The following is a 55552-nucleotide window of genomic DNA, read 5'->3' on the forward strand; positions in this document are numbered from 1 at the left end:
TGCTGGAAGCAAGTGGCCTTGTGCGCTCGGAAAAAACAGGCCGCGTGCGCACCTGCCGGATCGAACCACAGGCGCTGCGCTCTGCCGAGGCCTGGATCAACGAGCGCCGTACGCTCTGGGAGCATCGTCTCGACAGGCTGGGCGTATATCTCGAAGCCAATCCGGAAATGCCGGAAAAACCTGGGAAGCAGAACGAAAAGGAGTAAGACCATGCAGGAAGAGTACAGCGCCCTTCATTCCACCTTCTCCATCGAACGCACTTATGACGTGCCGGCTCCACGCGTTTTCGCCGCCTGGTCCGATCCGAAGGCGCGCCTGCAGTGGGAGGCGATCGGCGAGGACTTCAGCACTACCTATACGGAGAATGATTTCCGCGTCGGCGGCCGCGATATCAGCCGGTTCAACTTTGGCAAGAGCGACGAATATGTCGCCGACGCCCGCTATGAGGATATCGTCAGGGATCGCCGCATCGTCTACGCCTATACGATGTCGCATAACGAACGCCGCATCTCCTCGTCACTGACGACCATCAGCCTGACGCCGGTCGCCGAAGGCACGCATGTCGTCGTCACCGAGCAGATCACCATCCTTGATGGTGGCGACAAGGTGGAATACCGCCAGGCCGGCATCGCCGGACAGTTGGACCAGCTCGGCCGCTATCTCGCCGGCGAAAAGGTCGCCTGACGGCGGCCTATTTCTCGAGCGTCGCCACCACCTCGACATGCGAGGTCCAGAGGAACTGGTCGACGGGCGTGACCGAGGTGATCCGGTAGCCGCCCTCGACGAGGATGGCGAGGTCGCGGGCAAGCGTCAGCGGGTTGCAGCTCACGGCCACCACCTTCTTAACTATCGAGCGCGCCAGTTCCTTACACTGGAATTCTGCGCCCGCTCGCGGCGGATCGAAGACGACGGCGTCATAGACTTTCAGCTCCGAGGTCATCAGCGGGCGGCGGAAGAGATCACGTTTTTCGACGGTCACGGGCTTCAGGCCCTGTGTATTGCGCGCCGCATGGTCGAGAGCCGCGATCGCCTTGCCATCGCCCTCGACGGCATGCACGCGGCCGATGCGGGCAAGCTGCAGCGAAAAAGTGCCGGCGCCGGCAAAAAGATCGGTGATCCGCTTGGCCTTGCCGACATGCGCAAGCACCAGCTCTGCCATCGCCTCTTCAGCAGGCTTCGTCGCCTGCGTGAAGCCGCCGGCAGGCGGAGAGACCTTGATACCGCCGAACTCGACAACCGGCTTGGCAGGCTCGATCAGGATTTCACCATCGAGCGAAACGCGGGCGATGCCGCGAAGGCCGAGTATGACCTCGACCGTCTTGCGACGCTGCTGGTCCGACAGCTTCTTGACGCCCTCTATCGCGAGATCGAGGCCGGACAGGGTCTCCAGAACTGCGATGCGGAAGACATCCGCATTGGTCGCGACTGCCGCCCCGACAGCCTTGATCGCCGGCAGCCGGGAGATGATCCCCGCCGACGAGATGGGACATTCCTCGATGGCGACGATGTGATGACTTTCGGCCTGGTTGAATCCAACAAGCATGTCTTTTTCGGTCTTTCGCGCCGCGAAGACCACTCGCCGCCGCTCGCCGGGATGCGCGGCGACGATCTCGCCGACCTCGGGCGTCAATCCCTTCGATTTCAACGCATCGATGACGAGTTGCCGCTTGAAAGCCCGGTAAGGCACATCCGCCATGTGCTGCAGCGTGCAGCCACCGCAGGTGCCGTTGACGCCATCTGGCCCGAAATGCCGGCAGGGCGGTTCCTGTCGGTCGGCGGAGGCCGAGGCGATCGACATGACCGTGCCCTGGCTCTTGACGCGGGCGACCGCCACCGTCTCGCCCGGCAGGGTGAAGGGCACATAGACAGGCCCGTCCTTGCCGTTGGCAATACCGTCGCCCTGCGCGCCGAGCCTGTCGATGGTGATTGTTTCCGTGCTCACGCTTTTGTCCCTGCCAGTAGAAATTCCTGATTGCCGTCGCCGCCCGAGATGGGTGAAGGGATGAGCCCAAAACTCTTCCAGCCCATGTCTTCGGTGAACCAGCGTTCGAGTTCTGCCGCCACATCGGGCCCGGAAGCCGGATCCTTGAGCAGTCCGCCCTTGCCGATCGCCTCGCGCCCCGCCTCGAATTGCGGTTTGACGAGGATGGCGGCGAGCGCATTGACCTCGGCAATATCGAGCGCCGGGGCAAGCGCCAGCTTCAGCGAGATGAAGGAGACGTCGGAGACGACGAAATCCACGGGCTGGCCGATATCCTCAGCCGTGAGATTGCGGGCATTGAGTCCCTCGATATTGGTCACCCGCGGATCGGCTGATATCCTCGGATGCATCTGCCCGTGGCCGACATCGATTGCCGTCACATGCGCGGCCCCCCGCCCCAGCAGCACTTCCGTGAAGCCGCCAGTCGAAGCGCCGACATCGAGACAGTGCCGTCCTGCCGGGTCGAGCCCGAAGTGATCGAGCGCCGCCACCAGCTTTAACGCTGCGCGCGAAACATAATCCTGCGCCGGATCGTCGATCTCGATTGCCGCATCCGGGCTGAAGACGGCACCAGCCTTCGTCACCACCTTCCCGGCGACCTTCACCGTGCCGCGTGAAATGGCGTCTCGGGCCCGCGAACGGCTCGCAAAGAGGCCGAGGGTGACGAGGAGTTGGTCGAGGCGCTGGCTGTTATGATCGGACATCGGCTGTGAATGACCGTCAAAGCCGCCGGTTGCAAGCATTTTGTTGGCACAGCGGGCACCCCAGTACAGCCTCATATCGCCGGAACCGCAATAAACTAAACCGATATGTGCTGCGATGCACAAATTTAAACAATTTTAAATCCTGCCCGCATAGGTTCGCTTTGATTGCAGCGGTTCAATTGAATCGCTTGGTGCCATGAAGGCTCTCGCGTCCTCCCCGCCGATCATGTTCCTCATCAAGAAGTCTTGTGGCTGCGCACCTCGCGCGGTTGCCCCTTGTCGCGCCTGATGTCGCCAGGAGAAATTGACCGATGTTCGCTCGAAACATATCCTTGAACGGTAAGCTTGCGGCCACGTTCGCAGCACTCATCCTTATTTTCGTATCCGTTTCCGCTTTCGTCTATTCCAAGGCAACGACTTCGGCGAGCGCCTCCGCCGAGCAGGAGAAATCCGAGCGTCTGGTCAACCAGATCGACGACGCGTTGCAGGCCATGCTCGAGCAGGCCGTCAACCTGCGCGGTTTCATCCTCTTCCGCAGCGACAGCACCTATGGCGACATCTTCGCCAACCGCGAGCGGATGCTAAAGGCAATTGCCGCCGCCAAGCAGACCGCTTCTTCCCAGCCTGAGGTCGTCTCGATGATCGACGACATGCAGAAGGCTGCAGACCTTTATTTCCATGAGCTCGCCGAGCCGCAGGCCAAGGCCCGCAAGGAAACCGAAACGCCGATCGCAGAGGTCGTCAAGATCGGTGTCAACGCCACCAAGGGCCAGCTCGACGGCTTCCGCGCCGCTTCCGCCAAGATCAAGTCGCTTGCCCGCGAAAAGTCCGAGTCTCTTGCTGAAGCTCAGCTTGAGGCCAACAGCGACCTCAAGACCACGCTGGTGGCTGGTGGCATTGCTGCAGCGCTTGYCGCCGCCGGTCTCGCCTGGGCCTTGTCGCGCACCATCGTTCGCCCGATCGTCGGCATGACGACGGCCATGGACCGCCTCGCCGGCGGCGACCACAATGTCGAAGTTCCGGCAACCGGCCGTCAGGACGAAGTCGGCCGCATGGCTCAGTCGGTACTGGTCTTCAAGGAAGCCGCCATTGAAAAGCAGCATCTTGCCGGCGAAACCGATCGCATGCGCGGCGAAGCCGAACGTCAGCGCCAGATGAGCGACGAGCAGAAGGCCCGCGAAGAAGGCGAGATCCGTTTCGCCGTCGAAGCTCTGGCCGGCGGCCTTGCAGGCCTTGCCGTTGGCGATGTCGCAGCCCGTATCCAAGCGCCGTTCGCCCCGCAATACGACAGCCTGCGCAACGACTTCAACAATGCCGTCGAGAAGCTGCAGGCCGCCCTGCAGTCGGTCGGCCGCAACGCTTCGGCCATCAATGCCGGCGCCGGTGAAATCCGCTCTGCCGCCGACGATCTCGCCCACCGCACCGAACAGCAGGCCGCTGCCGTCGAAGAGACCGCAGCCGCTCTCGAAGAGGTCACGACCACGGTCCGCGATTCCGCCAAGCGCGCCGAAGATGTCGGCAACCTCGTCGAGCGCACCCGCCTCGGCGCTGAAAAGTCCGGTGAGGTCGTCCGCAGGGCGGTTTCGGCCATGCAGCAGATCGAAAAGTCCTCGGGCGAGATCTCCAACATCATCGGCGTTATCGACGACATCGCCTTCCAGACCAACCTCCTGGCGCTGAACGCCGGCGTCGAGGCCGCCCGTGCCGGTGAAGCCGGCAAGGGTTTTGCCGTCGTCGCACAGGAGGTCCGTGAACTCGCTCAGCGGTCCGCAAACGCCGCCAAGGAAATCAAGGCACTGATCAACACCTCCAGCGAACAGGTCAATTCCGGCGTCGGCCTCGTCGGTGAAACCGGAAAGGCGCTGGAAGCGATCGTCGCCGAGGTTCAGGAAATCAACCACCACGTCGGCGCGATCGTCACGGCCACCCGCGAACAGTCGATCGGCCTGCAGGAGATCAATACTGCGGTCAACAACATGGACCAGGGTACACAGCAGAACGCCGCCATGGTTGAAGAACAGACGGCCGCCAGCCACGCGCTTGCCCAAGAAGCCTCCGCCCTCGACGACCTGCTACGCCAGTTCAAGCTCGGCACCCAGGCTGCTGCTCCGGTCCAGAGGACCGTTGCCGCGACCCCGGCATCCCGCCCGGTCGCGTCTCCCGCCCGCGCACTCGCCAGCAAAGTCACCAGGGCTTTCGGCGGCAAGCAGGCAACGGCCGCCGCTGCTGTTGTCCAGGAAGACTGGACCGAATTCTGAGAGCAACTCTCGCGAATGACAAATGGGGCAGGGCGGCATTCATTGCCGCCCTTTCTTTTTGTGACCTTGGAGCAATTCAGCAAAAATGTGCACGCGGACATAGTCGCGACGGAATTGGGAAGGGCAGAGGCAGGCTTTATCGCCAATGGCGATTTCATCAACGATGCGTTGCATCACGGCGGAATGATCTTCCACCGCGACGGCAAGAGGCCACAATAGAGAGATGCGGGTCGGTGTGCTGCCTTAACCGGCCACGCCCACCGCAACACCGCGTCCGAGTGCGTTGAAGACAGTCGAGACGATGCCGGCGCGATCAAGCCCCGCATGACCGATCATCGCTTCCGGCTTTGCCTGCTCCATCCAGATATCGGGCATCACGAGCGTGCGAACCTTCAGCCCGCGGTCGAGCAGCCCATCCGTCGCCATGAATTGCATGACCTGACTTCCGAAGCCGCCGACGGAACCTTCTTCCACGGTGATAAGGATTTCGTGATGGCGTGCAAGCTGACGGATCAGGGCGTGGTCGAGCGGCTTTGCGAAGCGCGCATCGGCAACCGTGGTCGAGAGGCCTGCGGCATCGAGGTCCTCGGCTGCCAGCAGACAGTCGGCAAGCCGCGTGCCGAAGGAGAGAAGCGCCACCTTGGTGCCTTCCTTGACGATGCGCCCGCGGCCGATCTCCAGGATCTGGCCGCGCTCCGGCATGTCGACGCCTACACCTTCGCCGCGCGGATAGCGGAACGAGATAGGGCCGGCATCATAGGCGACGGCTGTGCGCACCATATGCTTGAGTTCGGCCTCGTCGGCAGCCGCCATCACCACGAAGCCGGGCAGGGTGGCCAGGAAGGCGGTGTCGAAGGAGCCGGCATGTGTCGGTCCATCAGCACCGACGAAACCGGCGCGGTCGATCGGGAAGCGTACCGGCAGGCCCTGTATTGCCACATCATGCACAACCTGGTCATAGGCGCGCTGCAGGAAGGTCGAATAGAGCGCCGCAAACGGCTTGAATCCTTCGGCGGCAAGGCCGGCGGCGAAGGTCACGGCATGCTGTTCGGCAATGCCGACATCGAAATAGCGTGACGGGAAGATCTCGGCGAATTTATCAAGGCCGGTGCCGCTCGGCATGGCGGCCGTGATACCGACGACGCGGTCGTCGAGTGTCGCTTCCTGGACCAGCGTTTCGGCAAATACATTGGTATAGCTCGGCGCATTCGGCTTCACCTTCGCCTGCGCGCCGGTGATGACATCGAATTTGTTGACGCCGTGATATTTGTCGGCGGCGGCTTCCGCCGGCGCATAGCCCTTGCCCTTCTGGGTGACGATATGGATCAGCACCGGGCCATTGGCATTGTCGCGCACGTTGCGCAGCACAGGCAGAAGATGATCGAAGGAATGTCCATCGATCGGGCCGATATGGTAGAAGCCCATCTCCTCGAACATCGTCCCGCCGGTCACATAGCCGCGGGCATGCTCGACGGCGCGGGTGATGGCGCGGTCGATGTTCTTGCCGAGATAGGCCGTCAGTTTCTTGCCGAAGTCGCGGAAGCCCATATAGGTGCGCCCGGAAGCAAGGCGGGCGAGATAGGCGCTCATCGCGCCCGTCGGTGGCGCAATCGACATGTCGTTGTCGTTGAGGATGACGATCAGCCGCGCGTCCAGCGCGCCAGCATTGTTCAGCGCCTCATAGGCCATGCCGGCCGACAGCGCTCCGTCGCCGATGACGGCGATGACGCGGCGGTCCGTCTTGTCGATATCGGCAGCGACCGCCATGCCGAGACCGGCCGAAATCGAGGTCGAGGAGTGCGCAGCACCAAAGGGATCGTATTCGCTCTCTGCCCGGCGGGTGAAGCCCGAAAGGCCGTTTTCCTGGCGTAGCGTGCGGATGCGGTCTCGGCGTCCGGTCAGGATCTTGTGCGGATAACACTGGTGGCCGACGTCGAAGATCAGCCGGTCGTCAGGCGTATTGAAGACGCTGTGGATGGCGATCGTCAGCTCCACCACCCCAAGACCTGCGCCGAGATGCCCGCCAGTGCGGGAGACGGCATCGATCATTTCGTCCCTGACTTCGCGTGCAAGCTGCGGCAGATCGCGATCCTCGAGCTTGCGCAGGTCGGCAGGATAGGCGACCTGATCGAGCAGCGGGGTCTTCGGGGATTGTGTCACGGGCGGGCGCTCTTCTTTGACTGATCGGCTTTGCTTTATTCGATTGAATTGCGGCAAAACAACTACATTTGCATAACCGCAAGTTTTTCACCTTAGAGCACTTCAGCCCTCCGGCAAAGGCACGAATTCCTCTTCGTCGCCGGGGACGATGTCGAAGCGGCCGGTGCGCCATTCCTCCTTGGCCTTCTCGATCCGCTCCTTCGAGGAGGAGACGAAATTCCACCATATGTAGCGCTTGGAGTTCAGCGCTGCACCCCCGAACAGCATCAGATGACAGCCCTGAGTGCCTGCTTCCAGCGTGATCGCATCGCCCGGCCGGAACACGAGAAGCTGGTCTGGCGCGAACCTGTCGCCGGCAATGACGACCTCGCCCGCAAGCACGTAGACGGCCCGTTCCTCGTGCGCCGCACCGAAAGGAAATTTCGCGCCAGGCTGCAGGGAAATGTCGGCATAGAGCGTATCGGTGAAGGCCTTCACCGGCGATGTCAGGCCTTCGAAGGAGCCGATCACGACACGGCCGGTGACACCGCCATCCTCGATCAGCGGCATGTCGCTTTTTTCGGTATGGGTAAAGGAGGGATCGATTTCTTCCTTGTCGTCGGGCAGCGCCAGCCATGTCTGGAGGCCGGACATGGAAAGCGGATGGCCGCGCAGATTGTCCGGCGTGCGCTCGGAATGCACGATGCCGCGGCCGGCCGTCATCAGGTTGATGTCACCGGGGCGGATGACCTTTTCCGTGCCGAGGCTGTCGAGATGGCGGATTTCGCCGTCGAAGAGATAGGTGACCGTCGAAAGCCCGATATGCGGATGCGGCTTCACATCCAGCGCCTCGTCGGGCTTCAGGATCGCCGGCCCCATGCGGTCAAAGAAGATGAACGGCCCGACAAGCCGGCGCTGGCGCGTCGGCAGGGCGCGCCGCACCTGGAAACCACCGATATCGCTGGTGCGCGGAATGATCAGGTCCTCGATCGCGTCACAGGCGAAGGCGTCGCCGGGCAGGGGATCTTTACCGGGGAAAAAGGACATGGCGAACTCCGATCACAAGGGCTTAAGCCACAGATAGCGCCTGCCGGTCTGTGGCGAAAGGGCCAGTTTCTGAGATCGTCGTGAAGCCTTCAGATCGCGGTGAAGCCGTTATCGACGAAAAGATGGGCACCGTTGACGAAGAGCGATTCATCGCTGGCGAGATAGAGTGCGGCTCGGGCGACATCCTCCGGCTCTCCGATCCGGCCCTGCTGCGCGGCAATCGCAGCGTCGGACACATCCACGCCATGCGCCTGCAATTCCTTCACCTCGCGCAGGCCGTGCGGCGTACGGATGAAGCCGGGGCAGACGGCATTGCAGCGGATGTTACGGTCGCGGAATTCCACCGCGATGGCGCGCGCAAACATATGCACGGCGCCCTTGGTCGTATCGTAGAGCACTTCCATCGGCGTTGCCGCGACGGCAGAGATCGAGGAGGTGCAGACGATAGAGCCGCCGCCGGCCTCGATCATCTTGGGCAGCACCGCCTTCGTCATCAGGAACATGGAGCGTACGTTGACGGCGTGCAGCCAGTCCCATTCCTGCAGCGTGGTTTCCAGGAACGGCTTGATGACGATCGTGCCGGCATGGTTGAAGAGCACCGTAACCGGGCCATAACGTTCCTCGACGCCTGCCACGGCAGCATTGACGGCCACTTCATCCGAAACATCAGCCGTCCAGCAATCGGCCTCGCCGCCGGCCGCGCGGATCTCGTTGACGGTCTCCGCCGCTGCATCGCCATTGCGGTCGATGATGGCGACGTGCGCACCCTCAGCCGCAAACAGCTTCGATGCCGCGCCGCCCATGCCGGTAGCACCGCCTGAGACAATGGCGACCTTGCCCTTCAATCTGTCCGTCATTTCTTCTGTTCCCMTGATGTTGTCGAGGGATCATAGATCGACAGGAAGCTTGCAGCCAAGAGCCTTGGAAGAGATGGTTGCTGTGCCTCAGGCGCCGTCGAGCGGCTCCACGCCCTGCGGCTTGCCGGCGCGGTCGAGGCGGATCTTCTCGATGCGGTTTTCGGCGGCCGAGAGCAGCGTTTCGCAATGCTTCTTCAGCGCTTCGCCGCGCTCGTAGATCTCGATGGATTCATCCAGCGCCACGTCGCCGCGTTCCAGGCGGGCCACGATGCTTTCGAGTTCGGCAACCGCCTTTTCGAAGGAAAGACCGGAAACCTCCGGCTTGGCGCTGTCAGTCATTCTCAACCCTTCATCATTCTGAGGATATGCATACCCGCCGACTCGGCGAGTCCTTCCAGATCATAGCCGCCTTCCAGCAGGCTGACGACCCGGTTATTGGCGCTGCGATCGGCAACCTCCAGAAGCCGGCCCGTTGCCCAGTCGAAATCCTCACCCGTCAAGTTGATCTGCGCCAGCGGATCACGGTGATGCGCATCGAAACCGGCGGAGATGATGATGAGATCGGGCCTGAAATCGTTGAGTGCCGGCAGCACGCGCGACTTGAAAGCCTCGCGGAAATGGTCGCTGCCGACATTGGGCGAAAGCGGCGCATTGACGATCGTGCCATGCGCGCCATTCTCGTCCTTGGCGCCGGTCCCGGGATAAAGCGGCATCTGATGGGTGGAACAGAAAAGCACGGAGGGATCGTCCCAGAAGATATCCTGCGTGCCGTTGCCGTGGTGGACGTCCCAGTCGACGATGGCGACGCGTTCTGCGCCGTGAACCTTCTGCGCATGGCGGGCGGCGATCGCTGCATTGTTGAAGAAGCAAAAGCCCATCGCCGTCATCTTTTCGGCATGATGCCCCGGCGGGCGGGCGGCGACGAACACATTGTCCGCCTTGCCCCGGAACACGTCGTCGACGGCAGCCATCGCTCCACCGACGCCGGTCAGAGCCGCCTGCAGGCTCTTTTGGCTGGCATAGGTATCGGCTTCGAGCTGATTGATCTTGTCTTCCTCTTCCGGGATCTGCCGCATGACGGCGATAAGATGCTCCTCCGGATGGGCAAGCAGTACGGCGTCTTCATTCGCCTGCGGGGCTTCCTTTCGATCGAGACGTTCGAAATTCGGATGCTCCAGCGCCACATTGAGCGCGCGGATGCGGTCGGAGCGCTCGGGATGGCCTGACGGCGTCACGTGCTCGAGAAAAACAGGATGTTCGTAAAGACGGGTGCTCATGCAGGCACTCTATCGGTCGCAAATGTCATGATCCACAGCAGATGGAGCGCTGCGCGTCGATTTCAACAAGCCGCATCGTMGCGATTAACGCTCGCATCCTCCCGTTTACGCTATTTTAATTGTTTCGTTTACTTCGACGGACCCCATGCTAGGGTCATGGTGATAACCTGCAAGGCAGACCTGTAAATGAGTAAGACGAACCGCCCGGACATGGTGGAATTGCGCGTACCGTTTCGTGATGTGGACATGAACGGCCAGATGTTTCTGGCCTCCTATATTTCCTATGCCGAATCCGTACTTGCGAGCTTCTGGTCGTCGAGGCCAACAGTGGAAGACGAGCCCGTCTATACTGCCAGCAAGGTTTCCTGCATCCTTCATCGCCCGCTGCACTATCACGAGATGGTGACCTTCATCGCTGGCGTCGACAAGATCGGCGTACGTTCCATCGGCTTTCTCATCTCCTTCGAGATTGAGGACGAGCGTGTCGCCGAGGTAGAGATCATCTGGCAGGCGCGCACCAGCGACGATGGTTCGCCCGCCGCACTCCCCGAAGAGACCCGCGACTGGCTCTATAGTTTTCTCGATTAGATACGGATCGGCAGCAGCGGATAGCCTACCATGACGGCCCGGCCGACGAGCGCTGCGACAAAGGCCTTGATGACGTCGCCCGGAATGAAGACCATGCTGCCGATAAAGGCCTGCTGCAGACCGATATTGGCAGCAAAAGCCAGATAGGCGATGCCGAAAGCATAGAGCACGACGATGCCGCCGATCATGGCGGCGAGGAAGAAGCTGACCGTCTGCACGAGGCCGGACTGGTTGCCATGAACCAGACGCTCGCTGAGGAAGCCCGTCACGAAAGCGGCAAAGACCCAGCCGAACAGGAAGCCTGATGTCGGAGCCACGAAGGCGGCATATCCGCCACGGCCGCCCGAAAGCACCGGCAGTGTCATTGCAACAAGCAGCAGCACGATCAGCACGGAAATCGTGGCGCGTCTTGCGCCAAGCACGACGCCTGCCATCATGACGCCCAGCGATTGCGCGGTGATCGGCACCGGAATGAAGCCGAGATAGATGGGCGGCAGCAGACCGAGAGCCACGATAACAGCGGCAAAAAGAGCGGCAAGAACGAGGTCGCGTGTGCTCATCGTGATCTCCAATTCATAAATCGTTAACTGACATGCCGCCGAATGCCGCGCGCGTCAATCGCCGCTGCAATGTTATCCGCATCCCGTAGCGTCAAAATGATGAGCGGGGTCAGGATCGTCGTCGGCCGGACTTTCAGTCCGCGTGCCGCGTGCGCCTCGCTGATCGCGTGGTAGCGATTGATAATCTCGGGCACGAAGCGCAGCACGAGCCCGACCGCGAGGCCAATATCGTCTGCCTTCACCCAGCCGGTTCGTTCCAGCGGCCGGGCAAGCGCGGTTATCTCATCCATGAACTGGGTGATTGTTRTTGTCGCGGTCACGGCGGCGGCAAACAGCATCAGCGCCGTCAATCTCAAGAGTGTCGCCAGCGCGTCATGCCAGGGATTGACGATGAGGGTAAAGAGCGCCACGACCGCAATCGTCAGGAAGATCGGCCGCAGCCGGATGACCGATTCCTTCAGCGCCAGGCCGATGCTGCGATAGATCAGTGCGGTCAGCAGGGTGACGATGGCAAGCAGCGGAAGATTGTCCCCAATGAAGAGCACAAAGCCAAGCAGGAAGAGTGAGAGGATCTTTGCCCGCGGCGAAAGCCGGTGCAGGGCACTGTTGCCTTCGACATAAAGCGACTGCATCAGGCTGCGAGCTCCCTGTAGAGGGCGATCGCATCGGCCGCCGGCGCATCGGCCGCCAATTTGCCTTCGTGGAACAGAAGCACTCGCTCGAAACCTGATATCAATTCGAGATCATGGGTGATGACCAGGACATTCTCTTCCAGCCCGTCGATGGTCTTCTGCACGAGTGCCCGGTTGCGCAGGTCGAGCTGATTGGTCGGCTCGTCGAGGATCAGGATATTGGGTCCGGTCGCCAGCACCGAGCAGAGGGCTGCGAGCTGCAACTCGCCACCCGAAAGCTCGTGAGCACGGCGAACGGCCAGTTCCTCGGCGTTGAAGCGGGCAAGAACGAGCTCGACCTTTCTCTCTATCTCCGCTTTCGTAAATCCGCGGCCCTTGAGTCCGAAGGCAATATCGTCCTTGACGATAGGCAGGATGATCTGGTTTTGCGGCGACTGGAAGATGAAGCCGACATCGGCAAGCGCCGTCTTTTCATGAAGTGTGTCGCGCCCGTTGACCAGGACCTTGCCAGTGGTCGGTTTCATAAGCCCGTTGATCATCCGTGCGAAGGTCGTCTTGCCCGAACCGTTGAGGCCGATGACGCCCAGCCGGTTTTCGGTAAGAGAGAGTGTGAGTGGCTCGACCGCGACCCTTGCTCCGAAACTGGCGCCAGCGCTCTCGAAACGAATATCCAAGTATGATCCCCTTGTTTGAATTCCTGCTTCTATAAGGCAGCGGCCGTGCGATAAAGGATCAAAATCAAGTTGGCTCGAATATGGTATCGGGTAGCTAGGAAGATTTTCCGCGCTATGATCGCTGCATGACGAATCTGCTGTCCAATTCCGATGCCCGCCGTATCTTCCTCGCCAAGCAGGGGTTGAGTGCGCCTCCGAACCGCGCGCTGACCAAGGCCGGCCTGCTGGAGCTCATTCACGATCTCGGCTTCGTGCAGGTGGACAGCATCCAGACGGTGGAGCGCGCCCACCACCAGATCCTCTTCTCCCGCAATCAGACATACCGACGTGAACATTTAACCACGCTCCTGGAGAAGGAAGGCGCGCTCTTCGAGCACTGGACGCATGATGCTTCCATCCTGCCGAGCACCTTCTTCAAATACTGGAAGCATAAATTTCGCGACGAAGAAGTGGCGATCGTCGAACGCTGGCGCAAATGGCGTGGCGAGGGCTTCGAGGCCTCCTTTGAGGAAACCTATGAGCGGGTGGTGAAGGACGGGGCGATCCTGGCGCGCGACATGAAGGCGGATGGTCACGTCTCCGGTGGCTGGTGGAACTGGCACCCGAACAAGACGGCGCTCGAATATTTCTGGCGTACCGGCAAATTCGCCATCGCCGGCCGCTCCAACTTCCAGAAGATCTATGATCTTGTCGAGCGCGTCATCCCCGCCGAGTTCCACGAGCCTGAGGTCAGCCGCGAGGATTTCGTCGACTGGGCCTGCCGCAGCGCGCTCACTCGTCTGGGCTTTGCCACCCATGGCGAAATCGCCGCCTTCTGGGATCTGCTCTCGCCGGACGAGGCGAAGGCCTGGGTATGCGAACACCGAGACGAATTGATTGAAGTGCTGATCGAACCGGCTCTCGGCGGCAAGCCACGTTCCTCATGGGCTTTCACCGATTTCATAGATACAACAGATACTTACCCAGAGGCACCGGCACGAATCCGGGTGCTCAGCCCCTTTGATCCGATGATCAGGGACAGGAACCGGACCGAACGCCTGTTCGGTTTCTTCTATCGCATCGAGATCTTCGTGCCCGAGCCGAAGCGGGAATACGGCTATTACGTTTTCCCGCTTTTGGAAGGCGACAGGCTTATCGGCCGCATCGACATGAAGGCCGACAGGAAGAAGGGCACGCTGGATGTTAAGCGGCTGTGGCTGGAACCACGCGTGAAGGCATCTACGGGGCGGCTGGAAAAGCTGGAAGCGGAGCTCGAGCGCCTGGCGCGCTTCGCCAGCGTGGAAAAAGTCGTCTATCTGGACGGCTGGAAGGGATAATTCCTTCTCCCCTTAGGGAGAAGGAGCAATCAGCAGATCTCTGTCTTCGAAATCTTGATCCCGAATCCTTCCAGGCCGACATAGTGCCGTTCGCGGCTGGTCATCAGCGTGATCGAGCTGACACCGAGATCCTTAAGGATCTGGGCGCCGAGGCCGATTTCCAGCCATTCATTGTCGCGTGTCTGCGCTTCGGCGTGTGCCTCGCGACCCTGGCTGCGGGCCTTGCGGCCGTTGTCGTAATGGCCGACGCCAACCGAGCCTTCACGCAGGTAGACGATGACGCCACGCCCCTGTTCGGCAATCTTCTGCATGTAGAAATCGACCGGCTTGCGTTTGCCGAAAAGGTCATCCGCGACGTTTTCCGGATGCAGGCGCACTGGAATATCGACGCCATCACGGATGTCGCCGAAGACGACGGCGAGATGCTGCATCGGGTCCCAGGGCAGGGCGTAGGTGTGCGCCTTGGCCTTGCCGAACGGAGTTTCGATATCGAAGCTAGAGCCGAGCTCGATCAGCGTTTCCTTGCGCTGGCGATAGGCGATGAGGTCGGCGACCGAGAGGAGTTTCAGCCCGTGCTGTTCGGCGAAATCCACCACCTGCGGGCCGCGCGTCACCGTGCCGTCGTCATTGACGAGTTCACTGATAACACCGATTGGCGGCAGCCCGGCAAGCTTGCAGAGATCGACAGCAGCCTCCGTATGGCCGGAGCGCATCAGCACGCCACCTTCGCGGGAGACCAGCGGGAAGATGTGGCCGGGACGGACGAAATCCGACGCACCGACATTCGGGTTCGCAAGGTTGCGTACCGTCAGCGTGCGGTCGTCGGCGGAGATGCCCGTCGTCGTACCGTGCTTGAAATCGACAGAAACCGTGAAGGCGGTCGTATGGGCGGAATCGTTTTCCGCCACCATGGCGTTGAGGTTCAGCCGCTTGGCTTCCTCTTTCGGCATCGGCGCGCAGACGATCCCTGACGTGTGGCGCACGATGAAGGCCATCTTTTCGGGCGTCGCATGCACGGCAGCGACGATCAGGTCGCCTTCGTTTTCACGGTCATTGTCGTCCATGACGACGACGATCTCGCCGGCTTCGAAAGCCCGGATAGCGTCAACGACGCGCTTCTGGTCATAAGACATGGGACAATTCCTATTTCAGCCGGCCGGTCTGGCCGCGGTCGCGAAGATAATGGTCGGCAATGGCGCAGGCAATCATCGCCTCGCCGATCGGCACGGCGCGAATGCCGACGCAGGGGTCATGACGGCCCTTGGTGCGAATATCGACATTCTTGCCGTCGGCATCGATCGACTGCCGTTCTGTGAGAATGGAGGAGGTGGGCTTGACGGCAAAACGGGCGACGACCGGCTGGCCGGTCGAAATGCCGCCGAGAATACCGCCGGCATTGTTGGACAGGAAGATCGGCGTGCCGTCATTGCCCATCCGCATCTCGTCGGCATTGTCTTCGCCGCTCGTCTCTGCGGCGGCAAAACCATTGCCGATCTCCACGCCCTTGACAGCGTTGATCGACATCAGCAACGAAGCGATATCCTGGTCGAGCTTGCTATAGATGGGCGCACCGAGGCCCGCCGGAACGCCTTCAGCGATCACTTCGATGACGGCACCGATGGAAGAGCCGGCCTTGCGGATGCCGTCGAGATACTCTTCCCAGACGGGTACGATCTCGGCATCGGGGGAGAAGAACGGGTTCTGCCCGACCTGATCCCAGTCCCAGTTGGCGCGGTTGATCTTGTGCTTGCCGATCTGCACCAGCGCGCCACGGACGGACACGCCGGGTACGACGAGCCGGGCAATGCCGCCGGCTGCAACGCGGGCAGCGGTTTCGCGCGCCGAGGAACGACCGCCGCCGCGATAGTCGCGGATTCCGTATTTCACGTCATAGCTGAAGTCGGCATGGCCGGGGCGATACTGCCGGGCGATCTCGCCATAGTCCTTTGAACGCTGGTCGGTATTCTCGATTTGCATGGAAATCGGCGTGCCGGTGGTGATCATCGTCTCTCCGTCGGCGTCCATCATCACGCCGGAGAGAACCTTCACCAGGTCGTCTTCGCGCCGCTGGGTCACGAAGCGGCTCTGGCCGGGCTTGCGCTTGTCGAGCCAGACTTGCAGGTCCTCGAGTTTGAAGCGCAGCCCCGGAGGGCAGCCGTCTACGACGGCGCCGAGCGCTGGCCCGTGGCTTTCGCCCCAGGTGGTTACACGGAAGAGATGACCGAATGTATTGTGCGACATATGTTCCCGCCGGATGCGCGGAACCGGTCGTCACCGGCCGCGCCATTACTCGAAAAAGGCGCGACACTCATAGGCCAAAAAACCGCCCAGGCAAAAGCCTTTCTTTGCGCCTGATGGTGCTATCGGGGAATGGTGTTTCCGGTCTCTGCGAACGGTGATGTGGCTGGCTTCAGCGCTAGGATGCCAGAAGCCAGGCCGTGCCGCGCGCCTCGATCGCGAAATCGTCGAAGGAGAGAGGGCGTGCAAAGGCATAACCCTGCAGTAGATCGCAGCCGAGATCGCGTAGCAGTTCAGCATGCGCCATCGTCTCGACGCCCTCGGCCACCGTCTCGACGCCAAGCGAGCGGGCGATCTCGATGATGGAACTGACGAGCGTGCGCTCCTGCGAGGAAGCGACAATCGGCTGCACGAGCTGCCGGTCGATCTTCAGCCGTTTCGGCTTCAGCTTCAGCAGCGAGACGATCGAGGTATGGCCGGTGCCGAAATCATCGATCTCGATATCGATGCCGAGCGCCTTGATCTGTTCGAGATTCTGCGAGACCACGTCCTCGCTTTCGTCGAGGAAGATGGATTCCACCAGTTCGAAGGAGATTTCGCCGGGGCGGATCTGCAGGTCACCAAGGGAGTCCAGAAGGCTGCCATCATGCAGGCGCCGCGCCGAAACGTTGACCGAGATTTTCGGAACATAGACGCCCTGTGCCGCCCAGCGCATCTTGTCGCGCAGTGCAGTTTCCAGGACGATGCGGTCGAGCGTCTGTACGACATTGATCTCGTCGGCGATGCGCAGGAATTTGTCCGGTGTCAGCAGACCCTTGGAGGGATGGTGCCAGCGTACCAGCGCCTCGACACCGGTCAGCTTCATCGTCCGTGCGCAGAACTGCGGCTGATACCAGGCCGTGAACTCGCCATTGTCGATGCCGGCAAGGATCTCATCGGCCGTGCGCTTGTTGTTGATGATGTCGGCCTGCAGATTGTGGTTGAAGAATTCGTAACGGTTGCGGCCGAGGCTCTTGGCCCGGTAGAGCGCAATGTCTGCATTGATCAGTACCTTGCGGGCATCGATATGGATGCCGTTCGCCAGTGCGATGCCGATCGACACGCCGCAGCGACAGGAAAAACCCTGGAAATCGATGGGCTGACGCATCTCCTCGATGATACGGCCCGAAAGCTCCGCCATGTCCTTGTCGCCGACGTCGAAGGAAAGGATGACGAACTCGTCGCCGCCAATGCGGGCCACGACGTCGCTCTCGCGCAAGTTTCTGGAAAGCACGCGCGACGCATGCACCAGCATGGCATCGCCCGCTGCGTGCCCCAACGTGTCGTTGATTTCCTTGAAACGGTCGAGGTCTATATGCAGGATCGCGAATTTCTGTCGCTCCCTATGGCCGGCATCCGTCAGATTTTCCAGTGCGATATCGAGCTTGCGGCGGTTGGCAAGCGAGGTCAGCGGGTCGTGCAGGGAGTTGTGCTCGATCCGGTCCTTGGCGAGCTCCAGCTCGATATTCTTGGCAATCGCCTCATCCTTTGCGGCCTTGAGGCGCAGCGTCATCAACGCATCCTCGGTCGAATCGAAGGCGATGCCGATAATTTTCATCTCGCCGGTCGGCGTACGGTGCACCTTGCCGACGGAACGCWCGTAGCGAAAGCCGCCATTTTCGTCCGGCACGCGACAGACAAGCGTATGCGTGTCTCCGAGCTGCCTGAAATGCCTGGCGCTTTCGAGGGCCAGCCCGCGGTCATCGGGATGGATGCAGGAGAGCCAGGCGTCTTCGGTCACGAAGGCATTGCTCTGCTTCAGCCCATAAAGCTCGTGCATGCGCTCGTCCCAGATCGAGCCGCATTTGCCGAGGATCGCTTCCCAAATGCCGCATTGATAGGAATCAAGTGCCAGATCGAGTTTGCCGGACAGTTCGGAAAGCTCTGCCTCGCGGCTCGAAAGCTCCTCCAGCGCAAGTTCCAGCTCGGCATTCTTGAGCTCACTCGTTTCCTTGGCGAGACGAAGCGTGTTGGTGACTTCCGCGTCGGCCGTGACATCCCAGACGATGCCGATCGTCTTTCCGGCGCCACCGGCATCCGTATAGAAGGCGCCGACAGAGCGCAGATGGCGAATGCGCCCGTCTTCACGCATCACCCTGTATTGCGCGGTGCAGGCTTCCCCGGCGATAATGCAACCGAAGAAATGAACCTCGGCGATTTCCCGGTCTTCGGGCGCGATCGTCGAAAGCCACACTTCCAGTGGCCGGCTGCCTTCCATCGCTTTGAGGCCGTGAAGGGTGGATGCTCGTGCATCCCAGGTGAGGTGGGTGGCGCTCTCCTGCAGCTCCCAGATGCCGATCCGGGAGGATTCAAGCGCCAGGTTGAGGCGCTGCGACAGCTCCAGAAGTTTGCCCTCGCGGGCCTCAAGCTGCGCGATATTACGGTTGCGTTCGCCGAGCAGCAACGTGGCGAAGAAGATCGGGATGATGATCACGCAGCCTGCCGCGACGATGATCAATCGCAGTTCAGGCTGATTTTCGGGAACAGCGTGCCAGCCGGCGTTCGGTACGGCCGCGAGTTCCCATCGCCCGCCGGCGAAGTTGATTTTTCGGCGGAGCGGATCTTTCTTATAGATATCGGAAGGACCGAAGAAGGGTGCGGCCGTTTCGTCCGGAATGCCGATGTCGCGGACCGCGATCGACAGATGGTCGAGATGCGGATAGCGCTCCTGGTTTTCGCTGTTGCGTGCGGGCTTCAGGCCCGTCGTCTMGTAGAACATGTCCTGGTCGATGACCACCTCGACCGCCCCCCAGATGCGGCGCTGGCCGTTCTGCTTGACGAATACAGGGAAGAAGATCGCGAAGGCGTTTTCTGCATCCGTCGTCTTGAAAGGACCATAGAAGCGGGCCGACTGGTCGCCGGTATTGCGGCTTATCGACATGCGCTGCAGCAGCACGTCCCGCACATCCTTGCCGATTCGGTCTTTGCCTGATTGCGCCGGATAGACCGACTTGACGATGAAATCAGGCGCGACAGCAATATGGATGAAATTCGGGTTCTGGATCAGCAGCCAGTTGATCTGCCGCTCCATCTCCACTTCGTTCGTCTGCGTGCTGAGCGAGATCAGGTTGGAAAGGTCGCGGACGGCAGTGATGTCCATGTTGATCTGCGCCGTCATGCGGGCACGGATCAGGTTCGTCTCGTTTTCAGTATGGATTTGCAGCTCGCGCAGATGGGCGGCAGTATTGGCACTGTCGAGTGCAAAGCCGACGGCAACAACGACGACGGCCACGAGGGCGGAAACCAGCAGCGAGACACGCGTATTCTTGAGAACACGCCGCAGCCGGTTGCTGTTGCTCAGCCGGAATTGCAAATCACACACCCCCACATTCGCATCGACTTTAGGGTGCGGGGGTTAATTTACGATTGCGCGCATTCAGAGCTGCTAAATCGCGTAAACAGAGAGAAAAGCACGGTGAACGGGGCCTCTTGATTATCCGTAAAATCCTATTCATCAATTGGGCGCCGAAAGCCATTCTTCCGGGCAATTTTCGCCATATTCAGGAGTTTATCTGTGGCCACTCGATATCAACGGCGACGTTTCAAAGGGATTGCCGACATGCGTTTCGTTATTGCTACGCTTCTGGCCACGGCAAATTTTCTTTCGCCCATGAGCAGTTTTGCCGAGAGCGCTGATGTCGAGGCGACGATCAAGAAGGTCGACACGACCAATCTTGTCCTGACGCTCGATGACGGCAAGACCTATCAGGCGCCCGAAGAGTTCGATTTCGAAGGCCTGAAGGCCGGCGTCAAGGTTGTGATCTTCTATACGGAAGTCGACGGCAAGCGCATCATCAACGATCTCGATATCGTCAAATAAGCCCGGACTGGACTAGATCCAGCCGATCAGGCTCTGCGACGTCTCGATCTTCAAAATTCGGTCCTGGGGAATTTCGCCCTCGGAGGCGACGTCCTTCGGCAAGTTGGAGATCATCTTGAATAGGCTTCTGATGACGCCGCCGTGGGTGACGCAGACGGTTGGCCGATCGACCGAATTCAGCCATGCGCCGGTCCGCCACGACATGATCTCGTAGCTTTCCGCATCCTCGCCCGGCGGAATGAAATCCCATTTGTTGATGTTGCGTTCTGTGACGCGCTCGGCCTGCGAGGCCCGGAGCTGCTTGAGCGTGTGGCCTTCCCAGTCGCCGAAGGAGACTTCGACCAGGCGTTCGTCGGTGCGGTATTCCCCGGGCGGGAGCCCCATGGCTGATCGCATGATCTCCATGGTCTCGCGCGTGCGTCCGAGCGGGCTTGCGACGAAATCGAACTCCGCATCTTCGCCCTTAAGGATCGCCGCAAGGGCGATCCCGTTCTGCTTCGCCTGTTCGCGGCCGATCGCGTTGATCGGAATATCCTTCTGCCCCTGCAGGCGCCGCTCAGCATTCCAGTCGGTCTGGCCGTGTCTGATCACATAGATAAGCACGGGGATCGGCTCCACTTAGGGGCTAGGACGCCTCAGTCCTTGATGACGGAAATATCAGGCGCGTCCACAGCCTTCATGCCGATGACATGATAGCCGCTGTCGGCATGATGCACTTCACCCGTCACCGAACGCGACAGGTCCGAGAGAAGATAGAGGCCGACATCGCCCACTTCCTCGATGGTCACGGTACGACGCAGCGGCGCATTGTATTCGTTCCACTTGAGGATGTAGCGGAAATCGCCGATACCGGAGGCAGCGAGCGTTTTGATCGGGCCAGCCGAAACGGCGTTGACGCGGATGTTCTTCGGTCCGAGGTCGACGGCGAGATACTTAACGCTGGCTTCAAGCGCCGCCTTGGCGACACCCATGACATTGTAGTTCGGCATCACCTTTTCTGCACCGTAATAGGTGAGGGTGAGCATCGAACCACCCTCCGTCATCAGCTTCTCGGCGCGGCGAGCGACCGAGGTGAAGGAGTAGACGGAGATCTGCATGGTCTTGGTGAAATTGTCAGGCGAAGTATCGACGTAGCGACCGGTCAGCTCATCCTTGTCGGAAAAACCGATGGCATGCACGATGAAATCGATCTTGCCCCACAGCTTCTCGACATTTTCGAAAACGGCATCGATCGTGGATTCGTCGCTCACGTCACAATGGCCGACCATGACAGCGCCGATTTCGGCAGCCAGGGGCTCCACACGCTTCTTCAGGGCGTCGCCCTGGTAGGTGAATGCAACTTCTCCGCCCTGCGCATGAATGGCCTTAGCAATACCCCACGCAATCGAACGATTGTTGGCGACACCCATGATGACGCCGCGTTTGCCTGCCATGAGGCCGGATGCTTGAGCCATATTTCGTTTCCCTAGGAATTCTGATGATCCTGCCTATGGCATAGGCCGTTAATCGGTTCAAGCTTGGCAAAGATCATCAACTGTTAGGGATCGTAACAAAGGGTGCGATTGTCACCGAAATTTCATAAAAACAGCCCTTCACGCATGCTCCGCATGAGATCGGTGACCTTGTCGTCGGGTTTTTCCCACAACATAATGCGCAATTCCACGACGAGATCGCCTTTTCCGCCGCTGTCGTTGGGCAGGCCCTTGTCGGGAATGCGGATCGTCTTGTCGGAGCCGGACCAGGCAGGAACCGTCACATTGAGCGGTCCCTGCGGACCGTCGATACGCGCCTCGGTGCCGAGCACCGCATTCTCGATGTTCAACGGCAGCACCACATGCACGTCGAAACCGTCGACGGTGAAGCGTGGGTCGGCGGCGATATGGATATTGATCACGGCGTCGCCGCGCTGCATGCCCGGCAGCTTGAAACCCTGGCCCTTGAGCCGGATCTGGTGGCCTTCTGTCGTGCCGGCCGGCAGGGCGAATCCGACTTCGCGGCCTTCCGGAAGGGAAACAGTCGTCCAGCTTCCCTTCATGATGTCTTCGATCGTCACGGTCGCGGTCGCGACTTCGTCTGGCGCTTTCTCAAGACCCGGCTGGCCGGCGCCGGTGAAGCGGCGCACAAGCGAGGTCAAAAGGCTGAGTGGCAGCGACATGTTGGCGCCGCCGGCAACGGAGGCCTCTGTCTGCTCGTCCTCTGCCCTGGCGGGGTCGGATTCCGGGGTTTCCTGTTCTGGCGCCTTGGCCGCCTCGGCTGCATGCGGCTTGGCCTGTGCCTGCTGAGAATGCGCCTGCTGGGCCTGCGATTGGGCCTGTGCGCCGGTAGTGCGGGCTGTCTGCGCGCCGAAGATGCGCTCGACCACCTCTTCCGCAGCTTCCGTTGCGCCGGCCTGCTGCTGTTTAACACCCGCTGCCGCGGCAGCCTTCTGCGCATTGGCATTGGCGCGCGCAAGCTCTTCCATCACGCGCTCGGCGTTGGCCTGTGCAGCCTTTGCGCGGACGGCGGCCTCACGGGCCGCGTGCCGCTGCTGCATGATCGTTTGTTCCTGCTTCTTGGCTTCTGCCATGCGCACGGCATTGTCGAAGAGATTGCGCTTCCTCGGATCTTTCAGCGTTTCATAGGCGCGGCCGATCTCGGCAAAACGCGCGGTCGCCGTCGGGTCACCCTGATTGTGATCGGGATGCACGGCCTTGGCCATGTTGCGCCAGGCCGCCTTTATTTCGTCCGCCGCCGCGTCACGCTTGACGCCCAATATCTTGTATGGATCACGCATTGTTCGCACCGCCGCTGTCGCAATCCGGGAGGCATGTTCCTCGTGGCCGTTCCCGGAAACCGAATAATCAACTCAGACGCGCCGTCCGGTTCGCTGTTGCGAAAGGAAAGCCCGCTCGTCGGCCGATCGTGCGGGAGAGTTGCTAATCACTTCTTATTTCCGAACTTGGATATGGGGTGTTTTGCCGCGAATGGTTAGCCTTTCACTAAACATTGAGGCGAATCGGCACGGCACATTAACCCTGGCGTGTCAGGGGCGCATCGTGCCGAAACAGGTGGACAGACAGGGTCAGCTTTCCGGCTGGAAGCTCAAAAGCTGCCAGTTGCCACCGCCGACGAGGCAGGTCTTGCCAAAGAATTTGGCGATGCCGACATAGGAGTGCCGCGTCGTGCGGAACTGGCGGCAGACTTGGCCGGCGTCATTATTCTCGACGATCGTGTCGATTATGCCGGCGCTGCCGGTCGAGGCATTGGCCCAGGGAAGCGGCTGTCCCTCGAGCTTCTGGATATCGGCGGAGGTCACGGCGTTGCGCACCGTCATCTCGTCTGAAAGCGTATCTGTGCTGGGAGCGGGCTGCGGCACCGTGCCGGTTGCCACCGAACGGTCGACCTTTGCCGAACTCAGGAAATCGAACCCTCCAGCCACGCAGCCGGAAAGTGACAGAATCGCGATACTGACGATGGAGAGTCTGAAGCTGCGGCGCAGCGAACCCTTTGTATGGCGATGTGTCTTTGCTATGACTTCCACCCTGTATCCTTCCCCAGCTTCAAAGGCTGGGTCAGTTTTAATAAATCGCGGGATTTGAATTAATATGTCGGCAAACGGGTTAACAGGTGGTGACTTTACCGAAAGTGAAGAGCCCTTCAAGCTCTTTGGGGAATGGCTGAAGGAGGCGGAGGCTTCCGAAGTCAACGACCACAATGCTGTCGCGCTCGCGACGGTCGATGAAGATGGGCTGCCCAATGTCCGCATGGTTCTCCTGAAGGGTTTCGACACCGACGGATTCGTCTTCTACACGAATTTCGAGAGCCGGAAAGGTCGCGAAATCTTGGGGCAGAGGAAAGCCGCCATGTGTTTCCACTGGAAAACGTTGCGCCGTCAGGTGCGGGTTCGCGGCCCCGTCGAATTGGTCACCGATACCGAAGCCGACGCTTATTTCGCCACCCGCGCCCGTGGCAGCCGCATCGGTGCCTGGGCTTCCAAGCAGTCGCGCCCGCTCGAAAGCCGTTTTGCACTGGAAAAGGCCGTTGCCGAATATACGGCGCGCTACGCAATCGGCGAAATCCCGCGTCCGTCCTACTGGTCCGGCTTCCGGATCCGCCCGACCTCGATCGAATTCTGGAAAGACCAGAAATTCCGCCTGCACGACCGCATCGAGTTTCATCGCCCCGCACCGGAAGGCGCCTGGGATAAGGTGAGGATGTATCCCTAGAGGCGTTATTTTCCGAGCAGTTTCAAGGGAATGCCCGAGGCCAGCGCCGAAACGTAGCGTGGCTTATGGTAAAACCCGTTGAGCGAAATGCGCGGCATATAGGTGGCGTTGCTTGCGGCCGGGAAGCCCGGCTGCGTTGTGACCGCGACGGAAAAGCCGAGATTTGCCGCAACGCCAGCTTCCCGGCCTGTCGCAGCCTCCGGCGTGCCGTAGGGATAGGCGATCGCCCGAGGGCGAATGCCGGTGATCCGCTCGACATAATCGGCCGAGATTTCCATCTCGATCCGCGCTTCCGCCTGCGGCAGGCGGGCCAGCGCCCGATGGCTGATCGTATGGGCGCCGAGACTGGCGAGGGGGCTTGCCGCGAGCTTGCGCAGCTCCTGCGGCCCCATGACCAGTTCCCGCGTGATGTCGACCGGCTCAATTCCGTGGCGCCGGGCCAGCGCGTCCACCTCTGAGATGGCGCGGCTCTCGTCCAGCCTGTGGATAAACTCGGCAAGCCGGTCGAAGGCGTGCCATTTCCGGACCGGCGTGTCGAGCGCCAGTCTCTCCCGCCCGCGGCCGAAGTTGAATTCGACGCTGTTCTCCCTGCCGAGCAGCAGCGCCAGCGTTTCCCACCAGATGCTGTGCGAGCCTTCGGCAAAGCCTTGTGTTATGAAAACGGTAAAGGGAGCCCGATGCCGTTCGAAGACGGGCAGGGCATGGTCGAGATTGTTGCGATATCCGTCATCCAGCGTGAAGGCGGCAAACAGCCGATCGTCCTGCGGGTCCGACAAGAGGGAGGGCACCGCTTCGAGCGGTACGAAACGATAGCCGCTCCGCTTCAGCCGTCGAAGCGCGGCATCCAGAAATTCCGGTGTGATTTCAAGGTGTCGGTTCGGCTCGAACGGCTGGGCGACATGCGGGCGCACGTGATGAAGTGTAAAGATGACGCCGCGTCCGCGGGCCTCTTTCATGAGCCCGGCGGCATTCGCCAGCCAGGCCGCTTCCAGCCCGCTGCCGATCGCGATGCGCTTCAGCCGCCGCTTCCACTGACTCATTTTTCCCGTGACCCCGCTTTGCAATCGTGTCACACAAGCTATCAATGCCGCCGTTAAACCTTGCTGAATCCTGCCCGGAAAACGGTTTCTTTATCGGCTGTTAACCAAGCGAAACAAAAGCTTGGAAAAAACTTGGGCGTTGCCTCAAAGTCGCGCCAGATTGTGGGCATCTGTCACAATACGGGACATAATCCGGCTGTAGCGACTCGCCGGATAAAGTGAGGGGAAGTGCATGACAAGGCTTTTGGCTGCCATTCTGACCGCGACGCTGGCACTTTCTGCGCCTGTTGCGGCAGTCGCCGGCAGCGCTTCCCTCGTGCTCGATGCCCGCACCGGCAAGATCCTTGCGTCCGAAAATGGCGACACGCTGAACCATCCGGCATCGCTGACGAAGATGATGACGCTCTATCTCACCTTCGAGGCGCTCAATCGCGGCAAGCTCACCTGGGACACGCCGGTCACGATGTCGAAATATGCGGCCTCCCGTCCGCCGACGAAGCTCGGCGTGAAGCCGGGCGGGACGATCACCGTGCGTGAGGCGGTCTATGGCATGATCGTCAAATCGGCCAACGATGCTGCTGCCGCCATCGGTGAAAAGCTCGGTGGTTCGGAAAGCAATTTCGCCAGGCTCATGACCCAGAAGGCCCGCCAGCTCGGCATGAGCCGCACGGTCTTCGTCAATGCATCCGGCCTGCCGGACAAGCGCCAGATCACGACGGCGCGCGACATGTCCATGCTCGCCGTGGCACTGATGAAGAACTATCCCAGCGAATATCGCCTCTTCTCCATCGTGAGCTTCAATTTCCGTGGCCAGACTATCCGCGGCCACAACAATCTCATGTACCGCTACCAGGGAATGGATGGCATCAAGACCGGCTATACCAATGCCTCCGGCTTCAACATCGTCAGCGCCGTGAAGGACGGCAACCGGCGCGTGATCGGCGTGGTGCTCGGCGGCCGCACGGCCCGCAGCCGCGACGCCAAGATGGCAGCACTCTTCGATCGTTATATGGGCCGCGCGTCCTCTTCCGGCGGTGCAAAACTGGTCGCGAGCATGAATGCCAAGGAACAGGTCGAGGTAGCCTCGGCCGCTGACGACACCGATGTTCCGGTGCCGGCGAATGCGCCGCGCGTCGCCGACGCAGCATCCGCGCCGAAGGCGCTTGGTTTTGCTGATGACAGCGTGATCCCGCTGGAGCGTCCGGCGGCAATGGATGAGATCATGAATGCCGGCAAGGCGCAGAAAGCATCGGCTGGCAAGGCAGGTGGCTGGCAGATCCAGATTTCCGCGGCCCCGAGCGCGGATGCTGCCCGTGCGCTTCTTGCGCAGGCTAAGTCCGAGGCCGGTGCGCCGCTCGTTTCCGCCTCGCCTTACACGGAAGCTGTCGGCAAGGGCGCCAATGCGGTTTACCGCGCCCGTTTCGTCGGCTTCCAGAGCAAGGAAGACGCCACGTCTGCCTGCGACGCCCTGAAGAAGCGCTCCTATGACTGCATGCTCCTGCCGGACCAGGGCTGAGCTGCACGCTCTGGACAATTTGCGGGAATCGGCGCTCTCCTCATAAACAAAAGGAGAACGTCATGCTGCAGCGCCTTGCCGATCAGTTCGAGATATCATCGTCCGCCTACGCCGCCACTAACGACATCGCGCGCGATGCCGACTGGTTTCTGCTGAAACTGCAGGAGGAGATGGGTGAACTGACGCAGGCCTGGAACCGCCTGACCGGCCGCGGCCGTGCCAAGGGGCGCTCGCCCAAGGAGATGGAACGCGACCTCGCCGACGAGACCGCCGACATCCTCGGCCATGTCCTGCTCTTCGCCCGCCGCCACGATATCGACCTCGCTGCGGCAATCGAGCGGAAATGGAAATTCAGGCCGGAGGCCTGATCCGTTTGCTTATCAGTTGGCGGCGACCTTGCGCCGGTAGAATTTGCTGTCCACCGCCATGAGCGGAAATGCCGGCGGCAGGTCTTTGCCGGCGATCTCGGAAAAACCGTTCTTTTCGTAAAACCGGTGTGCGGCAAGGAATTTGTCGGTCGTGCCGAGGAAGATGTCGGTCAGGCCAACTTCGCTCGCATGGGCAAAGAGAGCTTCCAGTAGCCGGGCGGCGACGCCGTGCTCGCTGCCCCGCACCTCGGCGGCAACGAACATCTTCCGGAGAGCCGCCTGATTGTTGCCTATGTCCTTGAGGCCGACCGTGCCGACGACGTCGCCGTCCTTCACTGCAACCCAGAACTGGCCCTTGCCTGACTGGTAAAAGTCGGGAATGACGCGCAGGTCCGGCTGCGCGTCAGCGGTGATGTCGATGTCGAATTCTTCGCGCTGGATCGGCAGGATGACCGAGATCACGCCATCGGCATCGTCACGGGCGAAGGTTCTGATTTCGATTTCGACCATGACAGCACCGCCTCAGGCCTGCGTGCCGCCGACGGTGACCTGATCCATACGCAGATGCGGCTGGCCGACGCCGACAGGCACCCACTGGCCGCCCTTGCCGCAGTTGCCGATACCGGTATCGAGCTTCATGTCGTTGCCGATCATCGATACGCGCTTCATTGCATCCGGACCGTTGCCGATCAGCATGGCGCCCTTGATTGGTGCGCCGATCCTGCCGTTTTCAATGAGATAGGCCTCGGTGCAGCCGAAGACGAATTTGCCTGATGTGATGTCCACCTGACCACCGCCGAAGGAGAYGGCGTAGACACCCTTCTTGACCGAAGCGATGATTTCTTCCGGCGTCTTGTCGCCGCCGAGCATGTAGGTATTGGTCATGCGCGGCATCGGCACATGCGAATAGCCCTGGCGGCGACCGTTGCCGGTGGGGGCCATGCCCATCAACCGGGCGTTCTGCCGATCCTGCATGTAGCCGACCAGCTTGCCGTTGTCGATCAGCACGTTATAGGCCGAAGGCGTGCCCTCGTCGTCGATGGTGATCGAGCCGCGACGGCTGTCGATCGTGCCGTCATCGACAACCGTCACGCCTGGCGATGCCACCATCTGACCCAGCAGACCAGCAAAAGCCGAAGTCTTCTTGCGGTTAAAATCACCCTCGAGGCCGTGGCCCACTGCCTCATGCAGCATGACGCCCGGCCAGCCGGAGCCGAGCACGACATCCATCGTACCCGCTGGTGCCTCGATCGCTTCGAGATTGACGAGCGCCTGGCGCAGCGCCTCGTCGGCGCCCTGCTGCCAGCTTCCCGTCGCGATGAAATCGCCGAAGCCGATGCGGCCGCCCTGGCCGTAGGAGCCGCTTTCCTGCCGGTCGCCTTCTCCGACCATGACGGAGATGTTGATGCGCGTCATCGGCCGAATATCCTGCACGCGATGACCGTCGGCACGCAGGATATCAACCACCTGCCAGCTTGCCGCGACCGAAGCCGTGACCTGCCGCACCTTGTCATTCTTGCCGCGCAGATAGGCGTCGATATCAGTCAGAACCTTTACCTTCTCTTCGAAGGTCGGCGAGCCGATCGGGTTCTCGTCGGTATAGAGCTTGCGGTTGGTCCGCTGGGGTGCTGCCGCGTAAGAGCCGGAATAACCGCGCGTAACGGCGCCGACCGCGTCGGCTGCCCGCTTCAGCGCCGAGACGGAAAGGTCGCCAGCGTGGGCGTAGCCGACAGCCTCGCCGGCGACTGCCCGCAGGCCAAAACCCTGTTCAGTGTTGAAGCTGCCGCCCTTGAGGCGGCCATTGTCGAAGGTCAGCGATTCCGCCTGCGCGTGCTCGATGAAGAGCTCGCCGTCATCGGCGCCGGAAAGCGCCTCGGCGACATGCTTGCGCATCGTCGCTTCATCGGCATCGAAAAGCGTCAGCAGATCGGTGGTCATGGTCTTTTGCTCCGCAAGAAGAGCGGGAATGCTCAATAGCCGATGTAGGTCTGTTGTACCACGCGAGCAAGCCCTGACGGATCAGGGCAGGGAGTCGTAGCCTTCCGCAAAGCCTTTAAGGTCCACAGGGATGCCTATGCCTTCTTCCGGCGTCTGGAAGACGATGAAGGTTGCCTGTGCGCCGCTGCGGAAAGTCTTCAGGAGCTCGTCCTCGAGAACGACTTCGGCATAGCAGCCATCGGCGAAGCAGCGCACGAAATAGGCGCGGCCGATATCCTTGCCGTCGACATTGAGGCCGAGGCCGTTCGGGAGCAGCACGCCGAGCGGTGCCAGCACGCGCAGGATCTTCGACTTGCGGTCGGCTGTCTTCAGGACGACGACGGACAGGCCGACTTCCRGCCGGTCTTCGGCGATGACGTTCTGCATTAGCGCGCACTGCTCGGTCGAAGCACCAGCCGGCTTGTCGCAGACGACGGACCACGCGCCATGGTTGGACCTCACCGTGCCGGGAGCCGGTGGCTGTGTCTGGCCGGGCGTCACCTGCTCGACGTTCGGCGTCGCAGACGGCGCGGGCTGCTGTGCCGGAGCGGGCTTCGGGGCAGGCGCGGTCGGGCGCGACTGGGCGGGCGTCGGCGGCTGCTGCGCAAAGACGGGGCTCGTCGCGGCGGTCGCGATGCCTGCGGTCAGTACAAAAGACCGCGCGAGGGAACGGAAACCCATGAAAACCTCTGGATATCGAATCATTGCCGCTATTGTTGAAGCTGCCCACAAAAAATGAAAAGCCCCACCCCGTGAAAACCGGGGGACTGCGGCAGAAATAGGACCTCGCCAAAAGAATGTGCAATAGCTGGATTGGCCGCAAAGCCTGTTTTTCGTATGCTGATGAAAAGCTTGCGATGTTTTGCCATGGTTGACGATGCGCTCTTGGAGCAAAAATGCCGCATAGACAATTGCTTCTGCCTGTTGCGGCGGATGCCAAACTGTGGTTTGAAGCGCAGAAGATGGCAAGGATTCTGTGTCCGATTTGATGCAGATCAGCGCTCGAGGGAGATTACAAGGTGATTAAGAAGGCTTTTGCAGCTCTGACCGCGCTGGTCTGTCTGCTTTTTGCTTCCGGCACATTTGCCGATCAGCCGATGCCGTGGCAGGCTACGCTGCAGCCGGCAGCAACGCCGATCATGCGGGAGATCCGCTGGTTCGAACAATACACGCTGTGGTTCATCGTTCCGATCACGCTGTTCGTTCTCGTTCTTATTCTCGTCGTCTGTTACAAGTTCCGTGCTTCGGCAAACCCGGTTCCCTCCAAGACGAGCCACAATACGGTGATCGAAGTCATCTGGACCGTGGGGCCGGTCTTGGTGCTTCTCTTCCTCGCCGTTCCCTCCTTCACACTGCTGACCGCGCAGCTCACCCTGCCGGAAAATCCGGATGTGACCATCAAGGCGACCGCGACCCAGTGGCAGTGGAATTACGAATATGAAGGTTCGGGCGAAACGCCGGTTGCCTTCGATTCCTATCTTCTGAAAGAGCCGGATCGCGCCTCTGCAGGCAAAACCGATCTCGCCGTCTATCCGCGTCTTCTGGCTGTCGACAACGAACTCGTGCTGCCGGTCAACAAGACGGTCCGTGTTCTCGTCACCGCCGCGCCGACCGACGTCATCCACGCTTTCGCCATGCCGTCCTTCGGCGTCAAGATCGACGCCGTTCCGGGTCGCCTGAACGAAACCTGGTTCCGCGCCGAGCGCGAAGGTCTCTTCTACGGCCAGTGTTCCGAGCTTTGCGGCAAGGATCACGCGTTCATGCCGATCGCCATTCGCGTCGTCTCCGAAGACAGGTACAAGCAGTGGCTGACCACAGCTGCCAGCGATCTGCCCGGCGCCTACAAGACACTGATCGCCGCTGCCGATGGTTCTGCAAAGACCGTCGATGTCGCTGAAAACGTCGCAAAGTAAGATAGGGGATCGGGACAATGGCTGGACCTTCCGCTCACGACGATCATTCTCATGATCACCACGCTCATGACGCTCATGCGCATGACGACCACCACGATCACTCTCATGCGCCGAGCTTTGCCGACCGCTGGTTCTTCTCCACGAACCACAAGGATATCGGTACGCTCTACCTGATCTTCGCGATCTTCGCCGGTATCATCGGCGGCCTTCTCTCCGTTGCCATGCGCATGGAACTGCAGGAGCCGGGCATCCAGATCTTCCACGGTCTGGCTTCCATGGTTTACGGCTTCGAAGGCGATGCCGCCATCGATGGCGCCAAGCACATGTTCAACGTCTTCACCACCGCTCACGCGCTCATCATGATCTTCTTCATGGTCATGCCGGCGATGATCGGCGGTTTCGCCAACTGGATGGTGCCGATCATGATCGGTGCGCCTGATATGGCTTTCCCGCGCCTGAACAACATCTCCTTCTGGCTGATCGTTCCGGCATTCCTGCTGCTGTGTATCTCGATGTTCGTCGAAGGCCCGGCCGGTGCTTATGGCGCAGGTGGCGGCTGGACCATGTATCCGCCGCTCGCAGTCGGCGGTCAGCCGGGTCCGGCGGTCGATCTTGCGATCTTCGCGCTCCACATTGCCRGTGCCTCGTCCATCCTCGGTGCGATCAACTTCATCACCACGATCCTCAACATGCGCGCTCCGGGCATGACGCTGCACAAGATGCCGCTCTTTGCCTGGGCCGTGCTGATCACCGCCTTCCTGCTGCTGCTCTCGCTGCCGGTTCTGGCTGGTGCCATCACCATGTTGCTCACCGACCGTAACTTCGGCACGGCCTTCTTCGCCCCGGAAGGCGGCGGTGACCCGATCCTCTACCAGCACCTGTTCTGGTTCTTCGGTCATCCGGAAGTCTACATCCTGATCCTGCCGGGCTTCGGCATCGTCAGCCACATCGTGTCGACTTTCTCGAAGAAGCCGGTCTTCGGTTATCTCGGCATGGCCTATGCCATGGTCGCCATCGGCGCCGTCGGCTTCGTCGTCTGGGCTCACCACATGTATACGGTCGGCCTGTCGCTTGACGCACAGCGCTACTTCGTCTTCGCGACGATGGTCATTGCCGTTCCGACGGGTGTGAAGATCTTCTCCTGGATCGCAACGATGTGGGGTGGCTCGATCACCTTCCGCACGCCGATGATCTGGGCGATCGGCTTCATCTTCCTCTTCACCGTCGGTGGCGTGACGGGCGTCCAGCTCGCAAACGCCGGCCTCGACCGCTCGCTGCATGACACCTATTACGTCGTGGCTCATTTCCACTACGTTCTGTCGCTCGGCGCCGTCTTCGCCATCTTCGCTGCCTGGTACTACTGGTTCCCGAAGATGACCGGCTACATGTACAACGAGTTCCTCGGCAAGCTGCACTTCTGGGTCATGTTCATCGGCGTGAACCTGGTGTTCTTCCCGCAACACTTCCTCGGCCTTGCCGGCATGCCGCGCCGCTACATCGACTACCCGGATGCATTTGCCGGCTGGAATTATGTTTCGTCGATCGGCTCCTACATCTCCTTCGTGGGCGTAATCATCTTCCTCGTCGGTGTGTGGGAAGCCTTCGCCAAGAAGCGCGTTGCCGGTGACAATCCGTGGGGTGAGGGTGCAACGACCCTCGAATGGCAGCTGCCTTCGCCGCCGCCATACCACCAGTGGGAACAGCTTCCGCGCATCAAATAAGATGCCGGACCACCAGGCGCCGCAAGATTCTGCGGCGTCTGGCAATTGAGTTATTCAGGACGGAATGATGACGGTTTTCGACAATCACGAGGCTCTTGCGGACGATGGCGATTTTCGCCTGTCGGAAGCTGGTGCGCGCGATTATTTCGAGCTTCTGAAACCGCGGGTCATGTCGCTCGTGGTCTTCACGGCCTTTGCCGGCCTGGTGCTGGCACCGGGTCACATCAACCCGATTCTTGGTGTAATCGCCATTCTTTGCATTGCCGTCGGCGCAGGCGCATCGGGTGCGCTGAACATGTGGTATGACGCCGATATCGACGCCGTCATGAGCCGCACTGCCAAGCGTCCGATCCCGGCTGGCCGCATCATGCCGAAGGAAGCGCTGGCCTTCGGCCTCGTCCTCTCCTGCTTCTCGGTGACGATCCTGGGTCTTGCGGTCAACTGGCTGTCGGCTTTTATCCTCGCCTTCACCATCTTCTTCTACGTCGTCATCTATACGATGTGGCTGAAGCGCTCGACGCCGCAGAACATCGTTATCGGCGGCGCGGCCGGCGCTTTCCCGCCGATGATCGGCTGGGCCTGCGTGACGAACTCCGTCACGATCGAAAGCACGGTTCTTTTCCTCATCATCTTCCTGTGGACACCGGCCCATTTCTGGGCGCTCGCGCTCTTCAAGATGCGGGATTACGAGGCTGTCGGCGTGCCGATGCTGCCGAACGTGGCGGGTGAGCGCACCACCAAGCACCAGATCGTCGCCTATGCTGTGCTGACGGCCATCTGCGCCGTGCTGCCGACCTTCCTCGGCTTTGCCAGTGCCGGTTATGGCGTGGTGGCCGCGGCACTCGGCGCGGTCTTCATATACTGTTCCATCGCCGTCTGGCGTATGCCCGACGGCGATCTCAAGATGATCCCGGCGAAGAAGCTGTTCGGCTTCTCGATCTTCTATCTCTTTGCCGTATTCTCGGCGCTGATGCTCGACCGGCTCGTTGCCGTGCTCGTCTCGTATGCAGGAGGCTCGTTCTGATGGAACTGGTCAAGCTTACCGAAGCGCAGCGCAAATCGCGTCGCAATCGCAACATCGCACTCGGCGTCGTGCTCGCTGGTCTGGTGATCCTTTTCTACGCCATCACCATCGTCAAGTTCCTGGGACATGGAGGCTGATACGATGAGCGATGTCGCCACCGCACCGAAGAAGCCGCGCAATAACGGTGCAGTCGTCTTCATGTGCCTGAGCTTCGTCGTCGGCATGGGCGCTATGAGCTATGCTGCCGTGCCGCTCTATCGCCTTTTCTGCCAGGTGACTGGTTACAACGGCACAACGCAGCGTGTCGATCAGGTCTCTAATGTCATTCTCGACCGTACGATGCGCGTGACTTTCGATGCCAACGTCGCTCCCGGCCTGCAGTGGGAATTCAAGCCGGTCGAGCGCGAGGTCAATCCGAAGATCGGCGAAACCATCCAGGTCAAATTCATCGCCGAGAATCGTTCCAACGAAACTCAGCGCGGCCAGGCGATCTTCAACGTAACACCGGGCGAGGCGGGCGCCTATTTCAACAAGGTGCAATGTTTCTGCTTTAATGAAACAGACCTGAAGCCGGGCGAGAAGCTTGAAATGCCGGTCGTGTTCTACATCGATCCGGAAATTACCAAGGCCGCTGAATCGAAAAGCATTCGCACGGTCACGCTGTCATACACGTTCTATCCCAAAGAGGGTCCGAAGCCGGTGGCTTCGAATGAGAATGGAACGGGACAGACTGAAAAGAAACTTTGATTGAGGAGTGTTTCCGGCGTTGCCGGAAGCGGAGAAGGAAGACACCGGGGATCTGACATGGCCGATGCTCATCAGAAGAATCACGACTATCACATCATAGCTCCGAGCCCGTGGCCGATATTGGCCTCGTTCGGCGCATTCCTGATGGCCTTCGGCGGCGTCGGCTACATGCGCTACCTGAACGGCGGCTCGCTGCATGTTTTCGGTATCGAGTGGGCCCATCCGTGGGTCTTCTTCATCGGGCTGGCTGTCGTTTTCTACGTCATGTACGGCTGGTGGTCCGATACCGTGAAGGAAGCACACGAGGGCGCCCATACACGCGTCGTGTCGCTGCACCTGCGCTACGGCATGATCATGTTCATCGCTTCGGAAGTGATGTTCTTCGTTGCCTGGTTCTGGGCTTATTTCGATGCCAGCCTCTTTCCGCACGAGGCAATCCAGGCTTCGCGCCTTGCCTATACCGGTGGCGTCTGGCCGCCGAAGGGCATCGAGGTTCTCGATCCCTGGCACCTGCCGATCTACAACACCGTCATCCTGCTGCTCTCTGGCACGACGGTGACCTGGGCTCATCACGCTCTGCTGCACAACGACCGCAAAGGCCTTATTCAGGGCTTGACGCTGACGGTTGTGCTGGGCGTGCTCTTCTCCAGCGTCCAGGCCTATGAATATGCACATGCTCCGTTCGAGTTCCGCAATTCGATCTACGGCGCAACCTTCTTCATGGCCACTGGCTTCCATGGCTTCCACGTTCTGGTGGGCACCATCTTCCTGTTGGTCTGCCTCATCCGTGCGTTGCGCGGCGACTTTACGCCAAAACAGCACTTCGGCTTCGAGGCGGCTGCCTGGTACTGGCACTTCGTCGACGTCGTCTGGCTATTCCTGTTCTTCTGCATCTATGTCTGGGGCGGCTGGGGCGCTCCAGTGGCTGCGGGCTGATACGGGCCGGATAGAAATTAAAAAGGCGGGCGCCACTGGCCCCGCCTTTTTCTTTGTCTAGATACCGCCTTTCGTCTTACCGTTGGCCGGCCAGCCTCTCGAAGGCTGTAGGCTCGGGAATGCCGAGATCCAGCTGGTGGCGGATTGCCTCGGCGCATTCGAGCGCCGTCAGCACAGACGTATCGACCTCCATGTCATAAAGGCCGGGGCGATGCACCTCGTCCTGCCAGCGCTGTACCGGTTCGGGAACGGGCACTTCTCCCGTGGCGCGCAGATAGAGCGTCTCGCGCCCTTCCTCCGCGATTTCCCGCCGCTGCATGATCGTCTCGATCGGGCATCTGACGCCGACGAACAATACGGGAAAACCCTCCAGGCGCCGGGCGCAGTCGCCGAGAATGCCGAGTGGCTGCGAATAGCTGTCGTGATGGCCGAGATCGGCCACCACGTTGAGGCCCAATCCGGCGTGAATGGCGATCGATTCGTAGAGCGCTGCATAGAGGAACGGCACCAGTTCCTCCAAGTCCGGCCGCTCGCCGCCCGGCCTGAGCCCGATACCGGGCAGGTAGCGCTTCGGCGTCATGGCATTATATGTATCGACGCCGAAGTTGATCCACGGTCCCTCGAATTCCTCCTGGATCGCGCGCGCGATGCTGGATTTACCGCTTCGCGGCGCACCGTTCAGGATAATGATCTGTCCGGCATGGCTATCGTTGGTCATCAGTCTTCTTCTTCTGTTTGGCGCGAATCGCTGAGGCGAAACCGCGCAGGCATTTCCATTCGGGATGCGAATACTTTATGGGAGAGTTAAGGCAGGCGACGAAAAGCCGCCTGCATGGAGATCGGCATGAGTGAAGATAGCGCGCAATTTCCACCGGTCGACCCGGTCAAGACCGGCATCAAGGGATGCTGCCCCCGCTGCGGCCACGGCCAGCTTTTCGATGGTGTGCTGGGGCTCAAGCCGCGTTGCGCCGCCTGCGGGCTCGACTATTCCTTCGCCGATGCGGGTGATGGCCCCGCCGTCTTCGTCATCCTCATTGTCGGCTTCATCATTATCGGTTCGGTGCTCTGGCTGCAGGTCAATTATGCACCCCCGATCTGGGTTCACATTCTGCTCTTTGCCCCGCTCACAATCATACTCTCCCTGCTGGCGTTGCGCTGGTGCAAGGGAATCCTCATCGCCATGCAATATCGCCACAATGCCCGCGAGGGACGTCTGAGTGACTGACATCGAAAGTCCGGCCCCGCGCCGCAAGCTGCCGGTCTTTACCGGCATAACCGTACTCATCGCGCTCGCCATCCTGATTTCGCTCGGCACCTGGCAGGTGGAGCGCCTTCACTGGAAGGAAGGCCTGCTCGCCGATATCGCCGAGCGCCGAGCCGCAGCCCCGGTTCCTCTTGCGGATATCGAGACCATGGCCGCTCAGGGTGGCGATATCGAGTATCGCACGGTCACCGCGACCGGCCGCTACATCAACAACAAGGAGCGCCATTTCTTCGCCACGTGGCGCGGTCAGACAGGCTATTACATCTATACGCCGCTGCAGCTTGCGGACGGGCGCTATATCCTGGTCAACAGAGGCTTCGTTCCCTACGAGAACAAGGAGCCGGAAATGCGCATGCAGGGTCAGTTGACCGACCAGCAGACGGTGACCGGCCTCGCGCGCGCAAAACTCCCCGGCAAGCCCTCTTCGCTGGTGCCTGACAATGATGTGGCAAAGAACATCTTCTACTGGAAAGATCTCGATGTGATGGCGTCAAGCGTCGACCTCGACAAGGTTGATGTCCTGCCCTTCTTTGTCGATGCCGATTCCACGCCCAACCCCGCGGGCTTTCCAATCGGCGGCGTCACGCAGGTCGATCTGCCGAACGACCATCTGCAATATGCCTTCACCTGGTATGGGCTGGCTGCGGCGCTCGTCGGTGTCGTCGCCATCTCCTGGTTCCGTCCCCGCAAGGGTGCAGCGGAATAGTATCGCTTCAATTCCGACCCATATTGGGTTAGAGGTCCCTGAAGCTTTATCTGGATATGTTATGAACATTGCGGCAAAACCTCCCTTGACGATCAGGCTCTGCGGTCCGCGCGGCTTCTGCGCCGGCGTCGATCGGGCGATCCAGATCGTCGTGCTGGCTCTGAAGGCCTATGGTGCGCCTGTTTATGTCCGCCACGAGATCGTCCATAACCGCTATGTCGTGGAGGGTCTGGAGGCCAAGGGCGCCGTTTTCGTCGAGGAACTTGACGAAATCCCGGCGGAACATCGTGCCCAGCCGGTCGTCTTTTCTGCTCACGGCGTGCCGAAATCCGTGCCCGAGGATGCCAATGCCCGCAATCTCTTCTATCTCGACGCAACCTGTCCGCTGGTTTCCAAGGTCCACAAGCAGGCGATGCGCCACAACCGCCTCGGCCGCCATGTCGTCCTGATCGGCCATGCCGGCCATCCCGAAGTGATCGGCACCATGGGTCAGCTGCCCGAAGGCACTGTTTCCCTCATCGAAACTGTCGAGGATGCGGACGCCTATCAGCCTGATGATGCCGATAATCTCGGCTATGTCACGCAGACGACGCTTTCGGTCGACGATACCGCCGGCGTCATCAAGCGGCTTGAAGAGCGCTTCCCCAACCTGCGGGCTCCGGCCGCTGATTCCATCTGCTATGCCACGACCAACCGCCAGGAAGTGGTCAAGGAAGCAGCCCCCGGCTGCGATCTGTTCATCATCGTCGGCGCACCGAATTCGTCCAATTCCAAGCGGCTTGTCGAAGTGGCGCTCAGGGCGGGGGCGAAGAAGTCTATCCTCGTGCAGCGTGCTTCCGAACTCGACTGGGATGAGATCGGCCCGATCGCTACGCTTGGCCTGTCTGCCGGTGCCTCTGCCCCGGAAGTGATCGTCAACGAGATCATCGAGGCCTTCCGCACCCGCTTCGATGCCCGCGTCGAGCTTGCCGAAACCGTGCAGGAAAACGAGCATTTCCTCGTCAACCGCGAACTGCGCAGCCTTGAACTGACGACGGCCGACATGGCATTCGTGAACGGGGAATGAAGTGAGGGGATCTCCCCTCTCTGTCCTGCCTATCTGACGACACCGGTTCTACAGTGAGATATCTACCTTGGCAGTTTATACCGATATCGCCGAAGACGATCTGAAATGGTTTCTCACCGAATATGATGCCGGCACGTTGCTCTCCTACAAGGGCATCGCCGAAGGCGTCGAGAATTCCAACTTTCTGATGCATACCTCAAAAGCGCCGCTCATCCTGACGCTTTACGAGAAACGGGTGGAGAAGGGCGATCTGCCGTTCTTTCTCGGCCTGATGCAGCATCTGTCCGCCCGCGGCCTGTCCTGCCCGCTGCCGCTCCCGCGCAAGGATGGCGCGCTGCTGGGCACGCTGTCGGGCCGTCCCGCCGCACTCATCTCCTTCCTGGAAGGCATGTGGCTCAGAAAGCCAGAAGCCAAACATTGCCGCGAAGTCGGCAAGGCGCTGGCGCAAATGCATGTCGCCGGCGAAGGTTTTTCGCTGACGCGGCCGAACGCCTTGTCGCTCGAAGGCTGGCAGACGCTCTGGGACAAGTCCGAGGCCCGCGCCGACGAGGTCGAGCCCGGCCTGCAGAACGAGATCCGCAGCGATCTCAATTTCCTGCGCGCCTATTGGCCGAAGGATTTGCCTGATGGCGTCATCCACGCCGATCTTTTCCCCGATAACGTCTTCTTCCTGGGTGACGAGCTTTCGGGGCTCATCGATTTCTACTTCGCCTGCAATGATCTGCTCGCCTATGACGTTTCGATCTGCCTCAACGCCTGGTGCTTCGAAAAGGACGGCGCCTACAACATCACCAAGGGCACGCAGATGCTGGAAGGGTACCAGAGCGTGCGTCCAATGAGCGATGCAGAGATCAAAGCTCTGCCGGTGCTTTCCCGCGGCTCGGCGCTACGCTTCTTCCTCACCCGTCTCTACGACTGGCTGATGACGCCGGAAGGCGCGATGGTGACCAAAAAGGATCCTTTGGAATATCTGCGCAAGCTGCGCTTCCACCGCCAGATTTCCTCGCCCGCCGAATATGGACTGAGCCTATGAAGCATATTGATATCTTCACGGATGGCGCGTGCTCCGGCAATCCCGGGCCCGGCGGTTGGGGGGCGGTCCTGCGCTATGGCGACGTGGAAAAGGAACTCTGCGGCGGCGAGGCGGAAACCACCAACAACCGCATGGAACTCCTGGCCGCTATTTCCGCGCTGACTGCTCTGAAGGAGCCCTGCGAAATCGATCTCTATACCGACAGCGCCTATGTAAAGGACGGAATTTCCAAGTGGATTTTCGGCTGGAAGAAGAACGGCTGGAGGACATCGGATAACAAGCCGGTGAAGAATGCCGAACTCTGGCAGGCGTTGGAAGAGGCGCGCAACCGGCATAAGGTTACGCTCCATTGGGTCAAGGGCCATGCCGGCCATCCTGAGAACGAACGCGCCGACGAACTCGCCCGCAAGGGAATGGAGCCCTTCAAGAAGAGCAAGAAGGCAAGCTGATCAGGCCGCCTGCCGCTGGTCTGCCGCAGCATTCTGTATCAGCCGGTGCATATATTCGAGCTTCGTCACGACAGGCGGTGACAGCACGAAGGGATAGGAATCCGGCTGCCCCATGCTGCGCTGGATCGCATTGATCGCAAGGCTGAGCGGCACCCAGGCGCCGACGAGCTGTTCGGCGCTCTGGGCGCGATAGGGATTGAAATCCACCTCACCAGCAATCTCTTCATGCCCGCGCGGATCGATCGCGATGCCAAAGCTGCGCGCCGTTTCCAGCGTATCGACGATGTGCAGGTAATGTGCGAAGCATTCTGCGAAATCCTCCCAGGGGTGGACGGAGGCGTAGGCGCTGATGAAGCTGTCCTGCCAGCCGGCAACGGGTCCGTTGGCATAGCGGTCCTGCAACGCCGTCCCATAGTCCCGTCGCTCGTCGCCGAAGACGGCGCGGAATTCGTCGAAGCCATCGCGGTCGTGCACCAGCTTGTTCCAGATGAAGTGCCCGGTCTCATGGCGGAAATGGCCGAGCAGGGTGCGATAGGGCTCATCCATTGCCGTGCGCGCCAGCTCGCGGGTCACGTCGTCTGCTTCGGCTGCACGGATCGCGATCAGCCCGTCCTCATGGCCGGTCATGGCCGGTACGACATTGCCGTCATTCTGCACGGTGTCTTCAAGAAAATCGAAAACGAGGCCGCCTTGCGGGTCGTCCTGCCGGTCCGGATGCGGCAGGTTCCAGCGCAGTAGCGAGTAGAACAGGTGGCGCTGCGCCAGGCTGATACGGCGCCAGCGGTCGATACCATCTTGCGTGTCGGTATTCGGCACCAGCCGGTTATGGCGGCAGGCAATGCAGAAATCATTGTTGTCATCGACCAGCCAGTTGCAGATGTCGAGGCCCGCATTGGCGCAGAACTGTACGAGCCGGTTCGGCTCGGAGACGAGCTGCCAGTTCGCCTCGTCGCGCGATTCCAGCGCATGCATGGAAAGATCGCCCGCAAAGAAGCCGAGGCGATGGTTGCAGCGCACGCACTGCCTGTTGTCGAAATGGATGACCTGATCGCAATTGTCGCAGGCAAACAACCTCATGGCAGCCTCCTACAGGCGGGTATGACGGAAAATGCCCGCCGCACATGGGTGCGACAGGCATTGCATGTGCGGATGAAACGAGGCGTCACAGCCGGTCGACAGCGCCCTTCAGCTTGTCCTTGACCTTGCCGCTCGCGACCTGGGCCTTACCCTTGGCTTCCTGCACATTGCCCTTAGCCTGCATTTCGCGGTCGCCGGTGGCCTTGCCGGCAGTCTTCTTTGCCTTGCCGGCCATCTCATTGACCTTGCCGGAAATCTTGTCGCCAGTGCTACCCATGTGTGTGTCTCCTTTCGGATCACGGACGGAGTGTCCGCGCTTGCCGACAGAAAACGCGAGTGACCGAATTTCGTTCCGGAATGATGCGGTCAGGCGTGGCCGGCTTCGGCCGAAAGCATGGCCGGCGTCACGCCCATGCTGGCAAGCGCCCGCTCATACTTGTCATCGAGGCAGCGATCGAAGATCAGCTCCTCATTGGCCGCGCAATTGAGCCAGCCATTGGAGGCCACCTCGTTTTCGAGCTGGCCCGCACCCCAGGAGGAATAGCCGAGCAGCATGGTAGCCCGCTTCGGGCCGCCGCCCTTGGAGATGGCGCGCACGATATCAAGCGTCGCCGTCAGGCAGATATCGTCACTAACGGGGATGGAAGAGTCGCTGATATAATCGTCGGAATGCAGCACGAAACCGCGACCGCTTTCGACCGGCCCACCGGTTTGGATCGGAAACTCACGCGCATCTTTCGGCAGCACGATGGAATCTTCCTGCTTGATCATATCGAGATGCAGCAGAACATCGGTGAAGGTCAGGCTTTGCGGGCGATTGATGACGAAGCCCATGGCCCCTGCATCCGAGTGGGCGCAGATATAGATCACTGCGCGCGCGAAGTTACGATCCTCCATGCCGGGCATGGCGATCAGGAACTGACCGTCGAAAAATCCGCGTTCCCGTCTGTTCTTCAGCGTTGCTAGGGACATGGTTCCTCCTGCCGCCAGACCGCACAAAGGCTCCGACAAGAGAAACATGGGGCAATGTCACAAATCAATCAACTGAAAATGAAGATTTAAATGGGCAGGACTTCTGGCGGCTATTGGCAAGTTTCGATAAACCCTTGTTCCATGAGAGTTATTTCTTTGCTCGCGCGGCCCCTGTTGATTGCAGTCATTTCGGCGGCGTCCGTGCTTCCATTGTTGCGTCAGGCGCATGCGGAAATGAGCGACTGGGCGGAGAACGAAGGTGGCCGCATGCGTCTCGTGGCGCTGCCGCCGGACGCTGACGGCCATATAAAGGCAGGCCTGCAGATCGAGCCGAAGCCCGGCTGGATCACCTATTGGCGTGAACCGGGCAACAACGGCATCCCGCCGCAGGTCACCATCGCACCGCAAAGCGGCGTCACTCTTGACGCCATTTCCTATCCCGCTCCGAAATATATCTCCAGCAGCAAGGCCGAGGATATCGGCTATGAGGCGCCGGTGACCCTGCCTTTGTCGCTGACGGCTTCGAAGGCAGGTCTGGTCGTTCTCGACGCCACCGCCTTCATCGGCATCTGCAAGGATATCTGCATTCCTTTCCAGGCGCAGCTTTCATTGAAATTCGGTGCTGCCGCCCAGTCGCGCCCACAGGAGGAAATGATCCTTCAGAGCGCCGCTGCCCGCCTTCCCGAAGCGCCGTCTGCCGATTTCGAGGTCGTAGCACACATTATGTCGCCCGACCTGAAGCAGCTCTCCCTGAAGATCACTTTGCCGGAGGCGGGAAGCGGCACGCCCGACATCGTCGTTACCGGACCGAGCGGTTATGCGTTCACCAAGCAGATGAATGTTGCGCGCAGCGGCAAGGCCTATTCCACCGACATCGCCATCGGCAAGCTGCCGAAGAACTATGACACCAGCGGCAAGCAATGGCGGGTGCTTATCATCGACGGCGCACGCGCCATGGAAAGCACGCTTGCCTTTGATTGACCGCATCTTATAGTCCCTCTCGATCCCCCGCGGCCGTGCCGCGACCAGCCAGAACCGAGGAGAAAATCCATGACCATCGCGATCGGCGACAAGCTCCCTGCCGCCACCTTCAAGGAAAAGATTACCGACGGCCCGGTCGAAACCACGACCGAGCAGCTTTTTGCCGGCAAGCGCGTCGTGCTCTTCGCCGTTCCGGGCGCCTTCACGCCCACCTGTTCGCTGAACCACCTGCCGGGCTATCTGGAAAACCGCGATGCCATCCTCGCCAAGGGCGTTGACGACATCGCCGTCCTTGCTGTCAACGACTGGCATGTGATGGGCGCCTGGGCGCAGTCGTCGGGTGGTCTCGGCAAGATCCATTTCCTCGCCGACTGGGATGCCGGTTTCACCAAGGCAGTCGGTCTCGACGCCGATCTTTCCGGCGGCGGCCTCGGCGTTCGCTCCAAGCGTTATTCCATGCTGGTTGAGAATGGCGTCGTAAAGTCGCTCAACGTCGAGGAAACGCCCGGTCAGGCAACGGTTTCCGGCGCGGCCGCAATGCTCGAACAGCTCTGAGGTCCATTTCCGCAGATCGAATGCTGGGGCGCCTTCGGGCGCCCTTTTTTGTTTTGGTCAAACGATCGGTATCTGGTCCCTCGACCGCAGGCCGCGGCATTGATCGAATCGCTTGCCTCATTCTCGCCATATTTGTTATAACATAACGGTAATGTTATTACATAAAAGGAATGATCATGTCGTCCGCCCCTGAACGTCTCGCCATCAGTCTTCTCGGGCAATCGGCACTTTTGCGTGCAAGCGGCGCGATTGCTGTCGTCGCCCTGCTTTGGCTCGCCATTCACTGGGCGGTTCTCCTGCCATGAACGCGCCTGACATCCGCCTCGACAACCTCACCGTCTCCTATGACCGTCATGCCGCCGTTCATCATCTCTCCGGCACGTTCGTGCCCGGCAGCCTGACGGCAATCGCCGGACCGAATGGCGCGGGAAAATCCACGCTGCTCAAGGCGATCATGGGGGAACTGCGCCCTGCCGAGGGGCGGGTGGAGCACCGGCTGCAACGCAGCGATTTCGGCTATCTACCGCAGGCAGCGGAGATCAACAGGCGTTTCCCGATCTCGGTTCTGGATACCGTATCGCTCGGAGCCTGGCGCTCGGCGGGCGCCTTTGGCCGCATTGCAAGGCAGGACACGCTACGTGCCCGCGAGGCACTCACCACCGTCGGGCTGGAAGGCTTCGGGAAGCGTCATATCGGCTCGCTTTCGGCCGGCCAGTTCCAGCGCGTTCTCTTTGCGCGCCTGCTGCTGCAGGATGCCCGCATCATCCTGCTCGACGAACCGTTCACCGCCATCGACGCCCGCACGACAAGGGACCTGCTCGACATCGTGGTCCGCTGGCATGGCGACGGCCGGACGGTAATCGCCGTGCTCCATGATTTGGAGCAGGTGAGGGCGCATTTCCCGGAAACCTTGCTGCTTGCCCGCCGGCTGATCGGTTGGGGCCCGACGCAGGAAGTCATGTCCTCTGCCAATCTTCTGCAGGCCCGCGCCATGGCCGAACGCTGGGACGAGGATGCCGAAGCCTGCGAGCCGGCGGCATGACGGCTTACGATATCTTCTTCGCCCCATTCGCCGACTATGGCTTCATGCGCCGCGCGCTCGTCGCTTGCCTGTGCCTTGGTCTCGGTTCCGGCCCCATCGGTGTTTTCCTGATGCTTCGCCGGATGAGCCTGATGGGAGATGCCATGAGCCATGCCGTGCTGCCCGGTGCTGCGGTCGGCTATCTCGTTGCCGGCTCGCTGTCGCTGACCGCAATGGGCATTGGTGGTCTCGTGGCGGGTCTCTCGGTTGCGCTGCTGTCAGGCGTCGTCAGCCGCATGACCGTGCTGCAGGAGGATGCGAGTTTCGCAAGCTTCTATCTGGCGTCACTGGCCCTGGGTGTCCTTATCGTCTCGCTGCGCGGTTCGAACATCGATCTGCTGCACGTGCTTTTCGGCACGATCCTTGCCATTGACGCGCCGGCGCTGACACAGATTGGTGCCATCACGTCGGTCACATTGCTGGCGCTTGCGATCATCTACCGCCCGCTGGTCGCGGAATGCTTCGATCCGGGCTTCCTGCGCGCCGTCGGCGGGCGCGGGCCGGTCTATCATTTTCTTTTCCTGCTGTTGGTGGTGTTAAACCTTGTTGCGAGCTTCCAGGCGCTCGGCACATTAATGGCCGTCGGCCTGATGATGCTGCCGGCGGCGATCGCCCAGCTCTGGTCCCGCAGCCTGCCGGCCATGATGACGACAGCGACGGTGAGTGCCGCAGCCTCCGGCTACCTCGGCCTCGTCGCGTCATATCACCTCGAACTTGCCTCCGGCCCGACGATCATCATGACGGCAGCCCTGCTTTACGTCCTCTCCATCTTCTTCGCGCCGTCGGGCCTTGCCCGGCGTTTCTTCCCCCGCCCGCATCTGAAGGGCTGATCACAGGAGACACCAATGATATCTCGCAGACTGCTTCTTTCCGCGGCCTTGCCCATGCTGATGACGCTTTCGGCCGTGCCGGCTTCCGCCGAAACGCTGAAGGTCGTTGCCTCCTTCACCGTGCTTGCCGATGTCGTCCGCCAGGTCGGCGGCGATCACGTCAAGGTCACGAGCCTCGTCGGACCGAACGGCGATCCCCATGAATTCGAGCCGTCGCCGGCCGATGCCAAGGCGCTGAATGCCGCTAAAGTCACCTTCGTCAGCGGCGAGGGGCTGGAAGGCTGGATGGACCGCCTGATCACCGCCTCCGGCTACAAGGGAAATCCGGTCACGGTGTCAGAGGGCATTGACACCCGCACGATGGAAGAGGATGGAAAGACCGTCACCGATCCGCATGTCTGGAACAGCCCTGTCAATGTGAAGGTCTGGGTCGCCAATATCGAGAACGCACTTTCCGCTGCCGATCCGGTCGATGCGGCAGCCTTCAAGGCGAATGCTGAAAAGTACACGAAGAAGCTCGACGAACTGGATGCCTATGCACATTCCAAGTTCGACAAGATCGCCGAGAACAGCCGCAAGGTGCTGACCAGCCACGATGCCTTCGGCTATTTCGGCCGGGAATATAATGTCAGCTTCCTGGCACCCCTCGGCCTGTCGACCGAAAGCGAAGCATCGGCGGCCGACGTTGCCAAGCTGATCGAACAGATCAAGCAGGAACACGTGAAGACCTATTTCTTCGAAAACTCCAACGATCCGCGGCTCGTCAAGCAGGTTGCTACCGCGACCGGTGCCGAGCCGGGCGGGGAGCTTTACGTCGAATCGCTGTCGGACGCCAAAGGCCCGGCGCCGACCTACGAAAAGATGTTCCGCTACAATGTCGACCGGCTCTCCACCGCCATGGCGAAGTCGAGCTGAGCTGCGTCGGGAATGACGCAATTCCGGACGGAAAAACCGCTACACACTTTTCCTGGAATTGCTTCGTCAGATAACGAGATCGAAAACCAGGAGGCCGGCCAGGCCTCCGTCCGTCGACGAGACGATGCGCTCGCCGACGGCCACATGCTCTGGATGCACGAGATAGGTATCCCGGGCCTCCGGGCTTTCGAAGGTCACCGCAAAACCGTCGACGAAACCGCCATGCAGCCCCTCGGGTGAAACATTCGGCCCGTGTTTAATGTCAAGAATTCCCGGAATCACCTGCTTCAGCGCCACGATGGCTTCGAACAGCGCCTGCTTGTCATCCGGTGTAAAAGCGCTCTTCAGCCGCATGAATACGCAGTGCAGGATCATAGGGTAGCTCCCGGTTTTGTTTGCGGGCAGAATAACGACGAAAGCGGCGAGGGCAACGATATTTCGCGCCCGCAGTCGCTGGATCTGGCAAAAGCCACCCCGCCTACATCTGGTCCGCTGCGACCACCTGACGGTTATAGATCTTGCGGACGAGATCGTTGGACAAGGCGCGTGCAGTGCTTTTCTGCTCTTCCGTCATCGGGCGGCAGGTATCCTTGAGATTCGAGCCGTCAATCACTGTCGCTGCCCCGGAATTGGCGATGACGATATGCCAGCTGCAAGCGGCCACTTTGTCGACGATCACAGCGCCGCGACAACCGGTAGAGAGGCAGAAGGCCACGGTGACCTGCGCGCCATGATCTCCCTTATGAGCCAGGGCATAGGCCGCCTGAAAGTTCTTTTTCAGGGTTTCACAGCGCGCCGGCGCCGCTGTCGCCAGGCAGCTCAGCGAGGGCGGATGAATTTCGGCGGCGTAGACCGGAGAGACGCAAAAGGCGCCCATCGAGAGGGCGAGCAGAAGCTTCAGCATCGGATTTTCCTTGTTGCGCTAAGGCAGAGGCGCATATCGGCGGCCAATGGTCAATGGCCGCCGCAAGCAGGGAAAGCAGTATCGAGCGGAGAGGTGCCAATCCCCCGGAAAAAACCGATGAAACAAGCTTCGGGATCAGGCGCGCTTCGTTAACGGAAACCGTTCCCTCAAGAGCCGCAGCACCGATTCCGACGGCATCGGCGGGCCGAAGAGATAGCTCTGACCGTAGCTGCAGCCCATCTTGGCCAGTTCGATCGCATCCTCGTTGGACTCGATGCCCTCCGCGACGACCTTCATGTCCAGCTCGCGCGCCATGGAAATCACCGATTTCAAGATGGTCGCCTTCTTGTCGCTGTTGTCGCGCACCAGCGCCTTGTCGAGCTTGATCGTGTCGAAGGGGAAGCGTGTAAGGTAGGCGAGAGAGGAATGGCCGGTGCCGAAGTCGTCGAGCGCCAGGCCGAGGCCTGCTTCCTTCAGCTTCTGCAGCACGAGGCGCGCCTGTTCCGGATTCTCCATCACCATGGATTCCGTCAGCTCGAGCTTCAGCTGCGAAGGATCAAATTGGGTCTTCGCCAGCACCGAGCGGAYGTCGTCGTAGAGTTCGTTGTTGAGAAGCTGCACGCTGGACAGATTGATAGAGACGAAGATCGGCAGTTCGCCGGTCTGGTTCTGCCAGGCCATCAGGTCGTTGGTCGCCTGTTCCAGCGCGAAGATGCCGAGCGCGCCGATGATGTCGGACGCCTCGGCGATCGGAATGAATTCAGACGGCGGGATATTGCCGCGCTTGGGATGTTCCCAGCGCATCAGCGCCTCGAAGCCGGCGATCTCGACATCCTCCAGCCGTGCGATCGGCTGGTAGACCATCGAAAGCTCCTTGCGCTCGATGGCGCGGCGAAGGTCCGATTCGAGCTGCAGGCGGTCGGTGCCGAAATCGCGGAAGGCCGGCTGGAACGGCTCCACGCGGTTGCCGCCGGCGCGTTTGGCGCGGTACATGGCAAGCTCGGCGTCACTGAGCAAGCCCGACGCGCTCTCCTGCTGGTCCACCCAGGAGGTGAGGCCGATGGAGGCCGTCAGGATGATCTCCCGGTTGGAGAAGTTGATCGGCACCATGATCGCCTTGCTCATCGCATCGGCGAAATCCGCGACCTTGGCCGGATCGTGCTCGGAAACGAGAATGAGGCCGAACTGATCGCCGGAAAGGCGTGCCAGCGTATCCTGCGGTTTCAGCAGTCGACGCAGGCGGCGGGTGAGTGCGATCAGGATATTGTCACCGGCGGCGACACCGAGGGAATCGTTGACCAGCTTGTAGCGGTCGATGTCGATCACCATGACGGTCGGGCGCAGCGTTTCGCCGCCCGGCGCCAATGTCAGCACCGACTGCAGGCGGTCGAGGAAGACCTGCCGGTTCGGCAGGCCCGTCAGGTTGTCGTGCAACGCATCTTGCAGCAGCCGCTCGACGGAATTCTTCTGCTCGGTCACGTCGACGATCGTGCCGACGCAGCGAATGATCTCGCCATTCGAGCCGAGGACCGGCCGCGCGCGGATCAACAGCCAGTGGAAATGGCCATCTTCGGCGCGGATGCGGAACTCGTGGTTCAGCCGCCCGCGTCGATGCTCGAGCAGCACGTCCAGTGTGGCGCGGAAGCGGTCGCGATCATCGGGGTGCAGCCGCGGCAGCCAGTTCCGCGCCGCCCCATGCATCATGCCCGCCGATAGTCCGAGCTTCACGGAAACGTCGGGAATGGTCACCACGCGGTCGCGCGCCACGTCCCAATCCCAGACCATGTCGCCAGAACCCGTCAGCGCCAGCGACTGGCGCTCCAGATCGGAGAACAGTCCCTGCTGGAATGCGCCGCCAGCAAAGGCGTGCTGCATGACGGTAAAGCCGATCAGGAGCACGATAAGCACGAGACCGCCGCCGAGCGCCGGCTGGATGATGTCGTTGTCGAGCCGACCGGTCACCGTCAGCCACGCGCCGAAAAGCCAGACGAGCGTCAGCGCCCAAGCCGGCACGAGCAGGATGGCGCGGTCATAGCGGTTGAAGCCAAGATAGATGATGAGCAGCAGGCCGGTCGCCGCCGTCAGCGCGAAGGAGAGTCGTGCGATGCCGGCTGCAATCGATGGATCATAGATCGCAACGCCGAACAGCAGGGCGAGACCCAGCACCCAGGCAAGCGTCGCATAGCCGAGATGCACATGCCATCGGTTGAGATTGAGATAGGTGAACAGGAAGATCACGAAACTGGAGGCGAGCGCCACCTCCGCACAGGCGCGCCATATTCGTTGATCCGCCGAGGCGACACTGATCAGCTTTCCGAGAAAGCCGAAGTCGACACAGATATAACCGAGCACCGCCCATGCGAGAGCCGCGGTCGCCGGCAGCATCGAGGTACCCTTGACGACGAAGAGGATCGTCAGGAAGACGGCGAGCAGGCCGGCAATGCCGAGAACGATGCCGCGATAGAGCGTGAAGGCGTTGATCGTATCCTTGTAGGCGTCCGGCTCCCACAGATAGATCTGCGGCAGATCGGGCGTCGCGAGCTCGGCAACAAAGGTGATGACGGCGCCTGGGTTCAGAGTGATACGGAAGACGTCAGCCTCGTCGCTCTGCTGGCGGTCGAGCGCGAAACCTTCGCTCGGCGTGATCGCGATGATACGTTGCGAACCGAGGTCGGGCCAGAACAGCTTGGAATTGACGAGGCGGAAGTGCGGCGCGACGATGACGCGCTCAAGCTGCTCTTCCGAGACGTTGGCGAGCGCAAAGACCGCCCAGTCGCCCTGATGGTTTTCCGAACTCGAGCGCACCTCGATGCGCCGGCGGATGCCATCGGCACCGGCCGCGGTCGAAACCTGGAAAGCTTCGCCCTGATTGGCGTAGATTTCGGTGGTAGCAGTCAGGTCCAGCGCAGTGTCGTCGCGGGAAATCTTGACCGGTTCGGCCGCCTGCACGGTTCCCGCCGCAAGGGCGAGTACCGACAGGAGAAGGGCTGCGATCACCGCGATCATTCGTCCGGACGGTGACGTCGGCAGCATGCGGTCTTTGTTCATCGGCTGTTGGGTTTCCTGCCTGTATCCGCGTCGGTGGCCAGACGTGAAAACATCACGTGATCATGCCACTGACCGTTGATCTTCAAATATCCGCGCAGGTAGCCTTCCCGCTGGAACCCGGCTTTCTCAAGCAGGCGAATGCTCCGTGCATTCTCTGGAATACAGGCTGCTTCGATACGGTGCAACTCAAGCCCTGCGAAGATATAGGGAATAACCAGTTGAAGTGCGGCGAACATATGGCCCTGGCCGGCATAACGCTCGCCCATCCAATAGCCGATCATGCAGCTCTGGGCGGCACCCCGGCGGATATAGCCGATGGTGATGCCGCCGACGAGCGCCATGTCCTTCTTCTGGAAGATGAAGAGCGGGATCGCCTGTCCCGAGGCATATTCCTGCTTGCCGCGGATCACCCGGGCGCGAAAAGAGCCTTCGGTCAGCTCGTCGCGCCGCCATGTCGGCTCCCAGGGTTCCAGAAAGCGGCGGCTGTCGGCGCGAAGCCGGTGCCACTGATTGAAATCCTGGTAGCGCGGCAGGCGCAGGACATATTTATCGTTTTCAAGTTCGACCGCTTCGGGCTGTCGCGAAAGGAACCGAAAAACCGATTTTGGCATCGATAACCCCCGGCGCAACGGATGTGGCGGTCAGCGGCTTGCGAGCTTCGTCTTCGGTGCCGGAACCGAAAGCGAGGCGGTGATGTCTTCCATCGGGGCAAGCTGCTCAAGCGGGCCGATCGCCGAAAGCGTCGGGACGGTATCGTAGAAGAGGCGACCGGCAAGATCGGTCAGGCGCTCGATGGTGATGCCTTCCAGGCGTTCCATCATCTCCGGATTGGAGATCGGACGGCCGTAGAGCATCATCTGCCGGGCGACCTGGCCGGCCCGCGCCGCAGGACTTTCCTGGCCCATGAGAAGCTGCGCGCGGATCTGCGCACGGGCTCGCTCGATTTCCTTCTGGTCGATGCTGTCGGCCGACTTGTGCAGCTCATCGATGATGACGGGCACCAGCTCCGGCAGGTTTTCGCCGCCGGTCGCGGCATGGATGCCGAAGATGCCGGTATCGGAAAAGCCCCAATGGAAGGCATAGACCGAATAACAGAGGCCGCGGAACTCGCGCACTTCCTGGAACAGGCGGGAGGACATGCCGCCGCCAAGGATATTGGCGAGGATCTGCGAGCAATAGAAATCGCGGGCATGGTAGGCCTTGCCCTCGAAGCCGAGCAGGATCTGCGCATCCATGAGATCGCGCGGCTCGCGCACATTGCCGCCGATATAGCGTGCAGCCTCCATGACCGGCGGAGCATTGGGCTGGGTCGGCAGACTGGCGAAGCGGTCTTCGACCATGCGGACGAATTCGTCATGCTGGACGGCGCCCGCCGCCACCACGAACATCCGGTCGGTCGTGTAATTGCGGCCGAGATAAGAGCGGATCTGTTGCGGCGTGAAGGAAACGACGGTTTCCGGCGTGCCGAGGATCGGCCGGCCGAGGGTCTGACCGCGATAGGCCACCTCGGAGAAGCGGTCGAAGACGACGTCGTCGGGCGTGTCGTTGGCCGCGTTGATCTCCTGCAGGATAACCTGCTTTTCGCGCTCCAGCTCTTCTTCCTCGAAGGCGGATTCCGTCAGGATATCCGCAAGGATATCGACGGCGAGCGGCACGTGGTCCTTCAATACGCGAGCATAATAGGACGTCGTCTCGGTGGAGGTTGCGGCGTTCACTTCGCCGCCGACATCCTCGATTTCCTCGGCGATCTCACGGGCGGAACGTCGCCCCGTTCCTTTGAAGGCCATGTGCTCGAGCAGGTGGGCAATTCCGTGCTCGTCTTCCGTCTCGTTGCGCGAACCTGATTTGATCCAGACTCCGAGCGCAGCGCTTTCAAGGTGCGGCATGGTCTGTGTGACTACTGTCAGCCCGGATTTGAGCCGGGTGCACTCAACTGTCATGTGCTATCTTTCTGCGCCTGCCGTCATCTAGCTGCGGGCATGCTTGCCGATAAAGGTTTCAACCGCTTTGAGCTCGGGCTCGATGATCTGGAAGCGCTCCTCCCTGTGCATCAGATCAGCAAGCCACGTCGGAAGCGCCGGGTCAATACCGGAGGCGGATTTTACGGCCGCCGGGAATTTCGCCGGGTGGGCGGTCGCAAGCGTCACCATCGGGGTATCAGCCTTTTCCCGCTTGGCGGCCACGAAGACGCCGATAGCCGAATGCGGATCGAGCAGATAGCCGGTGTCCGCATAGGTCTTGCGGATCGTTTCAGCCACCTGGCGTTCGCTCGCGCGGCCGGCGCGGAAATCCTTCCTGATGAACTTCAGCGCTTCGGGCGAAATCTCGAACCCACTGGATTGCTTGAGGCTTTCCATGGCGGCGCGCACCTTGGAGGCGTCGCGGTCATAGGCTTCGAACAGCAGTCGCTCGAAGTTGGAGGATATCTGGATATCCATTGATGGAGAGGTCGTCGCCTTCACCGCCTTCATGTCGTAACGGCCGGTCTTCAGCGTCCGCGCCAGGATATCGTTCTCGTTGGTGGCAATGACGWGCTTGTCGATCGGCAGCCCCATACGCTTTGCACAGTAGCCGGCGAAGATGTCGCCGAAATTGCCTGTCGGTACGGTGAAGGAGATCTTCCGGTCCGGTCCGCCCAGTGCCACCGCCGTCGTGAAGTAATAGACGATCTGCGCCATGATGCGCGCCCAGTTGATCGAGTTGACACCCGAAAGCTTCACCTTGTCGCGGAAGGCCGCGTCGTTGAACATGGCTTTGACGAGGTTCTGGCAATCGTCGAAATTGCCTTCGACGGCGAGCGCGTACACGTTGCCGGCCGTCGACGTCGTCATCTGCCGCTGTTGTACCGGCGAGACCTTGCCATGGGGGAAGAGGATGAAGATGTCGGTGCGGTCACGGCCGGCAAAGGCGTCGATCGCAGCGCCACCCGTATCGCCCGAGGTGGCGCCGACAATCGTCGCCCGCTCGCCGCGCTTCTCCAGCGCATAATCCATCAGGCGGGCGAGAAGCTGCATCGCCACGTCCTTGAAGGCGAGCGTCGTGCCGTGGAAGAGCTCCATGACGAAACTGTTCGGGCCGGTCTGCACCAGCGGCGCGATCGCCGGATGACGGAAAGTACCGTAGGCCTCGTCGATCATCGCCCGGAAGGTTTCGTCGGGAATTTCGCCATTGGTGAAGGGCGATAGGATGGTGAAGGCGATCTCCTGATAGCTCTTGCCGCGCAGCGCCCGGATTTCCTTTTTGGAAAAGCTCGGCCATTTGCGGGGAACGTAGAGCCCGCCGTCGCGCGCCAGCCCTGCCAAAAGGGCGTCGCAAAAGCCGAGGGAAGGGGCCTCGCCGCGGGTCGAGATATAGTCCACGTTCGTCATCCTTGATCTATGGCTGGAGAAATTCGGTGCGCAAACGAGATGCTGCCTTCACCGAAAACCTGGAACCTGCCGGCACGCCGGGGCACCATCGCAGGTATCTCATTGAACTTGCCCGCATCCGGCGCCGAAAAGTGCATCAAAACGGTGCTTACCCAATCGATTTTTCTTTGCGCCGCTGATATAGACCATCGCCAACTGTCATGAAAGGCCTTGCGCAAAAGTCGCAAGAACCTACAGGAACCTAGAAAAAAGCGTTCGCAAGGGATGGAATATCGTGCTCGGCAAGGTCTCTCGTTTCGTCGTTTCCGCATCGCTCCTTGCTGCTCTTGCCAGCTGCAATTCGCTTGGTCTCGGTGGCGACAGCAAACCTGAAGCTGCTGCTGCCAGCAGCGGCCCCGCTCCGCTACAGCCGAACGGCAATGCCCAGATCATGCCCGTAGCCCCGACCAATCCGTCGTCGAACCAGGCTCCGATCGGCACCGGCGTTACCGCACAGGGCGCGGTCGCACCCGTTGTGCAGGGCGCATGCCCACAGATTTTCCTGCGCGATCAGGATGCGATCTTCCGCACCTATGCGAAGGGAGCAAAGACAGGCGACGCGCAACAGGTGGTCTTCCAGGCCTCCTTCGGTGATTATACGCGCCAGTGCACGCTGAACGACACAGCGCTTTCCATGACCGTCGTGGCCCAGCTTCGCCTCGTCGCCGGTCCAGGCGGTACGCCGGGTCCGGTGACCCTGCCGATCCGCATCTCGGTATTGGACGGTCAGGACGTGCTGTCATCGGAAGTCATCAATTTCCCGACCGAGATTCCGTCGGGCTCATCTGCCACGCAGGTCATCTTCCGTCATGAAGGCGTCAAGATGCCGGTCGGCTCCGGGGCACTCGTCCGCGTCAACGTCGGCTTCGACAATCAGCCGGCCAAGAATGGCGGCAAGGGCGCGAAGAAGAAGAGCAGCTGACGGCTCTCAGGGCTCTCCGTCGATCACCACCCACGCATTCGCGATCGGCTGTCCGTTAAAATGCGGGAAGTCGTTGCCGAGGAAATTCTTGAGGTCGTTGATCGCGTCGATCACCCTTTCACGACTGTCGACGAAATTTATGTCGGTATTGCCGCTTGCAAGCCGGGCCGTCAGGTTGATACAGCCGACACTCGCCAGAAATCCATGGCCCGGATGCACCAGGATTTCCGTGCGGTTTCCGGTATTCAGCAGTTCGAGGCCCGGCTTCGGCGTTTGATCGGGGTCGTTTGAAACGAGGTAGCCGATCGTGAGGTAGTGGGAGCCTGCTTGCGTCGCAAGCGGATAGCGGCCTGCTTCAATTCGCCTGCCGTTGCCCCGCACTCTGTTGTCACCCGGTCCCTTCGTTTCCACTGAGGTTCCGGAGAGGCCATCGCGGGCATTGCCATTGTGGTGGATCTGGTAAGTTCCGATTGTGCGGGTTCTGCCGTGGCGGTTTTGCTCGCTCTGCCGGTTGATGAACAATTCCCAGCCTTGTCCCATGATGGGCATGACGTCCTCCTCCGTCTAAACTGGTGAGCCGGCGGAAAGCGTCGATCAGCCTCGGAGCCGGTGGATCGGAAAATCCACCGGGACCATAACATGAACTCTAGAGTTGCATAACAAAATAGCGCCCGCAGGCCCTGCAGGCGTTTAAAGCACGCCTTCCCATTCCGCCAGAGCCGCGACGACACCCGGCAAATCGTTCATGCGCGAGATGACAGTCTC

60 protein-coding genes and 1 pseudogene (1 of these 61 cut by a window edge) are annotated in these 55552 nt (G+C 60.7%); 28 read left to right on the plus strand and 33 right to left on the minus strand.

Going from position 1 to position 55552, the window contains the following annotated elements; genetic code table 11:
- Together AC1D35_RS07750 and AC1D35_RS07755 are read left to right on the plus strand one after the other, a co-directional pair.
- Nucleotides 1-206: pseudogene (locus tag AC1D35_RS07750) on the plus strand (transcriptional regulator); the annotation flags it as partial.
- Between the two features lie 4 nt (nucleotides 207-210).
- Complete coding sequence (locus AC1D35_RS07755; RefSeq protein ID WP_113310718.1) at nucleotides 211-684, plus strand: SRPBCC family protein; 474 nt, start codon at nucleotides 211-213, stop codon at nucleotides 682-684.
- 7 nt (nucleotides 685-691) lie between these two features.
- Here AC1D35_RS07755 and AC1D35_RS07760 read toward each other — a convergent pair whose 3' ends face one another.
- Both AC1D35_RS07760 and AC1D35_RS07765 read right to left on the minus strand, forming a co-directional pair.
- Nucleotides 692-1942: a class I SAM-dependent RNA methyltransferase gene (locus tag AC1D35_RS07760; RefSeq protein WP_113310719.1), complete on the minus strand. Its 1251-nt coding sequence runs from the start codon at nucleotides 1940-1942 to the stop codon at nucleotides 692-694.
- Nucleotides 1939-2685 (minus strand): TlyA family RNA methyltransferase, encoded by a 747-nt coding sequence (locus AC1D35_RS07765; RefSeq protein ID WP_113310722.1) that lies wholly within the window; start codon nucleotides 2683-2685, stop codon nucleotides 1939-1941. The genes AC1D35_RS07760 and AC1D35_RS07765 overlap by 4 nt, the downstream gene beginning before the upstream one ends.
- 311 nt (nucleotides 2686-2996) lie before the next feature.
- Between AC1D35_RS07765 and AC1D35_RS07770 the strand changes: the two genes are divergently transcribed.
- Both AC1D35_RS07770 and AC1D35_RS07775 read left to right on the plus strand, forming a co-directional pair.
- Nucleotides 2997-4943 carry a methyl-accepting chemotaxis protein gene (locus AC1D35_RS07770; protein WP_477938472.1) on the plus strand — a complete coding sequence of 649 codons (1947 nt, stop codon included), beginning with the start codon at nucleotides 2997-2999 and terminating at the stop codon, nucleotides 4941-4943.
- Between the two features lie 15 nt (nucleotides 4944-4958).
- Nucleotides 4959-5162 (plus strand): Atu4866 domain-containing protein, encoded by a 204-nt coding sequence (locus AC1D35_RS07775; RefSeq protein WP_113310720.1) that lies wholly within the window; start codon nucleotides 4959-4961, stop codon nucleotides 5160-5162.
- Nucleotides 5163-5186: 24 nt separating this feature from the next.
- Here the strand turns inward: AC1D35_RS07775 and dxs are convergent, their stop codons facing one another.
- The 5 genes from dxs to AC1D35_RS07800 form a co-directional block, all read right to left on the minus strand.
- Nucleotides 5187-7103 (minus strand): 1-deoxy-D-xylulose-5-phosphate synthase, encoded by a 1917-nt coding sequence (gene dxs, locus AC1D35_RS07780; protein ID WP_113310721.1) that lies wholly within the window; start codon nucleotides 7101-7103, stop codon nucleotides 5187-5189.
- Nucleotides 7104-7205: 102 nt separating this feature from the next.
- Nucleotides 7206-8129: a pirin family protein gene (locus AC1D35_RS07785; protein ID WP_477938473.1), complete on the minus strand. Its 924-nt coding sequence runs from the start codon at nucleotides 8127-8129 to the stop codon at nucleotides 7206-7208.
- A gap of 89 nt (nucleotides 8130-8218) precedes the next feature.
- Nucleotides 8219-8986 carry an SDR family oxidoreductase gene (locus AC1D35_RS07790; RefSeq protein ID WP_113297222.1) on the minus strand — a complete coding sequence of 256 codons (768 nt, stop codon included), beginning with the start codon at nucleotides 8984-8986 and terminating at the stop codon, nucleotides 8219-8221.
- A gap of 87 nt (nucleotides 8987-9073) precedes the next feature.
- A complete protein-coding gene (locus AC1D35_RS07795; RefSeq protein WP_003545921.1) occupies nucleotides 9074-9325 on the minus strand; it encodes an exodeoxyribonuclease VII small subunit in 252 nt (83 codons plus the stop codon).
- Between the two features lie 2 nt (nucleotides 9326-9327).
- A complete protein-coding gene (locus AC1D35_RS07800) occupies nucleotides 9328-10263 on the minus strand; it encodes a histone deacetylase family protein (protein WP_113297221.1) in 936 nt (311 codons plus the stop codon).
- Between the two features lie 186 nt (nucleotides 10264-10449).
- Here AC1D35_RS07800 and AC1D35_RS07805 point away from each other — a divergent pair, with 186 nt between their 5' ends.
- Nucleotides 10450-10851, plus strand: coding sequence for a hotdog domain-containing protein (locus AC1D35_RS07805; RefSeq protein ID WP_113309854.1), 402 nt, complete (start codon nucleotides 10450-10452; stop codon nucleotides 10849-10851).
- Here AC1D35_RS07805 and AC1D35_RS07810 read toward each other — a convergent pair.
- Genes AC1D35_RS07810 through AC1D35_RS07820 form a run of 3 tightly spaced genes read right to left on the minus strand, consistent with a single transcriptional unit; the run spans nucleotide 10848 to nucleotide 12717 of the window.
- Nucleotides 10848-11411 carry a biotin transporter BioY gene (locus AC1D35_RS07810; RefSeq protein WP_113297219.1) on the minus strand — a complete coding sequence of 188 codons (564 nt, stop codon included), beginning with the start codon at nucleotides 11409-11411 and terminating at the stop codon, nucleotides 10848-10850. The two genes, AC1D35_RS07805 and AC1D35_RS07810, sit on opposite strands and share 4 nt — an antisense overlap.
- Before the next feature lie 23 nt (nucleotides 11412-11434).
- Nucleotides 11435-12043: a CbiQ family ECF transporter T component gene (locus tag AC1D35_RS07815; RefSeq protein ID WP_477938474.1), complete on the minus strand. Its 609-nt coding sequence runs from the start codon at nucleotides 12041-12043 to the stop codon at nucleotides 11435-11437.
- Nucleotides 12043-12717, minus strand: coding sequence for an ABC transporter ATP-binding protein (locus AC1D35_RS07820; RefSeq protein ID WP_113309856.1), 675 nt, complete (start codon nucleotides 12715-12717; stop codon nucleotides 12043-12045). Before AC1D35_RS07820 ends, AC1D35_RS07815 begins: the two co-directional genes overlap by 1 nt.
- 125 nt (nucleotides 12718-12842) lie before the next feature.
- On the opposite strand from AC1D35_RS07820, the gene AC1D35_RS07825 reads away from it, so the two are divergent.
- Nucleotides 12843-14033 carry a winged helix-turn-helix domain-containing protein gene (locus AC1D35_RS07825; RefSeq protein WP_113309857.1) on the plus strand — a complete coding sequence of 397 codons (1191 nt, stop codon included), beginning with the start codon at nucleotides 12843-12845 and terminating at the stop codon, nucleotides 14031-14033.
- A 29-nt stretch (nucleotides 14034-14062) separates the two neighbouring features.
- On the opposite strand, the gene ribB is transcribed toward AC1D35_RS07825, so the two are convergent.
- From ribB to AC1D35_RS07840, 3 genes are all read right to left on the minus strand, one after another.
- Nucleotides 14063-15166, minus strand: a complete 1104-nt coding sequence (gene ribB / locus AC1D35_RS07830; protein WP_113309858.1) for a 3,4-dihydroxy-2-butanone-4-phosphate synthase — start codon at nucleotides 15164-15166, stop codon at nucleotides 14063-14065.
- A gap of 10 nt (nucleotides 15167-15176) precedes the next feature.
- Entirely contained in the window at nucleotides 15177-16274 is a 1098-nt protein-coding gene (aroC, locus tag AC1D35_RS07835; protein WP_113297214.1) for a chorismate synthase, read from the minus strand.
- A gap of 175 nt (nucleotides 16275-16449) precedes the next feature.
- Nucleotides 16450-19623, minus strand: coding sequence for a bifunctional diguanylate cyclase/phosphodiesterase (locus AC1D35_RS07840; protein WP_477938509.1), 3174 nt, complete (start codon nucleotides 19621-19623; stop codon nucleotides 16450-16452).
- Between the two features lie 246 nt (nucleotides 19624-19869).
- Between AC1D35_RS07840 and AC1D35_RS07845 the strand changes: the two genes are divergently transcribed.
- A complete protein-coding gene (locus AC1D35_RS07845) occupies nucleotides 19870-20130 on the plus strand; it encodes a DUF1344 domain-containing protein (protein ID WP_113309860.1) in 261 nt (86 codons plus the stop codon).
- Nucleotides 20131-20142: 12 nt separating this feature from the next.
- On the opposite strand, the gene AC1D35_RS07850 is transcribed toward AC1D35_RS07845, so the two are convergent.
- The 4 genes from AC1D35_RS07850 to AC1D35_RS07865 all read right to left on the minus strand — a co-directional run bounded on the left by AC1D35_RS07850 (nucleotide 20143) and on the right by AC1D35_RS07865 (nucleotide 23650).
- A complete protein-coding gene (locus AC1D35_RS07850; protein ID WP_113297212.1) occupies nucleotides 20143-20733 on the minus strand; it encodes a histidine phosphatase family protein in 591 nt (196 codons plus the stop codon).
- Between the two features lie 32 nt (nucleotides 20734-20765).
- Nucleotides 20766-21584: an enoyl-ACP reductase FabI gene (fabI, locus tag AC1D35_RS07855; RefSeq protein WP_113297211.1), complete on the minus strand. Its 819-nt coding sequence runs from the start codon at nucleotides 21582-21584 to the stop codon at nucleotides 20766-20768.
- 122 nt (nucleotides 21585-21706) lie between these two features.
- A complete protein-coding gene (locus AC1D35_RS07860; RefSeq protein ID WP_113309861.1) occupies nucleotides 21707-22903 on the minus strand; it encodes a DnaJ C-terminal domain-containing protein in 1197 nt (398 codons plus the stop codon).
- Nucleotides 22904-23191: 288 nt separating this feature from the next.
- Nucleotides 23192-23650 carry an RT0821/Lpp0805 family surface protein gene (locus AC1D35_RS07865; protein ID WP_113309862.1) on the minus strand — a complete coding sequence of 153 codons (459 nt, stop codon included), beginning with the start codon at nucleotides 23648-23650 and terminating at the stop codon, nucleotides 23192-23194.
- A gap of 64 nt (nucleotides 23651-23714) precedes the next feature.
- Here AC1D35_RS07865 and pdxH point away from each other — a divergent pair, with 64 nt between their 5' ends.
- Nucleotides 23715-24335 (plus strand): pyridoxamine 5'-phosphate oxidase, encoded by a 621-nt coding sequence (gene pdxH / locus AC1D35_RS07870; RefSeq protein ID WP_113309863.1) that lies wholly within the window; start codon nucleotides 23715-23717, stop codon nucleotides 24333-24335.
- Nucleotides 24336-24340: 5 nt separating this feature from the next.
- On the opposite strand, the gene AC1D35_RS07875 is transcribed toward pdxH, so the two are convergent.
- Complete coding sequence (locus AC1D35_RS07875; RefSeq protein ID WP_113309864.1) at nucleotides 24341-25375, minus strand: polysaccharide deacetylase family protein; 1035 nt, start codon at nucleotides 25373-25375, stop codon at nucleotides 24341-24343.
- A gap of 232 nt (nucleotides 25376-25607) precedes the next feature.
- Here AC1D35_RS07875 and AC1D35_RS07880 point away from each other — a divergent pair, with 232 nt between their 5' ends.
- Nucleotides 25608-26891 (plus strand): D-alanyl-D-alanine carboxypeptidase family protein, encoded by a 1284-nt coding sequence (locus AC1D35_RS07880; protein WP_113309865.1) that lies wholly within the window; start codon nucleotides 25608-25610, stop codon nucleotides 26889-26891.
- A gap of 62 nt (nucleotides 26892-26953) precedes the next feature.
- Entirely contained in the window at nucleotides 26954-27259 is a 306-nt protein-coding gene (locus tag AC1D35_RS07885; protein ID WP_113309866.1) for a nucleoside triphosphate pyrophosphohydrolase family protein, read from the plus strand.
- Between the two features lie 12 nt (nucleotides 27260-27271).
- Here the strand turns inward: AC1D35_RS07885 and AC1D35_RS07890 are convergent, their stop codons facing one another.
- The 3 genes from AC1D35_RS07890 to AC1D35_RS07900 form a co-directional block, all read right to left on the minus strand.
- Complete coding sequence (locus AC1D35_RS07890; protein WP_113309867.1) at nucleotides 27272-27769, minus strand: GNAT family N-acetyltransferase; 498 nt, start codon at nucleotides 27767-27769, stop codon at nucleotides 27272-27274.
- Between the two features lie 12 nt (nucleotides 27770-27781).
- On the minus strand, nucleotides 27782-29197 hold the full coding sequence (tldD, locus tag AC1D35_RS07895) for a metalloprotease TldD (RefSeq protein ID WP_477938475.1): 1416 nt from the start codon (nucleotides 29195-29197) through the stop codon (nucleotides 27782-27784).
- An 81-nt stretch (nucleotides 29198-29278) separates the two neighbouring features.
- On the minus strand, nucleotides 29279-29941 hold the full coding sequence (locus AC1D35_RS07900) for an invasion associated locus B family protein (protein WP_477938476.1): 663 nt from the start codon (nucleotides 29939-29941) through the stop codon (nucleotides 29279-29281).
- Nucleotides 29942-30255: 314 nt separating this feature from the next.
- Here AC1D35_RS07900 and coxB point away from each other — a divergent pair, with 314 nt between their 5' ends.
- From coxB to AC1D35_RS07930, 6 genes are all read left to right on the plus strand, one after another.
- Complete coding sequence (gene coxB / locus AC1D35_RS07905) at nucleotides 30256-31149, plus strand: cytochrome c oxidase subunit II (protein ID WP_113309869.1); 894 nt, start codon at nucleotides 30256-30258, stop codon at nucleotides 31147-31149.
- A gap of 17 nt (nucleotides 31150-31166) precedes the next feature.
- Complete coding sequence (gene ctaD / locus AC1D35_RS07910) at nucleotides 31167-32870, plus strand: cytochrome c oxidase subunit I (protein ID WP_477938477.1); 1704 nt, start codon at nucleotides 31167-31169, stop codon at nucleotides 32868-32870.
- Between the two features lie 67 nt (nucleotides 32871-32937).
- A complete protein-coding gene (locus AC1D35_RS07915; protein WP_113297259.1) occupies nucleotides 32938-33894 on the plus strand; it encodes a heme o synthase in 957 nt (318 codons plus the stop codon).
- Nucleotides 33894-34031: a hypothetical protein gene (locus AC1D35_RS07920; RefSeq protein ID WP_477833527.1), complete on the plus strand. Its 138-nt coding sequence runs from the start codon at nucleotides 33894-33896 to the stop codon at nucleotides 34029-34031. Before AC1D35_RS07915 ends, AC1D35_RS07920 begins: the two co-directional genes overlap by 1 nt.
- Nucleotides 34032-34035: 4 nt before the next feature.
- Nucleotides 34036-34641, plus strand: a complete 606-nt coding sequence (locus AC1D35_RS07925; protein ID WP_113309870.1) for a cytochrome c oxidase assembly protein — start codon at nucleotides 34036-34038, stop codon at nucleotides 34639-34641.
- 57 nt (nucleotides 34642-34698) lie between these two features.
- On the plus strand, nucleotides 34699-35577 hold the full coding sequence (locus AC1D35_RS07930; RefSeq protein ID WP_113297198.1) for a cytochrome c oxidase subunit 3: 879 nt from the start codon (nucleotides 34699-34701) through the stop codon (nucleotides 35575-35577).
- 76 nt (nucleotides 35578-35653) lie between these two features.
- Here the strand turns inward: AC1D35_RS07930 and AC1D35_RS07935 are convergent, their stop codons facing one another.
- A complete protein-coding gene (locus AC1D35_RS07935; protein WP_113309871.1) occupies nucleotides 35654-36295 on the minus strand; it encodes a phosphotransferase-like protein in 642 nt (213 codons plus the stop codon).
- 126 nt (nucleotides 36296-36421) lie between these two features.
- On the opposite strand from AC1D35_RS07935, the gene AC1D35_RS07940 reads away from it, so the two are divergent.
- The 5 genes from AC1D35_RS07940 (at nucleotide 36422) to rnhA (ending at nucleotide 40095) form a co-directional block, all read left to right on the plus strand.
- The gene (locus AC1D35_RS07940) at nucleotides 36422-36802 is read left to right on the plus strand and encodes a DUF983 domain-containing protein (RefSeq protein ID WP_113297258.1); all 381 of its coding nucleotides are present in this window, start codon (nucleotides 36422-36424) and stop codon (nucleotides 36800-36802) included.
- Nucleotides 36795-37547 (plus strand): SURF1 family protein, encoded by a 753-nt coding sequence (locus tag AC1D35_RS07945; RefSeq protein WP_113309872.1) that lies wholly within the window; start codon nucleotides 36795-36797, stop codon nucleotides 37545-37547. Before AC1D35_RS07940 ends, AC1D35_RS07945 begins: the two co-directional genes overlap by 8 nt.
- A 61-nt stretch (nucleotides 37548-37608) precedes the next feature.
- Entirely contained in the window at nucleotides 37609-38613 is a 1005-nt protein-coding gene (ispH, locus tag AC1D35_RS07950) for a 4-hydroxy-3-methylbut-2-enyl diphosphate reductase (RefSeq protein WP_113309873.1), read from the plus strand.
- A gap of 67 nt (nucleotides 38614-38680) precedes the next feature.
- A complete protein-coding gene (locus AC1D35_RS07955) occupies nucleotides 38681-39646 on the plus strand; it encodes a homoserine kinase (protein ID WP_113297194.1) in 966 nt (321 codons plus the stop codon).
- The gene (gene rnhA, locus AC1D35_RS07960; protein ID WP_113297193.1) at nucleotides 39643-40095 is read left to right on the plus strand and encodes a ribonuclease HI; all 453 of its coding nucleotides are present in this window, start codon (nucleotides 39643-39645) and stop codon (nucleotides 40093-40095) included. Before AC1D35_RS07955 ends, rnhA begins: the two co-directional genes overlap by 4 nt.
- On the opposite strand, the gene AC1D35_RS07965 is transcribed toward rnhA, so the two are convergent.
- From AC1D35_RS07965 to AC1D35_RS07975, 3 genes are all read right to left on the minus strand, one after another.
- Entirely contained in the window at nucleotides 40096-41172 is a 1077-nt protein-coding gene (locus AC1D35_RS07965; RefSeq protein WP_113309874.1) for a putative zinc-binding metallopeptidase, read from the minus strand.
- Nucleotides 41173-41257: 85 nt separating this feature from the next.
- Entirely contained in the window at nucleotides 41258-41449 is a 192-nt protein-coding gene (locus tag AC1D35_RS07970; protein WP_113297191.1) for a CsbD family protein, read from the minus strand.
- Between the two features lie 89 nt (nucleotides 41450-41538).
- Entirely contained in the window at nucleotides 41539-42144 is a 606-nt protein-coding gene (locus AC1D35_RS07975; RefSeq protein WP_113309875.1) for a YqgE/AlgH family protein, read from the minus strand.
- Nucleotides 42145-42285: 141 nt separating this feature from the next.
- Between AC1D35_RS07975 and AC1D35_RS07980 the strand changes: the two genes are divergently transcribed.
- The 6 genes from AC1D35_RS07980 to AC1D35_RS08005 all read left to right on the plus strand — a co-directional run bounded on the left by AC1D35_RS07980 (nucleotide 42286) and on the right by AC1D35_RS08005 (nucleotide 46506).
- On the plus strand, nucleotides 42286-43125 hold the full coding sequence (locus AC1D35_RS07980; protein ID WP_113309876.1) for a protein-disulfide reductase DsbD domain-containing protein: 840 nt from the start codon (nucleotides 42286-42288) through the stop codon (nucleotides 43123-43125).
- A 69-nt stretch (nucleotides 43126-43194) separates the two neighbouring features.
- On the plus strand, nucleotides 43195-43680 hold the full coding sequence (locus AC1D35_RS07985) for a peroxiredoxin (protein ID WP_113309877.1): 486 nt from the start codon (nucleotides 43195-43197) through the stop codon (nucleotides 43678-43680).
- A 176-nt stretch (nucleotides 43681-43856) separates the two neighbouring features.
- Complete coding sequence (locus AC1D35_RS07990) at nucleotides 43857-43985, plus strand: hypothetical protein (RefSeq protein ID WP_477853965.1); 129 nt, start codon at nucleotides 43857-43859, stop codon at nucleotides 43983-43985.
- Entirely contained in the window at nucleotides 43982-44722 is a 741-nt protein-coding gene (locus tag AC1D35_RS07995; RefSeq protein WP_113309878.1) for an ABC transporter ATP-binding protein, read from the plus strand. Before AC1D35_RS07990 ends, AC1D35_RS07995 begins: the two co-directional genes overlap by 4 nt.
- Nucleotides 44719-45591 carry a metal ABC transporter permease gene (locus tag AC1D35_RS08000; RefSeq protein ID WP_113309879.1) on the plus strand — a complete coding sequence of 291 codons (873 nt, stop codon included), beginning with the start codon at nucleotides 44719-44721 and terminating at the stop codon, nucleotides 45589-45591. Before AC1D35_RS07995 ends, AC1D35_RS08000 begins: the two co-directional genes overlap by 4 nt.
- A gap of 15 nt (nucleotides 45592-45606) precedes the next feature.
- The gene (locus AC1D35_RS08005; RefSeq protein WP_113309880.1) at nucleotides 45607-46506 is read left to right on the plus strand and encodes a metal ABC transporter substrate-binding protein; all 900 of its coding nucleotides are present in this window, start codon (nucleotides 45607-45609) and stop codon (nucleotides 46504-46506) included.
- 66 nt (nucleotides 46507-46572) lie between these two features.
- Here AC1D35_RS08005 and AC1D35_RS08010 read toward each other — a convergent pair whose 3' ends face one another.
- The 6 genes from AC1D35_RS08010 to thrC all read right to left on the minus strand — a co-directional run bounded on the left by AC1D35_RS08010 (nucleotide 46573) and on the right by thrC (nucleotide 53826).
- Nucleotides 46573-46881 carry a Dabb family protein gene (locus AC1D35_RS08010; RefSeq protein ID WP_113297184.1) on the minus strand — a complete coding sequence of 103 codons (309 nt, stop codon included), beginning with the start codon at nucleotides 46879-46881 and terminating at the stop codon, nucleotides 46573-46575.
- 103 nt (nucleotides 46882-46984) lie between these two features.
- Nucleotides 46985-47410, minus strand: coding sequence for a hypothetical protein (locus tag AC1D35_RS08015; RefSeq protein ID WP_113297183.1), 426 nt, complete (start codon nucleotides 47408-47410; stop codon nucleotides 46985-46987).
- 135 nt (nucleotides 47411-47545) lie between these two features.
- Nucleotides 47546-50458, minus strand: coding sequence for an EAL domain-containing protein (locus tag AC1D35_RS08020; protein WP_477938478.1), 2913 nt, complete (start codon nucleotides 50456-50458; stop codon nucleotides 47546-47548).
- A complete protein-coding gene (locus AC1D35_RS08025; RefSeq protein WP_113309882.1) occupies nucleotides 50455-51069 on the minus strand; it encodes a GNAT family N-acetyltransferase in 615 nt (204 codons plus the stop codon). Before AC1D35_RS08025 ends, AC1D35_RS08020 begins: the two co-directional genes overlap by 4 nt.
- 30 nt (nucleotides 51070-51099) lie before the next feature.
- On the minus strand, nucleotides 51100-52398 hold the full coding sequence (locus AC1D35_RS08030) for a M16 family metallopeptidase (protein WP_113297180.1): 1299 nt from the start codon (nucleotides 52396-52398) through the stop codon (nucleotides 51100-51102).
- Nucleotides 52399-52425: 27 nt separating this feature from the next.
- Nucleotides 52426-53826, minus strand: a complete 1401-nt coding sequence (gene thrC / locus AC1D35_RS08035) for a threonine synthase (protein WP_477938479.1) — start codon at nucleotides 53824-53826, stop codon at nucleotides 52426-52428.
- Nucleotides 53827-54097: 271 nt separating this feature from the next.
- On the opposite strand from thrC, the gene AC1D35_RS08040 reads away from it, so the two are divergent.
- Nucleotides 54098-54787, plus strand: a complete 690-nt coding sequence (locus AC1D35_RS08040) for a hypothetical protein (protein ID WP_477833601.1) — start codon at nucleotides 54098-54100, stop codon at nucleotides 54785-54787.
- A gap of 6 nt (nucleotides 54788-54793) precedes the next feature.
- On the opposite strand, the gene AC1D35_RS08045 is transcribed toward AC1D35_RS08040, so the two are convergent.
- Together AC1D35_RS08045 and AC1D35_RS08050 are read right to left on the minus strand one after the other, a co-directional pair.
- Entirely contained in the window at nucleotides 54794-55336 is a 543-nt protein-coding gene (locus tag AC1D35_RS08045; RefSeq protein ID WP_113309884.1) for a hypothetical protein, read from the minus strand.
- Nucleotides 55337-55477: 141 nt separating this feature from the next.
- Nucleotides 55478-55552, minus strand: partial view of an HAD-IA family hydrolase gene (locus tag AC1D35_RS08050; RefSeq protein WP_113297176.1) — the 3' end only. Its footprint extends 615 nt past the window's final position; 75 of the gene's 690 nt are visible here — the last part of the coding sequence; the start codon falls outside the window, past its right edge — the gene reads right to left on this strand; it ends in the stop codon at nucleotides 55478-55480.

The sequence above is a fragment of the Rhizobium sp. P1_E6 genome (assembly GCF_056405875.1).

Coding starts and splice junctions, on each gene's coding strand:
- AC1D35_RS07970 (WP_113297191.1), bottom strand. CDS start 41,449: ATGGGTAGCACTGGCGACAAGATTTCCGGCAAGGTCAATGAGATGGCC.
- fabI (WP_113297211.1), bottom strand. CDS start 21,584: ATGGCTCAAGCATCCGGCCTCATGGCAGGCAAACGCGGCGTCATCATG.
- AC1D35_RS07935 (WP_113309871.1), bottom strand. CDS start 36,295: ATGACCAACGATAGCCATGCCGGACAGATCATTATCCTGAACGGTGCG.
- AC1D35_RS08030 (WP_113297180.1), bottom strand. CDS start 52,398: ATGACAGTTGAGTGCACCCGGCTCAAATCCGGGCTGACAGTAGTCACA.
- AC1D35_RS07825 (WP_113309857.1), top strand. CDS start 12,843: ATGACGAATCTGCTGTCCAATTCCGATGCCCGCCGTATCTTCCTCGCC.
- AC1D35_RS08005 (WP_113309880.1), top strand. CDS start 45,607: ATGATATCTCGCAGACTGCTTCTTTCCGCGGCCTTGCCCATGCTGATG.
- AC1D35_RS07975 (WP_113309875.1), bottom strand. CDS start 42,144: ATGTCCCTAGCAACGCTGAAGAACAGACGGGAACGCGGATTTTTCGAC.
- AC1D35_RS07790 (WP_113297222.1), bottom strand. CDS start 8,986: ATGACGGACAGATTGAAGGGCAAGGTCGCCATTGTCTCAGGCGGTGCT.
- AC1D35_RS07880 (WP_113309865.1), top strand. CDS start 25,608: ATGACAAGGCTTTTGGCTGCCATTCTGACCGCGACGCTGGCACTTTCT.
- AC1D35_RS07985 (WP_113309877.1), top strand. CDS start 43,195: ATGACCATCGCGATCGGCGACAAGCTCCCTGCCGCCACCTTCAAGGAA.
- AC1D35_RS07845 (WP_113309860.1), top strand. CDS start 19,870: ATGCGTTTCGTTATTGCTACGCTTCTGGCCACGGCAAATTTTCTTTCG.
- AC1D35_RS07800 (WP_113297221.1), bottom strand. CDS start 10,263: ATGAGCACCCGTCTTTACGAACATCCTGTTTTTCTCGAGCACGTGACG.
- AC1D35_RS07930 (WP_113297198.1), top strand. CDS start 34,699: ATGGCCGATGCTCATCAGAAGAATCACGACTATCACATCATAGCTCCG.
- pdxH (WP_113309863.1), top strand. CDS start 23,715: ATGTCGGCAAACGGGTTAACAGGTGGTGACTTTACCGAAAGTGAAGAG.
- AC1D35_RS08045 (WP_113309884.1), bottom strand. CDS start 55,336: ATGCCCATCATGGGACAAGGCTGGGAATTGTTCATCAACCGGCAGAGC.
- aroC (WP_113297214.1), bottom strand. CDS start 16,274: ATGTCGCACAATACATTCGGTCATCTCTTCCGTGTAACCACCTGGGGC.
- AC1D35_RS07915 (WP_113297259.1), top strand. CDS start 32,938: ATGACGGTTTTCGACAATCACGAGGCTCTTGCGGACGATGGCGATTTT.
- AC1D35_RS07785 (WP_477938473.1), bottom strand. CDS start 8,129: ATGTCCTTTTTCCCCGGTAAAGATCCCCTGCCCGGCGACGCCTTCGCC.
- AC1D35_RS07885 (WP_113309866.1), top strand. CDS start 26,954: ATGCTGCAGCGCCTTGCCGATCAGTTCGAGATATCATCGTCCGCCTAC.
- AC1D35_RS08015 (WP_113297183.1), bottom strand. CDS start 47,410: ATGCTGAAGCTTCTGCTCGCCCTCTCGATGGGCGCCTTTTGCGTCTCT.
- AC1D35_RS07940 (WP_113297258.1), top strand. CDS start 36,422: ATGAGTGAAGATAGCGCGCAATTTCCACCGGTCGACCCGGTCAAGACC.
- AC1D35_RS07980 (WP_113309876.1), top strand. CDS start 42,286: ATGAGAGTTATTTCTTTGCTCGCGCGGCCCCTGTTGATTGCAGTCATT.
- AC1D35_RS07755 (WP_113310718.1), top strand. CDS start 211: ATGCAGGAAGAGTACAGCGCCCTTCATTCCACCTTCTCCATCGAACGC.
- AC1D35_RS08000 (WP_113309879.1), top strand. CDS start 44,719: ATGACGGCTTACGATATCTTCTTCGCCCCATTCGCCGACTATGGCTTC.
- ribB (WP_113309858.1), bottom strand. CDS start 15,166: ATGTCTTATGACCAGAAGCGCGTCGTTGACGCTATCCGGGCTTTCGAA.
- AC1D35_RS07965 (WP_113309874.1), bottom strand. CDS start 41,172: ATGAGGTTGTTTGCCTGCGACAATTGCGATCAGGTCATCCATTTCGAC.
- AC1D35_RS08025 (WP_113309882.1), bottom strand. CDS start 51,069: ATGCCAAAATCGGTTTTTCGGTTCCTTTCGCGACAGCCCGAAGCGGTC.
- AC1D35_RS07765 (WP_113310722.1), bottom strand. CDS start 2,685: ATGTCCGATCATAACAGCCAGCGCCTCGACCAACTCCTCGTCACCCTC.
- rnhA (WP_113297193.1), top strand. CDS start 39,643: ATGAAGCATATTGATATCTTCACGGATGGCGCGTGCTCCGGCAATCCC.
- AC1D35_RS07805 (WP_113309854.1), top strand. CDS start 10,450: ATGAGTAAGACGAACCGCCCGGACATGGTGGAATTGCGCGTACCGTTT.
- AC1D35_RS07810 (WP_113297219.1), bottom strand. CDS start 11,411: ATGAGCACACGCGACCTCGTTCTTGCCGCTCTTTTTGCCGCTGTTATC.
- AC1D35_RS07795 (WP_003545921.1), bottom strand. CDS start 9,325: ATGACTGACAGCGCCAAGCCGGAGGTTTCCGGTCTTTCCTTCGAAAAG.
- ispH (WP_113309873.1), top strand. CDS start 37,609: ATGAACATTGCGGCAAAACCTCCCTTGACGATCAGGCTCTGCGGTCCG.
- AC1D35_RS07990 (WP_477853965.1), top strand. CDS start 43,857: ATGTCGTCCGCCCCTGAACGTCTCGCCATCAGTCTTCTCGGGCAATCG.
- AC1D35_RS07775 (WP_113310720.1), top strand. CDS start 4,959: ATGACAAATGGGGCAGGGCGGCATTCATTGCCGCCCTTTCTTTTTGTG.
- AC1D35_RS07860 (WP_113309861.1), bottom strand. CDS start 22,903: ATGCGTGATCCATACAAGATATTGGGCGTCAAGCGTGACGCGGCGGCG.
- AC1D35_RS07890 (WP_113309867.1), bottom strand. CDS start 27,769: ATGGTCGAAATCGAAATCAGAACCTTCGCCCGTGACGATGCCGATGGC.
- AC1D35_RS07995 (WP_113309878.1), top strand. CDS start 43,982: ATGAACGCGCCTGACATCCGCCTCGACAACCTCACCGTCTCCTATGAC.
- AC1D35_RS08010 (WP_113297184.1), bottom strand. CDS start 46,881: ATGATCCTGCACTGCGTATTCATGCGGCTGAAGAGCGCTTTTACACCG.
- AC1D35_RS07925 (WP_113309870.1), top strand. CDS start 34,036: ATGAGCGATGTCGCCACCGCACCGAAGAAGCCGCGCAATAACGGTGCA.
- AC1D35_RS07875 (WP_113309864.1), bottom strand. CDS start 25,375: ATGAGTCAGTGGAAGCGGCGGCTGAAGCGCATCGCGATCGGCAGCGGG.
- AC1D35_RS07920 (WP_477833527.1), top strand. CDS start 33,894: ATGGAACTGGTCAAGCTTACCGAAGCGCAGCGCAAATCGCGTCGCAAT.